This is a genomic window from Caballeronia sp. SBC1 (genome assembly GCF_011493005.1).
Lineage (GTDB): Bacteria > Pseudomonadota > Gammaproteobacteria > Burkholderiales > Burkholderiaceae > Caballeronia.
This window is the reverse complement of sequence record NZ_CP049157.1, coordinates 514,062-571,732: the sequence shown is the minus strand read 5'-3', so window position 1 is coordinate 571,732 and position 57,671 is coordinate 514,062. Positions and strand designations below refer to the sequence as shown.

Below are 57,671 nucleotides of genomic sequence, written 5' to 3'. Positions count from 1 at the left end.
ACTTGAACCCTGCAGATGCAAGCTTGCAATGATCAGGCGTTCTTCAGGCTGCAGTTGCTGGTAAGAAATTTTTTCGGGCATTGCGACACCTTATACGAGATAGGTGTTGCACTTCGCTTTTGAGGCCGCCCACTCTATGCATCGCGCGAGTATCTGGATGCGAAGATTGCCACGTGGATAACGTTCTTGCGTGACCATGTTGCGGCATCGTTACTGGCAGGTCAGTCCGCAACGAAGGTCGCTCCATTGAAGAGAACGGACGACCCGTGCAGCCACTGACGGTCCGGAGTAGGATAGACCGCGCTTGATAAATTCCCTGGAGCGCTTGATCCCTTCCTCTATCGAGTCAGAACCCGAGTCAGAACATGAGCCAGACAATCTACGATATCCCCGTGAAATCCATCGACGGCGCAGCGCTTACGCTTGAGCCGTTCAAGGGCAAGGTCTTGCTGATCGTGAACGTGGCCTCCAAGTGCGGGCTCACGCCGCAATACGAAGCGCTGGAGAAACTCTATGAGGACAAGCGGGCCGAAGGACTTGAAGTGCTGGGCTTTCCGGCGAACAACTTCAAGGGTCAGGAGCCAGGCAGCGACGCAGAGATCATGGAGTTTTGCAGCCTGACCTACGACGTGAAATTCCCGATGTTCTCGAAGGTATCAGTGGTCGGCGCCGACCAGCATCCGCTGTACCAGACGCTGACCAGCACGCAGCCGGACACAACCGGGGACGGCCCGTTTCGCGAACGGCTCAAAGGCTACGGCATTGAACCGAACCCGGCGCCCGATGTGTTGTGGAACTTCGAGAAATTCGTGATTGGCAGGGACGGCCGCGTAGCAGGCCGTTTCTCGCCGGATGTCACAGCAGATGATCCGCGCCTGCTTGAGGCTATTCAAACCGCACTGTCGAACTGAGCTAAGCAGCGGTTCAGCAGCACTGCGGCTGCGCGGTAAGACCGTCGGCAGGACCGGCGATCGCACCGCGCAGTGACTGACATCCAGACGAATTGAGACGAATCGAGACGACACGCAACAAGCACGATTCGTCGATCGTCTTCTCCGCAAGCGCGAATAGCGTTTAGCCTTGCTTCATTATTCCAAGCTCGCAGTCCACGAGTTGATTGCCATACAACGCGCGTTCCCGTACCGCTTGTGTCGACCTGTCGGTGACGGAGAAAAAGAAAATGCCGGCGAATGCGACGATCATCGAGAAAAGGGCCGGGTACTCATACGGGTAGAGCGCATGCGCATGTCCGAGCACCTGGACCCAGACAGTCGGACTGAGGATGGTCAGCACCACTGCGGTGACGAGGCCGAGCGAGCCGCCGATCACTGCACCACGCGTTGTCAGTCCGCGCCAGTAGATGGAAAGCAGGATGACCGGGAAGTTGGAGCTGGCTGCAATCGAGAACGTCAGGCTCACGATAAACGCAATATTCTGCTTCTCGAACGCAATGCCGAGCAGGATCGCGAGCATGCCGAGAACCAGCGTTGTTGCCCGCGAAACGCGCATTTCGTCCCGGTCCGACGCCGTTCCTCCGCGCATCACGTTGGCGTACAGGTCATGGGAGATCGCCGATGAACCTGCGAGCGTCAGACCAGCGACTACCGCGAGTATGGTCGAGAAAGCCACGGCGCAGATAAACCCGAGGAAGACGTTCCCGCCCACCGCATGCGCCAGATGAATGGCGACCATGTTTGCGCCACCAATCACTGCACCTGACGACGTGTGGTAACGCGCGTCGGTCGCTACCAGTGCAATGGTGCCGAAGCCGATGATGATGATCAGCGCATACCCGACTCCGACAATCCCGGTTGCATAGAGAATGCTCTTGCGGGCGGCCTTGACGTTGCCTACGGTGAAGAATCGCATGAGGATGTGCGGCAGACCGGCGGTGCCGAAGATCAACGCCAGTCCGAGCGACACCGCGGACACCGGATCAGAGACCAGACCCCCCGGGCTCATGATGGCGAGATGTTTCGGGTGGGCGAGAATTGCCTGGGAGAAGAGGGCATTCAGGCTGAAGCCGAAGCGCTCAAGCACCATGAACGCCATGAATGCGGCGCCGGCCAGCAGCAGGGCCGCCTTGATAATCTGGATCCACGTGGTTGCCAGCATTCCGCCGAAGAACACGTACACCACCATCAAGACGCCAACGATCACCACGGCGACTGTGTAGTTGAACCCGAACAGCAACTCGACGAGTTTGCCTGCCCCCACCATCTGCGAGACCAGATAAAGCAGGACGATCACAATGGAACTCGATGCGGCAAACGCGCGTATGGGGCGCTGTTGCAGACGGTGCGACACGAGATCCGCCAAGGTGTAGCGGCCAAGGTTACGCAGGGGTTCGGCAATCAAAAAGAGGATGATGGGCCAGCTGGCCAGGAATCCGATCGAGTAGATCAGGCCGTCGTAGCCACTTGTAAAGACCAAGGCAGAAATGCCGAGCAACGACGCAGCCGACATATAGTCTCCCGCAATCGCCCAGCCGTTCTGGAAGGCGGAAATCTTCCCACCCGCGGCGTAATGGTCGGCGACGCTGTTGTTCTTGCGCGCTGCCCACCGGGTGATAAACAGCGTGGACGCGACGAAGAGCAGGAACATGCCGATTGCAATGGGATTGTGTCCCCGCGAGAGAGCGGGCGGACTCGCGGCCCATGCGGGAAGCGCAGTGAGCAGCAGGCTGAATGATGCGAACAATGCGGACAGGCGTCTCATTGCAAATCTCCATTCCTGATCTGACTGACGGCACGATCGTAAGTCGTGTTTGCACGCACGACATACAGCGCTACCAGCGCGAATGTGAAAACGAACATGCCGAAGCCAATGGGGATGCCCCATGTTGTCGGGTAACCCTGCGTCACAGGACGGCCGAGTAGCACTGGCTCAAACGCAAGCGTGAGAATGAACGTGAAATAAACGGCCAGCATGATGACCGTGAGCGTCCACGAGAATGTCCTGCGCGAACGCACCAACGCGCGAAAGCGTGGATCGTCGAGCAGCGGGTTAGCCTTGATGGGCTGGTCCGCTGCGCCATGCCGCGAGGCGGCTTGATAGGCTGGTACGGTGTGTTCCATGAAGTCTCCTTTGGATTGACCTGCTCTCGCATCCGTCGAATGAATTAACGCAGGAGCGAGCCCATCCGGCGTGCTAAATCAGAACCGAGCGGGTACTGCCGTCTCCCGCATCACGGCCTCGGGCGTGCGATAACGCTCAGCCATCACACGGTCCGTTTCATTCTTTAGTTGTGCTTGCATGTACGCGCCGAGGTGGCGCGCGTGCTGGACGATGGCCGCGCCCACCTGCGTGCGAATCCGGCTGTACTCCGCCAGTGCGCGTCGAACATCTGCTTCACTGGTTAGCGCGGCGGTCAGCGCCATGGCGTCGCCGGCCGCTTTGGTGACACCCATGCCGCAATGCGGACGCGCAACAAATGCCGCGTCGCCCAGCAGCGCGATACGGCCGAATGCCATCCGGGGAACCTCGAGATCGAAGATAGGCTGGAAGAGCGGTTGTTTGGCCCGGGTCACCACCTCGGCGAATTGCGGTGCAAGCAGCGTGGTGGCCGCTTCTTCCATGTCAGCCAGAACCTCTGGCCGGATCAACGTTGGCGGAATGCCACCGCTCCAGCGCTTTCCGCTCGCGTCGGTCAGCAAGTCCGGCAGGTCGGCATCCTCGCTGGTGGCGCGATACCACACGAAGTTGTAGCGGCGTTCGCCGGGTGTCGTGCTGTTGCCTTGGCCAGCCACCGGATAACCGAGAATCTGTTCGTGCGGAGGCAGGCAGAACGCGAACTTATCGAACAGCGCATCACGGGTTGGCTTCGACAACGACATCTCGTCGACCAGGCCACGCCATGCTATGTAACCGGCATACTCCAGCTTGACATCGGGCAGAAGCTGTCCGCGAATCTCGGACTTGAAGCCATCGGCTGCAATGACCATGTCGGCCTCGTGAATGCTACCGTCGCTGAGAGAAACCGTTGCGTGTTCCGGGCCGTCTTCAACAGATGTCACCGTGCCGCCGGAGTGGTAGTGACAGTCTGGCAAGGCTGACCGAAGGACGTGATACATCTTTGCCCACGCAGTGAGTGTCTGCGGCAGCGAACGTTCGGACAGCACGCTGCCGTCCTGCCCGAGCGTTACGCGCGACAACACCTTCACGCCAATCGAATCATCGATCACGACCCCGGCCGACTTCAGGGCATCGAACAGTTCCGGGTGCGTGACGATCCCTGCACCTCGACCGGCAAGCTCGTCCGGCACACGCTCGAACACGTCGACATCCCAGCCGTTGCGGGTAAGCAGGTTCGCGGCGAACAGTCCGCCCAGGGAACCGCCAACGATGATTGCTTTCGGCCGCGCTTTGAAAAATGCGGAAGCGTTCGTCATGTTCAATCTCCTGCCTTCACGAATTCCTGTGGGCGCGCAGCGGCGTGCGGAACGCTCAGATGGGCGACTTCCGCGGCAGGAAAATTCAACTCGATAGTGACGCCGGATGGGTCTTCAATGAAGACTTGATGTAGTCCGAGGCTCGGTACGGTACGGTCACGCCACGTTATGTTTTCCGACTGCAGTGTTTTCCACATCTGCTCGACGCCCGTTGCAAGGAAGGCAATATGGTCGATGGTTCCCGTGCCTGCGGCCGGCAACGCTTTGTCGCCGAGATACGCGGTAAGGCCATCTGGATTGTTTGGGTCCACGCCAATGATATGAACCGTGCCGAAGTCGTGTTCGTCGTCGCCTTTGTAGAGCCAGGCGCCGGAAAAGTCGAAGGGCGGGCGGTACCCCTGCTTAAAGCCGAGCACTCGCTCATAGAAGCGGCAGGATTTCTCGAGATCGTGGGTGCGGATCGAGTAGTGGGCAAGTTTGGTCACTGGCATGGGAGTCTTCCTTAATTTATCGAACGATCATTGATCGATTGATAAATTGTAGGTCAACGAGTGGCCCGGATAAAGCAGTGAATCGCAGGTGTTTACCCTGCTCGCGGAGCAGGGGATGCAGGGCCAACGGACGTTCTTGATCGCAATCCGCGGAGAGCGGGATCGGGGTGCTACGGGGTGGAGATTGCGCGTTTTCCCGTGGTGGCCGGGGCCATTTTCTTCAATACGGCGGGCGTGCCGTTCAGGAATGCGTCAACCTGGCGCTCGACGTGCGCATCCAGATCCTTGGGAACGGGAAGTCCATACACCCACTGACGCATGCCGATATAAAAAATGCTCGCATGCAGGCTCCAGATCAATTCGAGTTCCGCTTCTTGCGCAGCGCGTGTGGTTGGCGCGGGGATGTTGTAGGTCGCACGGATTTCGCGCATGACCGGGCGGAATATCCGTTCGCGCAACTTCTCCAGATAGCGGGTATTGATCCCTTCCCGCGTGAGGCCGGCAAAAATGAAAGTACGAATCCATTCACGCTGCAGGATGACCCGCGAGTAGGCTTTGTAAAGTGTGCACAGGCGTTCCTGCAGAGGAATTCGATGGTCGGCGATCAGGCCTTCCCACTCGGGGTCCCATCGATACACTTCGTTGTACACACGGTCGATCAATGCGTCTTTGCTGGGGAAATAACGATAGAGCAATGGTTGCGTAACGCCAATCTGCTTGGCCAGTTCTCGCGTACTGCCGGAAAAGCCGTGGGTAGCAAAATGCTCGATGGCTTTCTCAACAATCTGCTGTTCCCGATCTTCGGGCGACATGCGTTTGCCGGGCGTCGCTGCCTCCGGCGTCTCTGCGGCAGCGCGGTCCGCCTTCCCCGACGGGCTGGTTGCTGGGCGCTTTTGCCGTGGCATTGTATTCCCCTTATCGAACGATTATTAACAGAGGAAATATAGCAGGTTCGAGGGGGTACCCCACTCCCACGCATGCGTTTCTGAGTTCAGAGGGTCGTCGTGCCGAGCCCGAAAGTTGCTGCCAGTTGCGGTCCTTCCAGTACGAGTGGCGCGACCGCCACGCGCCGTGCACTGGCCCAGTCCGCGAGTTGTCGGGTGACATTTGCACCGGAGGACGTCAGAGTCTCGGCAAGCGACACGGCATCGTCTGCCGCCTTGGACGTTCCCGAACCAGTATGCGGCCGCAGCGTGCACGCTGCGTCACCTACCAGGGCGACCCGGCCCTCGGCGAAGCTGGGACTGAGCGCGTCGAAGATGGCCTGCACGAACGGTGCTCCAGTGGCTAGTACCAACTGCGAAAGCACAGCGGGCAAACGTTCACGGGCAAGCGTGGTGAGCTCGGCAACTGACGCGGCGGCCAGTTGCCCCGCGCTGATCGATGCATGGTGCGGCTGCCCCGCGTGATCGGTCAAATGCCGCTGCAGGTCGGCGGCATCGGTTTCGTTGCGATACCAAAGCCAGTTGAAGCGGCGTTTCCCCGGCGTCAGTGAGCCGTCCAGAGCGGGAATCAGGAATACCATGAATAACTCGCCCGGCTGTTTGTGCAACGTCATATTTTCAGCGAGATCGGCGACGTCGGCAGCATTGAAAAGAGCCTCATCAACAATACCGCGCCACGCAATGTAGCCCGCGAACGACGACTGGTAGCCAGGAAAAAGTTGGGACCGCAAGCGTGAGCCTGTGCCGTCCGCCGCGATCAGGACATCCGCCTGCTCGGTCGGGCCATTGTCGAAGAGGATGTCAACAGCGTGGTCGTCCTGTTCGAAGCCAGTCACTTCGCGGCCATAGTGAATGCACTGCGCCGGGAGCATGGCGCATAGCGACCGGTAGACCGCGTCCCAGGAGGAAAAGGGCAGTATTTCAGGTTCGTCGCGGATGACGGAACCGTCCGGGGCAATCCATCTCCGCCGATGAGTTGGCACGCTGAGCATGTCACGACAGTAGTGACCGTGGGCCTCCAGGAATCGCAGCATGCGACGTAAAACGACCACGCCGCCACCTTGCCCGCGAAGCGCGTGCCCGGAGCGCTCGTAGATGCGAACGTCGTGGCCGGTGCAATTCAATGTGAGGGCGGTCGCAAGCCCTGAAATAGAACCGCCTGCAATTGCAATTTTCATCTCGGATGCACGCTGAAGTAAAAGCGCTAGACCTCGATCTGCCTGCGCAAGCTGTCGCCGCCTAACGGCATCTGACGAAGACGCTTGCCTGTTGCGTCGAAGAGCGCGTTGGCGAGTGCTCCGGCGGCGGGGCCCATGGACGCCTCGGCACTGCCAAGAAACGGCGCGCCGGGCCGATCGATCAAATGAACTTTCACACTGCTCGGCACGGCGGAAAAACGCAGGATTGGATAGGTGCTCCAGTCAAAGCTTCTGATCCGCGATGTATCGTATTTCAGTTCCTCGTAAAGCGTCCAGCTTGTCGACTGAATGATTCCGCCTTCAATCTGATTGCGGATGCCATCGGGGTTGACGATCTGTCCGCTATCCACTGCGGCTACCGCATGCTCGACCCGCACCTGGCCGGTTTCCCGTTCAACGGAGAGCTCGACCGCGATCGCCACGTAGGCCATCAGGTTCTTGTATTTGCCGAAGGCAAACCCTACGCCACGGTTAGCTTGACGCGGCGGACGCGGCCAGCCGAACTCCTTCGCGGCGAGCCGGATTACATCTTGCGCGCGCGGGTCCTGAAGGTGCTTCAGGCGAAACTCGACGGGATCAGCTTGCGCCGCGAAGGCCAGCTCATCCATGAAACTCTCGATAGCGAACACGTTGGTGTGCGCCCCAAGCGAGCGCATTGCCGACGTATGCAGAGGCATGGTCGGTGAGAAGTTGTTCATGACGTGGACATTGGGCAACGCATACAGCGGGATCGCGTTGCGGTCACCGCCGCCTTCCGGTTGGAGCATTGGCGTTGACGGTGCGGAGACGAATGGCTTGGCGAGCAAGGTGGCGGGCATCAGCCGCCCAGCGTTCACAATGCGCTCGTTGTGGGAACTGCTCCACAGCGCGTAGTTCCAGTCGACGATCCTTCCCTGTGCGTCGAGCGAAGCGCTCACCTCGGTGATCATGGCGGGCGTGAAATGGTCCCACGTATGCTCCTGGTTGCGCATCCATTGCACGCGAACCGGCTGGCCGGGCAGCGCGATCGCAATCAGCGCCGCGTGCGCAGCCGCGTCGTCGGCGGCGTTGTGGCCGTAGCAACCAGAGCCTTCCGTATGGATGCAGCGCACTTTCTCCTTGGGCATTGACAGCATTTCCGCCAAGCCGTCTCGCAACGGATAGACCCCTTGGGAATGGGTCCAGACGGTCAGTTTATCGTTTTCGAACAACGCGACCGAACATGAGGGGCCGATAGAACCGTGCATCAGATAGCGCTTGATATAGGTTGCGCTAAGCGTCCTGACCGCTGGCGCGGCGGGGGCGTGTGTATTGGCGATCTCGATGTGTTGAGTGGCGATCGTCTTGAGGTCCCGGTGCACGGTATCGGGATCGGGAAGTGGGCGACCGGTGCTCCATCGGCTGCCTGCCGACAAGGTTCTCTGTGCGAGAACCGCTTGCCATTCGCCCTTTGCCACGACCGCCAGGAAATTGCCGTTCCGCAGGATCCTCATCACACCGGGCATCTTCATGACCTCAGCCTCGTTGATGTCGAGCAGGGCGGCGTCATAGGAGGGGGGCAGGACGACACGCGCGTGAACCATGTTAGGCATGTGCATGTCCTGCACATAGCTGGCCGCACCTGTGAGCTTGCCCGGGATATCCAGTCGCGGCAGGGAGGTGCCGATCACCTTGAAAGCTTGCGGATCTTTCAGCGGGGACACGGGCGTCGCATTGCGATGCAGGTCTACGTTTTGCACCGCCTCGCCGTAAGTCACCGTGCGTCCGTCCGGTGCGGTGATCCTGGCGTCACTGACCTTCAGTGTTGCGCCGTCGACGCCCAGGCGTTGCGCCGCCGCGTCCACCAGCAGCGCGCGAACCTGCGCCGCGGCGTTCAGCAGCGCGGTGCCGCTATCCGCAATCGTGTGACTGCCGGCGGTCAAACCCTCGTCGGGTGAAAGCCCTGTGTCGGCCGTGAGGAAGGTGATGAGCGACGGGGCCATGTCCAGCTCTTCCGCAGCCACCTGAAGCAAGGCAGTTCTCACGCCGGTGCCAAGCTCCACCTTGCCGGTGAATACCGTGACCTGGCCGTTGGGAGAGATCTTGATCCAGGCGTCCAGCAGCGGATTGGTCTTCAGACTTCCGGCAAGTGATTCGGTTTCCTTACTGATGCGCACGGCGGCGCCTTCATCGGCAACTACTTCTTGCGCCAGCGCGCTCACGCCCGGTACCAGGCTAAAACCTACTATCAGTGCGCCGGATAGCATGAAGCGGCGGCGCCCTTCGTCGAGTTGATTGTCCTGTGCGTTCATTGCGAGACTCCTGTTCCCGCTGCCGCGCCGCTCGTGGGACTGGCGCTGCCCGCTTCGGGAAGGCCCGCCACTTGCCGGATTGCCGCGAGAATGCGCATATGGGTGCCGCACCGGCAAAGGTTCGGTTCCATGTGTTCGCGCATCTGTGCTTCAGTCGGATGCGCCGTGCGCTCGATCAGCGCCTGGGCGCGCATGACCATGCCCGCAATGCAATACCCGCACTGGGCTGCCTGATGTTCAATGAAGGCCTTTTGCAAGGGCCCGGGATGGTCGATCGTGCCCAGGCTTTCGATGGTTCGAACCGCACGGTCGCCAATAGCCGATACCGGCAACAGGCACGAAAAGGTCGCCCGGTCGCCAACAATCACGGTACACGCGCCGCATTGTCCGAGGCCGCAGCCGAACTTGGCGCCGTGGAGTTGCAGGTCGTTGCGAAGCGCATAGAGCAGCGGTGTGGACGGATCAATATCCAGGGCGTGCTGCACGCCGTTTACGGTGAGCTGGATCATCGCGCGTCATTCTCCTTTCGGATTTTCACTACGCTGTCGTTGACGGTCTTCCACTGAGCGCGCTTTGAATAGGCGGAGCGCAGATAGATCGCAAGATCGGCAAGCTGGTTGTTACTGAATACTTCGCCGAAAGGGGGCATGTAGTTGATCGTGTCTTCGCCGTGCCATGGCACGCCGCCCATCATCATCTGAATCGCGTTGCGAGGCGTTTGCGCGTTCACCGCGGTACTGAACGCGAGCGTGGGCCGTTTGCCAATGGTTTGCATGGGGGAGTCTCTGCCATGGCACGATGCGCACGATCCGTTGAAGAGGATGGCGCCCCGCTGTGCGCTCGCCGTTGTAGCGGCGTCCTGCGTGGCAGTCTCGCCAGCCGCTTCCGTCACGGGCTTCTGTATCGACAGCAGATAAGTCGCAATAGCCTCCACGTCTGCTTGCGGCACGGTCGCCAGATCGCGCGTCACGGGAAGCATGGGTCCAGCAGCCGCGCCGTGCTCGCTAGCGCGCCCGGTGCGCAGGTAAGTCACCAGTTGCTCGTGGCTCCAGGGCTTGACCGCATTGCTCAACTGGTTGAGCGGCGGCGCATCCCAGCCATCTACCTGGCCGCCATCAAACGCTTGTCTGGACTTCTCGCCACCGATTACATTGAGTGGCGAGTGGCACGCGGCACAATGTCCGAGGCCATCGACCAGCAGGCGGCCATGGTTCCACTCGACGCTCTGCGCGGCGTCCGCAGTCCTTTCACCGGGTCTCAGGAACATCACGTTCCAGAACGCTACCAGTGGCCTGAAATTCAGGGGGAAGATCAGCTTGTTGTCGGGCGTAGTTGCTTTGACCGGGTCACGACTCATCAGGTATGCATACGCCGCAGACACGTCATGGTCCGACATCCGGGTGAAATGAATATACGGGAAGGCGGGGTAAAGCTGATGACCATCGCGCGAAATACCCCGGCGCACCGCGCGGGTGAACGCGTCCAGCGACCATGCGCCAATGCCGGTATCGGCGTCGGGCGTGATGTTGGTTGCATAGATCGTGCCGAACGGGGTTGCCAACGGCAAGCCGCCGGCGAAAGGCTTGCCGCCCTTGGCGGTGTGGCAGACAGCGCAGTCTCCCAGCGCGACGACGCGGGCGCCATCGAGTTTGAGTTGACGGTCAAATGAGGAGGCACCCGGAGGTTGCACTGCAGCGATGCCCGGCTCCCACATGATCCATAGTGCGACGCAGCCCGCCAGGAGAACCACGGCGATAGCGGCGAAGATTAGCGGCTTGCGAGTCATCGCAGCACCTTTAATCAAGATTGATCCAGAAAATAAACCGGGTTTGACCGGTCAAGCCTGAGAATCGAACGCGCGGGCACGCATGTCCTTACTGAGCCTTTTGCCTTTGTGAAGGCGAATGCGATCTTGCCCACATCGTCCTTGATACGGGCACGTCGATACTCTGGTTCCTGTACGCATAGTAAATGATCGATAGATAAATTGTATAGCGTTTTTTGCCGTAGGTAGTGGCTCGTCACAAGACGAGCTGCCGGTCAGGGTTTTTCCGGGCTGCGCTCGCTCTTGAAGAAAGTGCGCTTTTGTTCGCGCACCTCATACGCAGTGCCAGGCTTGCAGATGCCTTCCGATTATTGGCGAACCAATGCTCAGGTCGTCTTGAGATGCGGTGCGCTAATCGTTATGTTATGCATCATGGACCTGAAGCGAGCATACGGCGGCACAAACTAAATGTCCTGATGGATACCTTAATAATCCTTAAAGTCCGGGCCTTCCCCGATACCTAAGTGCATGCACAAACCTTCCTCCCGCGTCGCCCTGCAGCGCAGCTATTCCGCTCTGCAACATGTTCCCGGACGCGGTCACTGAAGAAGAAATCCGACTCGCATAACGCTTGGTCGCATCGTCGCCAAAGCGCCCCCCCGCGTCCGCGAGGAGCGCTTAACGCCGTTCAAGGTGTTGCCGCTGCGATCGACCTGCCGACCGTCAGGTAATGGATCAGCGCGATGATAGGGAATACGCTCGCAACGGCAGCGGTCAACTTCCATCCGCCATGGTCATACAAGCTGCTGGCGAGCGCCGATCCGATCGCGCCGCCAATGAAGATGCTGGTCATATAAAGCGCATTCAGACGATTACGGCTGGCCGCATGCAACGCATAGATTTCGCGCTGGCCGAGCACCATGTTCATCTGCACGGCGAAGTCCAGCACAACGCCGGTCACGACGAGTCCTCCTACGCCCCACGCCGGATGAATCAGTGCCGGTGTGAACGCGAGCGCGCCGACCACGAGGGCAATCAACGTAGCGCGAACCGAGTGCCCGGCGTCAGCCAACCGCCCTGCTACGGGCGCGGAGGTGGCGCCTATTGCGCCTACCAGCGCGAACACAGCAATCGCGTTCTGCGACAGGCCGTAGTGACGTGTCAGCTCGATCGGCACCGCGGTCCAGAAGAGGCTGAACGCGGCAAACATGAGCCCTTGATACAGCGCGCGATGACGCAGTACCGGCAGGGTCACGACTAGCTCGCCAAGCGAATGGATCAACTGAAAGTAGGTCGCCTGATGCGAGGGCTGGCGGCGCGGGATCGTCAACGCCAGGACCGTCGTCACGATGGCCATCAACACCGCCGCCGAGCCGAACACGGCGCGCCAGCCGAAATGACCGGCCACCACGCTTGAGATTGGACGTGACAACAATATGCCAAGCAGGAGCCCGCTCATGATGTTGCCGACGACTCGGCCACGCGATTCGTCGGGTGCAAGGTGCGCGGCCAGCGGGATCAGGATCTGCACGGCGACCGAGCTGAACCCGACCAGCAGCGAGACCGCCAGGAACGCGTTCGGCTGATGCGTGACGGCTGCCAGCGCGAGACTGAAGATCGAGACAATGGCTGTCGTGATCATCAGCCTGCGGTTCTCCAGCAGATCGCCGAGCGGAACCAGGAAGAAGAGTCCGAATGCATAGCCGATCTGCGTGAGCGAGACGATCAGGCTCGCCGTACCGCCTGACATGTGAATGTCCGGCCCGATGAGCTCGGTGATCGGTTGCGCGTAGTAGAGGTTGGCGACGATCGCGCCGCAGCAGAACGCGAACAGCGCGATCATGCCCTGGGTAAGCTTGACTGCGCTGCCGTTTGGGCCAGCGGCAGATGCGTTAGGCGTCATGGTGATGGATCCGTCAGTAGTCGAAATTGGTTTTAATGTTCAATGTTCATCAAGCGGTTGCCGAGCGACACGCCGAGATCAGTCATGCGGACACCGAGCTGAAGCTGTGCCCGTTCCCAACGCGCGAGCGCACCGTCGAGCGCTGTGCTTGTGTGGGGTGTCGACGCCAGCGTAGTCGCCAGTGCCAGCGCGTTGGCGGCTGCCTTGGCCGTGCTGCCGGCGGTGTGGGGCCGCGGCACGAACGCGGCGTCGCCGAGCAGGATCACCCTCCCGAACACCATCCGAGGCACGTGCAGGTCCTGGATGGCCTGCACGAACGGCTCCTGCGTCGAAGCGACCAGGGCTTGAAACGCCGGCGCAAGCAATTCCGCGGAAGCTGCGCGCAAAACGTCGATATCCGCCTCTTTCGTTGCGCCCGGGGGCAAGGAGAACGTGCGTTGGCGGCCGTCACGATCGACCAGCAGTTGATCGAGTTCGTCGCGTGTCTGCTTGCGGTACCAGACCCAGTTCCAGCGGCGCTCGCCAGGAGTGGTCGAGCCGTCCTCGCCCGGGATCAGATAGCCCAGGGCGGAATGTCCCGAGCCCTGCTGGAAGGTGAAGCGGTCGCGCAGGACATCCGCCGCTTGCTGCGACAACGCGTTTTCCGGAACGAGACCGCGCCAGGCGACATATCCTGCGTAGCTCGGCGCGACTTCTGGCAACAGAACGCGACGCACGCTTGAGCGCGCACCGTCTGCGCCGATCAGCAAGTCGGCACGCTCGCTGCGTCCGGTTGCGAAATGCGAGACGACCTGTTCGCCCTCTGTATCGAAACCAGTGAACGCCTCGCCTGCATGAAGCGACTCGGCGGGCAGCGCCTGCTTCATGGTGGTGTACAGCAGGTTCCATGACGTCTGGGTCTGCGGCATGTAGAACTGCTCGATCAGGTTGTCGTCACGGTCCAGATAGATCCGGTCTCCCGACTTCACGCCAAGTCGTTCCGGCAAGCCAACGCCCGCGAACCGGAACGCGGCCAGCACGTCGGGTTGCAACACGATGCCGCCGCCGCGGCTGTCCAGCTCATTCGGCGACAGTTCGAACACATCGACGTCCCATCCCGCCTGGCGCAAGGTGGTGGCCGTGAACAGCCCGCTCAACGACCCGCCGACGACTACCGCATGCGGCTTCACTGACGAGTTCATGCGACGCTCCGTTCGAGCCCGGCCCGTAGCGCGTTGGCAAATACCGCCGGAGGTTGCGCGCCGCTGATCGCTTCGCCCGCGATGAAAACGGTCGGCACCGAACGAATACCTTGCTGTCGTGCGAGCCGTTGCGCTTCGCGTACCTTCGCGAGACCTCGACCATGCGTCAGGTAGTCCTCTGCAGCGACGCCGTCAAAGCCGTTTTTAGCGGCAATCTCAACCAACGTGCCGAGCAGGCCGATATCGCGTCCCTGCGAAAAGTACGCCGCGAATATCGACTGATAGAGCGCTTCGGTCTTGTGCGTGTCGCCGATGCTCATCGCGTACTGCATCAATTGATGGGCGAGGCGTGTGTTCGGCGTTCTGCTGACCTTCTCGTAGTTGAATTGCGCGCCGGCAGCCAGACCCGTCGCCGCAACCTGCGCGTCCAACACTTGCGAGCGCATCCAACTGCCGAACTTGGCCGTCCGGTATTCGCGCCGGTCCATTCCGTCGACGGGCATCGTGGGATTCAGTTCGAACGGCACATACCGGATGGAAGCGGGTGCCGGCAGGTTGGCTGCGCGAATTCCCGAAGCCAGATTCAGGTGGCCGATCCAGCACCACGGACAGATGAAGTCGTAGTTGACAGAGATTTCGAGGGCTTGCACGGCGCGCTCCTGAGGAAGATTGCCCACAGGATATCGATTGCGATTCGTTAGTAGAATACGTGCACAGAGCAATCTCGCGTTGCGTGCCGCGCAACGCTTAAGCCATGGAGTCTTCGAGTGGACAAACTGGTTGCGTTGACTACCTTGCTGGAAGTGGCTGAGGCCGGCGGCTTTTCCAAGGCCGCGCAGCGCCTGGGTGTGGCCACTTCGTCGGTGACGCGCTTGATGGATGCGCTCGAAGCGTCACTTGGCACGGCGCTGCTCACGCGCACCACGCGGCGCGTGAGCCTCACCGACGCCGGCACCGCGTACGTCGAGCAAATCAGCAAGGTGCTGGACGACCTTGCTGAAGCCGATGACAGCATCTTCGACAGCGGCGCGGCGCCCGTTGGCGCGCTGCGTATCTCCGTGCCTACGGCATACAGTCGGCTGTGCCTGGCGCCGCACCTTGCCACTTTCCTGAGCGAGTATCCCCGTGTGGTCCTCGACGTGGTGGTCGCCGACCACTATGTAGACCTGGCCGCAGAGCGTATTGATGTCGCGATTCGAATCGGCTTGCCGTCACGCGATGAAAACCTGGTCGTCAGGAAGCTGGCCGACAACAAGCGTTTTGTCGTGGCAAGCCATGAGTACCTGGAGCGGCATGGCACGCCTGCTGAACCGCGGGCGCTCGCTAACCATGAATGCCTGCGCTTCGCGTATGGCGGACCCCATCGGGCGGCAAGGCAGGTGTGGACGTTTCGCCATGGAGCCACGGAAGAACGGGTCGAAGTGCGTGGCCATCTGATTGCGAATAACCCTGACGTACTGTTCGAAGCCATCCTCGCGGGCAGGGGCATTGCGCTGCTGCCAGAGTGGCTGGTGGCGCCGGAGATCGGCGCCGGCCGGCTGCGGCGCCTCTTTGAAAACACCGAGGTCAATCCGCATGCGGGCGATTCGGTGATCTACGCTGCTTACCTGCCGAATCGCCGCCATTCGAGCAAGGTGCGCACCTTCGTACAGTTCCTCGCTGCACGCGTACGAACGCCCATGGTGGAATGATCGGCAGCAGGCACGGCCCCGCTAAATGAACAGCCGCGACAGCGCGTTTGTCTACCGATTCCCCGGTTGGGGAACACGGGCACGCGGCTTACAGGCAATGCTAGTGACTTGTCGAGCTTTCGATGTCCGACACAATACAGTTACGCCCGCCCAGCTTGGCGCTGTAAAGCAACTTGTCGGCGCGTAGCAGAAGGGCGTCGAGCGTTTCACGCCCGGTTTGCGAAGCGAGCGAGATCCCGAAGCTCAACGTGACTGTAAAGCGGGCACCGTCCAGTTCCAGCACCGTGGACGCTAGCCGCTGTCGCAGTTCGTTGGCGGCGCCAATGGCTTCGCTGACATCATCGACCTTTGTCAGCACAGCGAACTCCTCGCCGCCAAGGCGTGCCACGATGTCTGGCTGACGCCATATCTCGCTGCATAGTCTTCCAATCGTCTGCAGCGCCAGATCACCGGCGGCGTGGCCCAGGGTGTCGTTGATCTGCTTGAAGCGATCCGCGTCGAACATGATGAGGACCTGCTTGGCTTGCGTTCCCGCGCGCCGGCTTAGCGTTGCGGTCGCCTTGCGTTCGAACGCGCGGCGGTTGAGCAAGCGGGTGAGAAAGTCGGTGTCGGCAACGGTCTCGAGTTCACGCAGCAGAATATTGCGCTCGTGCTCAAGCCGCATTTTTTCGATGCTGTTTTCTTTCAGCACAAGGATTGCGTGAAACAGGCGGCGGATCTCAAGCCGGTGCTCACCGTGAGGGATGGGGGTCTCGAGCTTTCCATCGGCGATCGCCATGATGATGTCCGCGGCTTCAAGAAACGGCTGGACGAAACGCCGCCTGAAGTACACCGACGCAATCAGCAAAAGGTACAGAACGCCCGCGGTGCCCATTGCACTTGCAACCAGCAACATCAGCGAATCATTACGATGTCCTTTGACTTCGCTTTCGGCCAGATCCAGCGCGTAGTCGCGAAATTGCACGATGGGCTTCATGGTCGGCACATACTCCGCGGCCAGTTCGGCCGCCGTGAGACTGGCTCCTTCCGGTGCCATTGCCATTGCCCGGACGCGCGCCATGTAGCTCAGGCCATTGTCGTAATAGACGCTGGTGAGGCGCTGATAGGTGGTTGCGCTGAGCGGTGTGTGTTCCACGCGGGCAGCTATCAGGCTGCGCAATTCGTCTATGCGTCCTTTAGCCCGCTCTTGCGCGAATAATTCGGCTTCGCTCAAGGGCCGGTGAGCGGTCAGCGCCGCAGTGAAAGTCGACCCTAGAAGTCCCGCCTGTTCACGAAGTTGAGCGCTCAATCGCGCGATCAAAACGCAATTCAGTGCATTAGGATCACCGCGCACAATGCCCGCTGCGCTGGAATTAGCCAGTGGCCCGAAGTGGGGAATGACGGCAATCATCTGGTTGACCGCGCTTAAGACGGCATCATGGTCACGTTGTTCTATGGGCTGGGCAATGAGGCGGTCGACTTGATTGCGGGCAGCAACAAGCTGCGTTTCCACGGTATCTACGGACGTGCGTTCAACGATGCAGCCAGGACACGCCTGACTGGTAATCAGCGAGCGCAGCACCGCCAGGCGCCGGTCGCTTTCGGCGCGCGCATTGACCAAGGGCAGTCGCAACGCCGGCGCATTCCGGGCGTCTGCGCCGAGTGCGCCGTTAGCGGGGCCGCGTTCCGCCGATACGCTTTCCATGGCGAGCAACGCGGCACGAAAGCGGTCTAACGATTGTGCCCCGTTCTCCGCCAATGAATAGGCGCGTGATTGATGGAGGAGCAAAGGCGTCGCAAGGCTTAAGACCAGCACACACAGAGCGGCTGTTGTCAGCTTGAGTCGCTTGGCAAGCAAGATCCGGGTTGAGGGCATTTTTGTTAATTAGCAGCAGGTCGCTTGCCAGGCATTCTTAAACAGGGCGACTTCTTGCAGCCGGTGATTCAACATACCGCAGCCCGCCGGAATCGTCTATTCGGACAAAGCACGATCGTTAGACCATTTCCTTTCGAAAAACCGGCGAGTTATCTATCCGGAACCGTGGAGCCGTTGTCGGGGGAAATTTAATCGTAGATGATTTCTCTTGGTTAACGACACGTTAGCCGGTTTATTTAGCGGCGCGGGCACGCGTTCATTCGCGGTCTTGCCAGTCCCGCCGTGGTCGTGTCACTCATGCGGGCCGGACCAAGCCTAGCTTCCGCCCGATTCAAAAAATCCATGCGAGAGCAAGCATGCTGCTGTCACGCATCTTTTTTCCGTGTAGCCTAAACGCCAATCACCCGGATCGGGCCGCTTCCGGGCTCGGTTTGCCGGAGCGGCAGCGCGTCAAGGTGTGGTTGAATCGCGCTTATGGGGAAATGGGGGTGCTGGCGTTGTGGGGGGCGGCCAGATTTCTGCTTTCTGTGTTAGTGGTCAGCGTGAGTTGAAGACGATCCTCCCCGGCAATAGCGCAGGCAACCGGCGCACAGGCATCAGATCGAGTTACCCGGTCGCGAAATAATAGATAGTTATACGAATTAATGATGCAAAAATCAGCGCGGAGAATCCTGTTGAACTATCCGCGCCGATGCCTGCAAGCAACTACGCCGTTCACGCTTTCTTCCGGTCGAAGCCGCAAGAAAGCGATCAAAGGCTAAACACCAATCAACCTAATCAAACACCTCAAGCCTGAGCAGCCGCCAGATCGGCGTTCAGCGTCTTGCTCGGGCGCATTACCGACTCCAGTTTCGCGAAGTCCGGCTTGTAATATCCGCCAATGTCCGCCTCTTGACCCTGAACCGCTGACAACTCATCCACGATGGTCTTCTCGTCAGCCGTCAGTTGCTTCGCCAACGGCGCGAACTGGGCCGCCAAGGCTGCGTCTTCCGTTTGCGCTGCCAGTTCCTGGGCCCAGTACATCGCGAGATAGAACTGGCTGCCGCGGTTGTCCAGTTGTCCAGTCTTGGGCGACGGGTTCTTGTTGTTCTCAAGCAGTTGACCCGTGGCGGCGTCCAGCGTCTTTGCCAGGATCTTGGCGGGCGCATTGCCGGTCTTCAACCCCAAGTCTTCCAGCGATACCGCCAGCGCCAGGAATTCACCCAGCGAGTCCCAGCGCAGATGGTTTTCTTCCACCAATTGCTTGACGTGCTTCGGAGCCGAACCACCCGCGCCAGTTTCGTACATGCCGCCGCCGGCCATCAACGGGACAATGGAAAGCATCTTCGCGCTGGTGCCCAGTTCCATGATAGGGAACAGGTCGGTCAGGTAGTCGCGCAGGATGTTGCCCGTGACCGAGATTGTGTCCAGGCCGCGGATGACACGCTCCAGCGTGTAACGCATCGCGCGCACTTGCGACATGATCTGGATGTCCAGGCCGCTGGTGTCGTGATCCTTCAAGTAGGTCTCGACCTTCTTGATCACTTCGGCTTCGTGCGGACGGTACGGGTCCAGCCAGAAAATGGCCGGCATGCCGGAATTGCGGGCACGCGTGACGGCAAGCTTCACCCAGTCGCGGATCGGCGCGTCCTTGACCTGGCACATGCGCCAGATGTCGCCTTCTTCCACGTTTTGCGTGAGCAGCACTTCGCCCGTCGCGATGTCAACAATGCGCGCTTCGCCCGCTTCCGGTACTTCGAAAGTCTTGTCGTGCGAGCCGTATTCTTCGGCCTGCTGAGCCATCAGCCCGACGTTAGGCACTGTGCCCATGGTGACCGGGTCGAAGTTGCCGTTGGTCTTGCAGAAGTTGATGATTTCCTGATAGATCCGCGCAAACGTGCTTTCCGGAATCACGGCCTTCGTGTCCTTCGGACGACCGTCGGCGCCCCACATCTTGCCGCCAATGCGGATCATGGCCGGCATTGATGCGTCCACGATGATGTCGTTGGGCGCGTGCAGGTTCGAGATGCCCTTGGCTGAATCCACCATTGCCAATTCAGGACGATGCTCGTGGCACGCATGCATGTCGCGGATAATTTCTTCGTGCTTGGACGTTGGCAGGCTTTCCAGCTTGTCGTACAGGTTGACGAGGCCGTTGTTGACGTTCACACCCAGTTCGTCGAACAGCTTGCCGTGCTTCTCAAAGGCTTCCTTGTAGAAGATCTTCACGGCATGACCGAAGACGATGGGGTGCGAGACCTTCATCATGGTGGCCTTTACGTGCAACGAGAACATCACGCCGGTCTTGCGCGCGTCTTCCATCTGTTCTTCGTAGAAGTCGCACAGCGCCTTCTTGCTCATGAACATGCTGTCGATAATCTCGCCATCCAGCAGCGACACCTTCGGCTTGAGCACAATGGTCTTGCCGCTTTGCGTCACCAGTTCCATCTTCACGTCGCGAGCCTTCGCCACGGTCATGGACTTTTCGCCATGATAGAAGTCGCCGTGCTTCATGTGCGCCACGTGGGTGCGCGAAGCCATGCTCCACTCACCCATGCTGTGCGGGTTCTTGCGAGCGTAGTTCTTGACGGCTGCGGGCGCGCGGCGGTCCGAGTTGCCTTCGCGAAGCACCGGGTTCACGGCGCTGCCCAGGCACTTGGAATAACGCTGGCGGATCGCCTTCTCGGCGTCGGTCTTCGGCTCCTCAGGGAAATCCGGGATCTTGTAGCCCTTGCCCTGCAGTTCCTTGATCGCGCCGATCAACTGGTGCTGGGACGCGCTGATGTTGGGCAGCTTGATGATGTTGGTCTCAGGCAGCAACGTCAGGCGGCCAAGTTCGGCCAGGTTGTCGGGCACCCGTTGCTCTTCGGTCAGGAATTCAGGGAATTCGCCCAGGATACGGCCAGCGACGGAGATGTCGCTGGTGGTGACGCGGATTCCGGCCGGCGCGGTGAACGTGCGGATGATAGGCAGGAAGGCGCTCGTCGCCAGCAGCGGGGCCTCGTCGGTGAGGGTGTAGATGATTGTAGGTTGCTCGGTACTCATCGCTTATCTCAAGAAAAATGGGTTGGGGGCGCCGCCGGCTGGGTCAACGACCGGGGTTAACCATCGAATTTTGCCTGATTTTGCTTTCAAGAGGGCTGAACCGACCCTGCGTTTCGCGTTACAACCCGCAAATCGAGGGTTTTTAATGCTGCCGCGAAGGGATGTGGGGGCCTTCCAAGTCGACCGCTGATGCGCTTAAGCGCCTAAATTTAAAGACTAAATTGCATCGCCGATCGCTTGGGCCGACGCTTGCGGCCGCCTTACGCCACTAACGACGGCACGCGCGACGAAATCTGCGAAAAACCTGGGCTAGCACCTTGGTGCCGGGTCCGCATGCCCGGAAAATGCCGGCGCAGAGGCGATCAGGACAATTGGCTTGCCCGCCTCGGCGGGGCGTTGTCAACTCATCCGGGCCAGGGTAATGGCCCGTTCGGGACACGCGGTCACGCATAAGCCGCATGCGCGGCACGCATCGGCGTTCGGCGTGTATGCGACCTTCATGCCGTGCACACGCAGCTTGAATTTCTGCAACGGCCCCATGCGCTGATAGTCGGCGGTATCGATCCGGCGAATGTCGAAGACGTTCTCGGGACATACGACCGCGCAATCGGCCTTACCCTCGCACCGGTTAAAGTTCACGACGGGCACGATCACGCCCGGTGCCTGTTTGCATGCGGATGCCGACGTATTGCTCATACCGTATCCTCTTGCGGTTTGCGGCGGCCGCAACGCATGCCCTTCTGAAACTTCTCGCGCTCCTCCGGTGTCATCTGTTCCCACCGGCGCCACTGCTGGCGTCCACGCCAGCCGCCATGGCCCCGGAATCCGCCGAACAGGATCCGGCTAAGGATCAACAGACCCAACGCATGGGCAAAATCGATCGCGCGAGCCCCGACGAAAAGCGCAGGGACCACCCAATTCCATAAGGTCATCACCATCCATCCCAGCACGGCAATGCCCACGATAACCAGCAGCGCCTTGCCGAGGAATCTCAGTCTGAATCTCATCTATCTTCTCCTTTAAATATCCAGTTCGTCATACACGGCTTGCAAGCGGGTACGCAGATGCAGCACCGCATAACGCTTGCGCGCCAGCAGCGTGTTGGGGCTCACGCCGCTTTCTGAAGCCAGTTCCTTGAAACTGCGGCCCTCGATTTCGTGAGCAATAAAAATGTCGCGCTGGTTTTCCGGAAGTTCGTCGAGCGCATGCTGCAAGGCCGCCAACAGCACCGAGCGGGCGTACGCGGCTTCCGGGCCGGCATCGTGCGAAGGCAGCGCCAGATCCAGCCGGTATTCGTCGGCGTCGACGCCGGTGTTATCGCTGGTCCCGGATGTCTCGCTCAGAGGCTGCTCTTTCTTCTTGCGAAAGCGGTCGATGATGCGATTGCGCGCCACGCGAAACAGCCATGCGCTGACTTGTTCAATAGGTTCCGGAAGCCGGTACGCCTGCACGAATTCGTGAAGCACGTCTTGCAGGATGTCTTCGGCGTCGCCTGGATCACGCACGCGACGCCGGATGAAGTTTCCGAGTTTCGTACGCTCACGCAAGACGGTCGCGGTGATGTCGCTATCTCTATCGATCATCGGGTTCGTGGGCGGCGGCTGTTCCATACAGGTGAAGACGTTTCACGATCGGGAATATTGTGGGCGGCAGGAAAAAATCTCGCGACATGGCCAGTCAACGCACAGGCTGAGCGCCTGCGACGTGAAATGACAGGAGATCACGATTTCGTCCGCGGCGGTGGAACTGTGGTTTGACGGGGAGCGGGGGATCGCAGACCGGCGCGCGAGAAACCGTTTCCGATGGGCGGAATAGGGCGCTTTTGCAAGGTGGCGCCCGGCAGGCGTATGTGAGCTATGCAAGCCACGTCAGTCGCTCAGCGCCCGCTCGATGCGGGGCAGACGTGGGCATAGAACCGCGCGGCAACGCTCAGGTGTCGTTTCCCACCATCAGTTGCACCCGGTCCATGGCGAAATGCGTCACGCCGTATTTGATTGGCGTGCCTTGTAGATCAACGTCGACATTCTCGACCCACAGCACCGGTTGCTGACGGTTGATGTTAAGTCTTCGCATGACTTCCGGATCGGGCAACACGCTGCCAATACGACTCCACTTGCGTAAATAGTCGGTCACGCCGAGCTCGGCCAGCGCACTTGTGATGCTGCCGCTGGACCCCAGCACCTGCGGCAGATTCGCGAAACGCCTCGCTGGGTACCAGTTGCGCGCAAAAGTCAGTGGCACGCCGTCCGACTCATGCAGGGTCTCGATCTGATAGACAGATGAGCCGGCGCGCAATGCAAGCGCCTTTGCGACGTTTGGCTCAGCACACACCTTGAGCGAGCGGAGCATCTTAGCAGCGGCTGTGTGATGCTGTTGACGCAGGTTTTCCGAGAAGCGCGTGCGCTGCCCGATCGTATAGTCGATCGCGCCCGGCTGCGCGAACGTGCCGCGCCCCTGCCTGACGCTCACAAGGCCGCGTGCCGCCAGTCCGATCATTGCGCGGCGCACTGTGTGGCGATTGACATCGAACCTTTTGGCCAGTTCAGCTTCGGTCGGCATGCGACCGTCCTTGCCAAACCGGCCTGTGCCAATCTCGGCGGCAAGTATGTGTTCGATCTGACTCCACACTGCAACGCCCGCCTCGCGAGCGAGCGAGGTGTCCGGCGGGGCGTTATCCATCACTGTCATTGTGTCGTCATTCCGCTCGGTTCAAATGAATTGCCGTCACGAATTGTAAAGGACGACCCGTGATGGAAATGTGAGGGTTTGCTTGCGTAATGGTAAGGGTAAGGTTGGACACATCTGGACACGTATAGATGTCCAGATAAATGGTTGCTTTCATCCGCCTCACAGATTGTCGACGCCCTCAGATTCGCAAGGGCGGGATTGCTTTATCTCGTTTCGTCAGATCATTCGCCCCCGAATCTGCAGATCGCCATGCGTGCCCGCAACCGTCCCGGTTGCACCAGTTCGAGCGAATGGCCTGATGCGCTGCGCACGGCAACTAAGTCATCTAGACGTCTCGATAAGTACATCGATGTGTCACACGAAGTTTATAGAGTGACACGGGTCGATAGAAGTTCAGACGCACTGATGACCTGCAGGGCAGGATCGAAACCTTGAATCGTCGTTAGCTCGACACAAGCGAAATTCTAGTTGAGGAACATATGAAGGTATCCAAAGTTCTGGCTGCAATGTCGTTCGCAGCGGCTCTCGTCTCCGTTACCGCCCACGCGGCCGGCGCCTGTCCGAATGACGGCGTGGTGCGCTTCGGCGTCGAGCCTTACGAATCAGCGCAACGCATGCTGCCGGTCTACCAGGATCTCGCCAAGATGATCGGCGACAAGCTCGGCTGCACGGTACAGCTTTATGTTGCAACCAGCTACAACGCTGAAATCGAGGCAATGCGTAACAACAAGCTTGAATTCGGCGAATTCGGCCCGCTCGGTTATGTGCTGGCCCACCAGGTCGCGCATGCGCAAGCTGTCGCCACGTTCGCAGGCGCGCAAGGCAAACCGGCCACCTATTACGCTTCCATCGTCACGTGGCCGGGTTCGGGTATCAAGACCCTGGCGGACATCAAGGGCCGTTCGTTCGCTTATGCCGATCCGGCTTCCACGTCCGGGCACCTGTTTCCCGCGTTTGGCCTGAGCAAGAGCGGCATTGACCCTGACAAGGGCGTGAAGGGGGTTTATGCAGGCAGCCACACTGCGTCGTTCGAGGCGCTGCGCAACCATAAGGTCGACGCGGGCGAACTGAATAGCGAAGAAATCGAGAGCGCCAAGTTGCACAATGAGTTCGATCCTTCGGCCTACATAACGTTATGGAAGTCGGAGCCGATCCCCCTCGATCCGTTGGCAGTGCGCGGCGACTTGCCCGATGACTTCAAGGCCCGGCTGGCAAGCGTGCTGAGTTCGCTTGACCTGCGCCAGTTGCCGGAAGCGGACCAGAAATTCCTGGCATCGAATGAAAACCCGGAGTTGAAGACGGTGCCCCAGACGGACGCGGCCTACGACCAGATTCGCGACCTGGTCTCGACGCTCCATATCGACCTGGCGAAGCTGTGAATACGCCCTTCCGTACCTCACGGGATATCTCCCTCGGCCCGGCGGCGGGTGCGTTCGCGTCCGCCGGGTCGGACGTGCCGGGGGCGGTAAAGCCCGCCGTGCGCGCCTCCGGTGTCAGGTTGGCAGTCCGCGACCTGACCATGTGCTACGAGAACGGCCATACCGCGCTGCGCGGCCTGAATCTGTCGGTCAGTGCCGGCGAGATGGTGGTGGTGCTCGGCAGTAACGGCAGCGGCAAGTCGACCTTCATGAAGTGCGTGGTCGGACTGAACCGTCCGACCACGGGCTCAGTGAAAGTCGCCGGTCGAGACCTGGCCGCGCTCTCCGGCGAAGCCCTGCGGGAAGCGCGTTTGCCGCTCGCGCTTATTTCGCAGAACGCCAACCTCGTTAAGCGACGCAGCGTACTGGCGAACGTCTGCTGCGGCGCGCTGGGTCGTCACCGGACGCTGATGAGTGCGTTTGGGCGTCTGCCACGCGACGAAATTGAACCGGCGATGGGTTATCTGGACGAAGTCGGTTTGCTGCACCTGGCTCGCCAGCGGGCTGGCACGCTCTCGGGCGGACAGGCGCAGCGCGTGGCAGTTGCCCGTGCGCTGGCGCAGCGTCCCGACGTCTTGCTTGCGGATGAGCCGGTTGCCAGTCTGGACCCCGAAGCCGCCGACGAGGTCATGCGGTTGCTGCGCCGCCTCGCCACTGTGGACGGCCTCGCGGTCGTATGCGTGCTGCATCAGCCAGAACTCGCGGCGCGTTATGCCGACCGATTGGTCGGACTACGAAGCGGTCTGCTGGAATTCGACCGTCCGGCGTCCGACGTTTCCAGTCAGCAGATCGCGGGTCTTTATCTCGCCGAGGCGTCATGAGCAAGGTTATGGATATGCGCACCCCATCCGGTGCGCCGGGTGCGCGCACGGTCTGGTTCGTGCTTGGCGCCCTCGTCGTACTCGCGTTGTTTGTACAGGCGTGGATTGTTGTTCAGGCACGGCCGCAGGATCTGATTACCGGCGCGCATGGCATGGCCGACATCATGTCGCGTGCCATGCCGCCCGCATTCGATCAGTTCGTCCCGAATCTGTGGCCGGTCCTTGAGACCATTGACCTCGCGATCTTCGGTACCGTGTTCGGGGTGCTGCTCGCGTTCCCTCTGGCGATTCTGGCCGCCGTCAATCTCACGCCAGCGCTGCCGCTTTACTACGCCGCGCGAGCGGTGATTGGCGTCACCCGCGCGGTCCCTGACCTGGTGTGGGCGTTGTTGTTCGTCACAGCGGTGGGACTCGGACCGTTTCCGGGCGCACTCGCGTTGGCGGTCCATTCGGTCGGCATGCTTGGGCGGCTGTTCGCAGAAGTGATCGAAGACATGGACATGGGCCCCGTCGAAGCGCTGACGCTGACCGGAGCCGGCCGCGTGCAGGTGTTGGCCCACGCCGTGGTACCGGGCGTGTTGCCGTCATTGCTGGGCATCGGCCTTTTCCGTTTCGACGAAAACCTGCGCTCGTCCCTCGTGCTCGGCTTCGTCGGCGCAGGCGGGATCGGTTTCCAGTTGTTGACCGCGATGAACCTGTTCCAGTATCAGACCGTGTCGTTCCTGTTGATCGCCACTTTCGTACTGGTCACATGCGCCGAACGCGGTTCCGCTTATCTGCGCAAGCTTTTCTTGTGAGCGTTGGGTACGGCCATGTTGCGGCTGTCCTGGGGACGGCTGCACGTGGCGGCCTCGCGCTTGCACTTCATCATTGAACTCCGAGATTTTTTCTTATGCTGATTGATCGTGGCGTTGGCGTCGATCCCTGGACGCTTGGCCAAACTTTATCGATAGAACCCGAGATTCATCCGACAGCCCTGGTTCGCGCCAGCGACTTCGGCCGCTATACCTATCTCGGCCCGCGCAGCCATGTTGCCGCGTCGGTGATTGGTGATTACGGCTACGCGATGGGCGACAACCAGATTGCCCATGCACACATCGGCAAGTTCGCGAACATTGCTACTGGTGTGCGTATCAATCCGCCTAACCACCCTTCGTGGCGCGCGACCCATCACCACTTTACCTACCGCTCACGCTCGTACGGTCTCTCGCTCGACGACGACACCGAGATATTCGAATGGCGCGCGCAGGACAGGGTGGAGCTAGGTCACGATGTTTGGCTCGGCCATGACGCGATCGTCATGCCTGGCGTAAAGATCGGCACCGGTGCGGCCGTTGGTTCGGGAGCGGTCGTGACGAAGGACGTGCCGCCTTTTGCGATCGTTGTTGGCGTGCCCGCCCGCGTGCTGCGCTTTCGCGTTGAACCGCGCACAGCGGAACGCCTGCAGCAGATCGCGTGGTGGAATTGGGATGAGGTGCAGATCGACGCAGCGTTGGCGGATTTCCGTTCGCTCAGCGCCGACGAGTTCGTGGAGAAGTACGGCGGCTAGCGCAGCGGAAACGTCAGGAGACTAGCCTTTCGCGGGCGACAAGATAAAGCTTGCTCTTCGTAAGCGTTATTGGTCTATTCGCCGAGTTCGCTTGTGCAACCAATTAGCCTGGAAGGATTAGCGAGGAAGTCTTCAATGGTGCCCTCGTCCTCGAACAGCATCTTGAGGACGCATGCTTCGTCATCGGTCAGTCCTGCTTCGAACAACTCTCCGTCCTGCACGATGGTGTCGCAGTCTTCAAGGGTCAACTCCGCTATGACGGCGGAGGACAGTTTGACGGGCCATTTTTCACTGAACGCGACGGTGACCACTTTTCGCGCTTCATCGTAGGCTCTGATCTCGACGCTGATGTAGGACATGGTGTCGATTTCTCCAGTGAACGTACCCAGGATGGCTCGCGCCGCCACCCGCCACGGAAGGCTACGGAGCCCAGTTTAGCAACACACCCTTGGTTATGCGTAATGTCTTTGGAGGAGTTTGAACGCGAATCGCCGGCGAGTGAACGTGCTTTTTAAATGCCACTTTTAAGCGAGCTCATTTAAGCGAACTCACGCCTTGACTTTTGTCCATGGACAATCGCAGGAGGTCGCTTGATTGCCGTTCGCTTGAGGCCCCGCAAGTTGGAACGCTTGATGCATAAGAAAGTGGCTAGTCCTTTTCATTCGACAGTTTGCTACCTGACTTGCTGCCTAACTCGTTGCCTAAGGAGCGTGCCCATGTCATCTGAAACGTTCGAACTTGCCACTCGCTTTTCGCATATCCGGCCACAAGACACCCCGTATGAGGATCAAGGGTTGCGCGATTTTTTTCTTTATCGTGATTTAGGCATTGCAGACGCGACCGGCGGCAAGGTGATCGCGCAACTCGTCAAAGCTAACAATGCACCAGAGAAAGGCACGGGTTGGCACCGTCATGAGGCTGAATTCCATATTGTGATCATGCTCAAGGGCTGGGCGCGTTTCATGTACGGCGACAAGGAGACGCTGGTCGCAACGGGCGACTGCGTTCATCAGGCGCCTGGGATCGTGCATTACCTCTTCGATTATTCTGAGGACATGGAGTATCTGGAGATAGTCGGCCCAGCCAACTTCACTACCATCGAAGCAGAAGGGCCATGCGACGTTCCCGCTTTCACGCCATGGAAGAGCCAGCAACCTGCATAGGTCTTATCAAAGTCCTTCGGACTGCGCATCCGCATCCATGCGCGGTTTGGTAGCGCGGGCGTGCGGCGCCAATGACTGCAAAGGCTGGGCGCGCGCGTTGATGACGATCGGGCTTGGCTCGTTGTCATGGATCAGCGCACGCACGCGCGGATAGATATGCCGCTCCCAACGCTTGCCATTGAACACGCCATAGTGACCGACGCCGGTTTGCACGTGGTGGGCCTTCATATAGGGGCGCAATTTGTTGCACAGTTCCTGCGCGGCAAGCGTCTGGCCGACCGCGCAGATATCGTCACGCTCGCCTTCAACGGTGAACAGCGCGGTTCGTCGGATCAATGACGGATCAACCTTGCGTCCGCGTACTTCCAGTTCATGGAGCGGCAAGGCGTGCCGTTGAAAGATGGTGTCGACGGTCTCAAGATAAAACTCGGCCGTTAAATCCATGGTCGCAAAGTATTCTTCATAGAATAAGCGGATCGCCTCGGCCTTCGCGGGGTCGCCCTTGGCGCGCTGATACACCATCTCTTCGAACGCATCGAAGTGTCGCGTGGGATTCATCGCCATGAACGCCATCAGCTGCGTATGGCCCGGATAAACGCGCCGGCCAGCGCCCGCAAAACCCCATGGCACGGCACTGATCAGGTTCCGCTCGAACCATTCGATCGGCTTGCTGTTCGCCAGCACGTTCACTGAAGTCGGATTGATCCGTGTGTCGATAGGACCTGCCATTAGCGTCATGCTGGCGGGTTGCAGCGGATGATCGTCCGCGGCCATCAGGGACACTGCGGCGAGGGCGGCAACGGTCGGCTGGCAGACAGCCAGCAAGTGGGTGTTCGGTCCGAGCGCGACGATAAAGTCGATGACATGCTGGACGTATTCATCAAAGCCGAAGCGGCCCTGCATCAGCGAGACGTCGCGAGGGTTGATCCAGTCGGTGATGTAGACGTCGTGGTCGGGCAGCAGGGTGCGCACCGTGCCGCGCAGGAGCGTGGCGAAGTGGCCGGACATGGGCGCGATCACCAGCACGCGCGGCTGCTTAGGTCCGTCTTCCTTCGCAAAATGCAGCAAGGAACAGAACGGCGTGGCGAGCGTAATCTCCTCGGTCACGGGCATGCTTTTGCCGTCCATCTCCACCGAGTCGATAGCGAATGGGCGCCGGCTATGTGTGAGTGCCGACAGCGCCAGCAGATCGCATAGGGCTCGCAATGACCGGCCTTGGGGCATCTCTGCGAGAAACGGCCAGGCATCGAGCGAGTGATTGACGAGTGCCGCGCCGTGGCGCATTGGCAGCGTCAGATCTGCTATTGCCTGATAGCCGGAGTATGCGAATGGGTTCATCGCCTTTCGCTTGAACGCGTATTGTAGAGTCGTGCAAAACAACGCAATACGTATGCCAACCGTATGTCAACGCGCGGCGTTCGCATGAGGGCGGTTGAAAGTGGCACATCCCTTGCAGCATTTCTTGGATACGCGCGGAAAATGCCGTTTTTTGGTGCGTGTGTGCACTGCGCCGCGCACCTGGGCGTGTGTCTTCTGCCTGAACCGTCGAGGAGCTTCTGATGACGAATGCTACGCTCACTATCAGCAGCAAGAACTATTCGTCGTGGTCGCTGCGAGGGTGGTTGCTCACCAAGTTCAGCGGGCTGCCGTTCGAAGAGTTCGTGGTGCCCGTGGACGATCCCGGCGCGCGGGCCGAACTGCTGCTGCTGTCGCCGTCCATTCTCGTTCCGTGCCTGCTCCACGACGGCATCAAGGTGTGGGACACGCTTGCGATTGCCGAGTATTTGAATGAAGTGTGCCCGAAAGCAGGGTTGTTGCCTGCTGACCGGCGCATGCGTGCGCACTGCCGTTCTATTTGCGGAGAAATGCATTCGGGCTTCGCTTCGTTGCGCTCGGCGTTGCCCATGAATATAAAAGCGCACTTCCCGAACTTCACGATCTGGGCACGTGCGCAGACGGATATCGAGCGCATCACGGCGATCTGGCTCGAATGCCTCAAGCAATATGAAGGCCCTTATTTGTTCGGCGCTTTAAGCGCCGCCGATGCGATGTTCGCACCGGTCGTCACGCGCTTTGTCACGTACGACGTCAAGCTTGAGCCCGAGATTGTTGCGTATGCGCAGCGCATTCTCGCACTGCCGGAAATGCAGCAATGGATAGCCGATGCGCAACAGGAGGTCGAGGAGATCGACGAGCTGGATGCCGAGTTTTGAGGCCGAGTTTTAAAAGGCGGCTTAGCTTGCCAGCTTCCTGAAGGTTTCCAGCACGGCGTCACCTTTGAACGGTTTGACGATCCAGCCCTTGACGCCGGCGGCCTTGCCTCTTTCTTTCATGGCCGGGCTGCTCTCCGTGGTCAGCATGATGATATTGACCGTGGTATTCACGAGCTCGCCGCGAATCTTCTCGACCATGGTCAGGCCGTCCATGTTGGGCATATTGACGTCGCTGATGACGAGCTTGATCCCGGGACTCGACTTCATTTTGGCGAGGCCATCTTTTCCATCGATAGCAGTCTCCACGTCCAGTCCGTTCTTTCTCAGGAAACCGGCGACCTCGTCGCGAACCGTGCTGGAGTCATCGACAACAAGAATTTTCGACATAATTTTTCCTCTAAGGAATCAGAACAAATCCAGTTCGCCAGCTTCAACCACCGCACCGATATCTTTAGCGACTTCACTGAAGTCCTCGGGCGACCAGCTCAGGTTGAAGATGAAGCGTTGATGAAGTTTGACCGTGTGGCCCGACCGTTCGTCAGTCAGGTTGTACACGAAACATAACTGCGGGTTCGCGGTGCCGAACGAGATGTACTTCTGCTTGTGATTGACAAGCAGCGGTACTTGCACCTGACTGCGCGCGAGCGCGTCAGCATCGCCCATGTAGCGGTTCTTGAATGAACCCCAGATCAGGTTGGTGATTTCACCCAGCAGGCTGTTAAGGTCGCGGAAATCAGCGGGAACATCGCACAACTCATGCCGGTCGAGCAGGTCGAGGATAGGCTGCTCTTCGGCCTGCATCATCATGTAACCGCGGCACCAGGTACTCTCAAGCGGAATCAGGCTGAACACTTCGCCGAAGATGATGCGGTCCCGCACGATGCAGGGCGTGTCCCAGCTAATGCTGACATTCTTGAACAGACTGCTCAGCATCGACTCCGTGATCTCCAATATGCCGCGCACCAGCGCGTTCGGATAATCCAGGCTGAAAATATATTCGTCGATGACCTTGCGCAACGGCGCCGTGTCTTCGGCAAGGTAGGCGGCGCACAAGACCCGGCGCAGGCCCTCCGGTAGTCCGTCTAACGTGGGACTCGAATCGCGGCGGATGATGATCGGCAGTTCGGGACGCACGGTGTTGATCTTGATCGCGATCGACGTGCTCTCTTCCAGGGAGCCGCCGTAGCTTTCCGAAAAGAGGATAGCGCCCAGGTCTATGTTCGATCGCAGGACCGACAGCAAGCGATTCTTGCGTACCTTCAGTCCGACCAGATTGTGTTCATCGCAGAAGCGCTTGATCGCATTCGCATGGGCGGGGGAATCATCCAGGACCAGCACTTTGCTGACCGGCTTGTTCTCGTTCATATCGCTTGTCATCATGGTGTTTGTTGTTGGCGGCAGATTAGAACAACTCGAGCTCGCCGCTGGTTTCTTCAACGGCGGTCATGTCGGCCACGAAGTCGATGGGCGCATGGGCGCACACGCAGACCGTTGCGGCAAGCTGGACCGACCCGTTGATCGTGATTGCATATGACGAGAGATAGTCCGGCTTCAGCCCCTCGAGGTAGGGGAGGCAGCGGGCGCTAAGCACATAAGGTGTCGACATCCCCAGATCCTGGAAATACGGCAGCAAGTCCTGATTCACGGCTCCGCAGCAAAGATTGCAGATCTCAAGAAGCATGTCCTGAAGTGAAACGTCTCCGGTTTCCTTGGCGAAGTAATCGCGCGTGCTGGCGTCGTCATCGAAATGAAAAACCAGCAGAAGCCGGAACAGAATGGACGAGATGGTCAGGATGATGACGTTAGCTTCCGGCCGCGCGCTGTCATAGGCCTGCGCCAGCGGGACGATCTCGCATGCGTGGTCCGGCTGTCGCGGCAGTCTCGAGCGCGTTGCCTTAAGCAGGATGCCTTCAATGCTGGTTTGTGCGTTGCTACTGATCATTTCGATGCCTAGTGGAGCCTTGCTTGAAATTGATCGGCAAGCACCTCAACGCTGCTAAGCGACGCGGTGATCATCTTCCCGCCCGCCTGGATGTCCTGGAACGTGGCGGTCGTTGTCAGGTCATTGCGGTGCAGGCTGTCCCGGTAGCTCCGCGAGAGTTCTTCCGAGCGCGCCGCGAGTGCACGCACTTCTCCTGCGACTACCGCAAATCCGCGGCCGGCATTTCCTGCACGCGCGGCCTCAATAGACGCGTTGAGCGACACGATCACCACATGCTTGACGATGGACGACAGCTCGTGATTCTTCGCATGCATGTCCTGGTTCTGCGTCATCAGCGAAATCATCTGCTCGTGCCACCGTTCGAACGTCGCGGCGAGGCTCTTGAGCCGCGATGCTTCACCGGCAATCCGTCTGGCCTGGTCGAGCAAATTCTCTTTGTCTTCAACCGCTGCTGCCAGCGCCGCGCGATCATCGCCGGCGATCTTCAACTGCCTGGCGAGGTCATCGTCCAACTGAGCGATGGAGGATTCCAGTTGTTGAATCTTTTGCTCCCCCTGGTCGATCAGGGCGCTCTGCTGCGCGTTGGTTTGCATGAGCGTCTTGATCCGGCCGTTCGTTTCCGATTGAAGCCGGGCCAACGTTCGTGCGCTATGCACCTTGTGCAAGAGCAGGGCCACGATGGCCGTCGCCACGGCCGCCGCCAATGCTGCCAACAGATACTGTTCAATCACAATCAATCCTTCCGGGTTTCAATTGATGCGCTGCTGCTTGTCTTGGTGAGTGCTAGGCTGAAACTTCGTCGGCTTCGCGTTGGGGCCGTGCACCGGTACTCTCTACGGCGACGTCGTCCGGCAAACAAACAACGGTTTCGAACTGGCGGAATTCCGCACCCTGACTATCATCCGTAAAGCGCAGTTTGATGCTGCCGTTCTCACGCCTGAGGAAGTCGCGCACGGCGTCCATACCCACGCCACGGCCCGACACATCCGTGACCTGCTCCGCAGTCGAAAATCCCGGGCGGAAGATGAGATCGGCGATCTCCTCATCGCTGGTCTTCTCGTCACTGCCGATCCAACCGCGTTCAACCGCGATATTGCGAATCCGCCCCAAGGCGAGGCCGCGGCCATCGTCTTTCAGCGTAATGCGGACCGCGTCTTCTTCGAGATCCACGTTGATATCGATCGTGCCGCCCGACGTTTTTCCTTGTGCCGTACGCACCTCAGGCGTCTCGATGCCGTGGTCCATCGAATTGCGCAGCAGGTGCATGAACACGTTTTTCAACGCACCGCTGGCGTGACTGCGCAGGCGGGTGTTGTTGTCACGAATGCGTACCACGGGCGCGTCCTTGCCGAGCTCCCTCGCCAGCGAAGGGAGCGAGTCGAGCACGCCAGAGAGGACCTGGCTGATACTTTCAGTTCCGAGCAGGCGCAGGGTCTGATGCACCGCGTCGCGCATCTCGATCAGATCGTCGGGGTTGCCAACATTCATGGCTTCCAGTTGACGCAGGCTTTCCTGAATATGCTCGATATCGATCGTCAGGTACCGTTCCGCGTTACCGCCTTGGCCCGGTCCCCTGCGTCCCAGGCTGACCTCGTTGATCTCGGCGTAACTCTCGACCACTTCACGTACGCGAGCGAGTTCCTGTACCAGGCCTTCCTGATCCCAGGTCCGCTGCGCGTCGGGGTTGCGCAGTTCGTCGTAGCTCTGCTCGGTCTCGTGAACGATGTCGGTCAGGTACTGGAGGCTGTAGGTGCGCGCGTTGCCTTTGATCGTGTGCATGTTGCGGAACAGCTCGGCAATGGCCGCGCCATTTGCTTGGCGGTGCTCGCGAATGATCCGTTCGTTCTCGCTGATAAAGGTCGTCGAGCTCTCGATGAAGTGGTGGAATTTTTCCTGGTTGATCGCGAGGATTTCACCAATCATTTCGAGCCTGCGTTTCTGCTCGCTGGTTTCGGCCGCGAGTGCGCGCAACTCGGTGACGTCGCGCACGCAGAGCATCAGGCGCACGATGGTGTCGGTTTCGTCAGTGATGGCGGACCAGCTCAGGTCGAGTATCTTCACGCGACCATCGGGCATGCACTTCGTAATTTCGTGTACCAGCAGGTGCTGATTGAACTCGAAGTTCATGCTGTCTTCGCCCAGGCATGCGTGGCTCGCCGCGTCCACTTGCGAGAGCGCGTCGGCGCCAAGATCGGTATTGGAGAACACCAGGTCCATGAGGCTGCGGCCGGCAATGTCGTTCGTTTCGAAGATTGCTTCGAGATGCGCCGAGTACTCGGCATGGACAACGGCCCCCGATACGACCGTCAGAATGCCTTGTTGCATGTTTTGCAGCATGGCCTGGATGTCCGCGGTCTTCTGTTTGAGCAAGGCCGAGTTTTCCTGGATCTTTTCTATCATGCCGTTGAACGCCACGATAGAGTGGCCGATCTCGTCCATCCGTCCTACCGGCACGCGCCGCGTGAAGTCCTGGCTGGACGCAATCTCGCTCATCATGGCTTGCATGCGGCTTAGCGGCCGCGTGATCTGGCGGTAGAGCAGGGAACCGATCAGGCTCAGGAGCACAATAGCGATACCCGTCACAATGGCGATAGCGGTCGTGGTTGTTGCGAGCGTGTGGTTCAGCGCTGTGATTGCGTCGTCCTTCTCGCGGTTCTTTTCGATGCGAAGCGTCTCGACAATCCCTTCAAGTTCGTCACGATACTGGGCCACGTTGGCGAACAAGAACGCTTGCGCGAGCTCGTTCTTGCCTGCGGCTTTCATCTTCGCGGTGTCGTTGATGGCCGCGAAATAGTTATCGAGGCTGTCGTTGGCTTGGCTTACCAGCCCGACCTGCGCGTGGCTGTGCGCGTTGCTTGCCTGGAAGGCGAGTGCTTGCTGCAAGGACGCCTTCTTTGCTTTCAATGCGTCTTGCGCCTGGGCCACGACGTTGCCGTCTGGCGAATACACGAGCGTCATGGTGGCGAGCTGCACGTCCTTGACTTGCGAAACGAGGTCCGCGGAAGCCAGCGCGCTGGGCACCACGCCTTCCGTGACTTGCTTAACCTCCGATGCGCTACGCCGCGTCTGGTAGACGGCGTAGCCGCCTATCGCAGATAAAGCGACGAACATCAGGATGACCAATAACGTAATGCGATGACGGATAGTCATTTGTGAACCTCCCGGGCTAAATTGGCGTATCAAGCCCTGACTAAGAAAAGGCCGGTCTTGTGGAATGGTGATTCTTTTTAGAGACTCGAATAGTGTTGATTTAATGTTACTAATGCGTGACTAATGGCGAGAAATAACGTCGTTTACCCGGATGCGCCTTGCTGGGCTTGGTAAATGGGTTATTCTTCTTTAAGCAAAATTATTAATATAAAAATAGCTATAAAGTTTTCTGAAATAATGCCGTTAATATAGGGTTCGATTGGAGGGTTTGCTCGCGCCGGTGGACGGGTTTGGTCGGGATGGGTTCTGGCGTTAGCGGTCGGAGGCAATGCCGGGTTGGTGCTTTCAGGGTTAGTGATCTGCATGAGTCGGATATTCTCTTTATCACTATTAGCCACTGTGCGTGGCAGCACGTCATTTCTTTGTCCAAAGCGACAAAGAAACGAAGCAAAGAAAGCGCTTTTAACCGCTCTACCCTAAGAGGCGGTTTCAAAAAGGCTGAACAGATCGCTTGAGGGCGCTCCAACAGATGAGGCAAGCGGCGAACTTCAGGAAGGCTTCATGGATCTTGGCAAGTCGTTCATAGCGCACTCGAAGACGATGGAAATTATGGAACCATGCATGAGTCCGTTCAACTACCCATCGATATTTTCCGAGGCCACTGCCATGCTCGGAGCGGCGCTTCGCAAGAACGGGTTTGATACCCCGATCGCGCAATTTCTGCCGGTGTACGCCGGAGTCGTATCCGCGATCGGCGTAGACGACTTGAGGCTTTTTCAAAGGGCGACCGCGAATGCCTCGGATGGGTGGAATCGCGTCAATGAGCGGCAACAATTGTGTGATGTCATTGCGATTGGCACCGGTCAAGATGATCGAGAGTGGCACCCCATTTGCGTCGGTAGCGACATGGTGCTTGGAGCCTGGTCGCCCACGATCTACGGGGTTCGGCCCAGTTTTTGGCCCGCCCCGATAGCCCGCACGGAAGACGAATCGAGAATCACGCGTGAGAAGTCGATTTGGTCGACTGCACGTAACTCGGCAAGCAGCAGTTCGTGCAGTCGATCCCACACGCCTGCTTCTTGCCAGTCTCGCAAGCGGCGCCAACAGGTCACCCCAGAGCCGCAACCCATTTCGGCGGGTAGATCGCGCCAACGCAGTCCGGTGCGCAACACAAACAAAATGCCGCTCAATGCTGCGCGATCGGGTACCGGTTTGCGACCCGGGTACTTCTCGCGTCGAGGCTTCGGCTGTGGCAGTAAGGGTTCGATTCGTTTCCACAATTCGTCGTCAATGATTGGCTTGTCCATCCCCTTGACCTCGTTGTCATGACGACCAAGGTTAACAGCATGTCCATGAAGTTAACAGCCCCTTCATGTCTTTTTGAAACCGTCTCTAATACTACAGCCGTAGATATAAGGAAACTGGCGGTACGCAGCCTCGGCGCCGGTAATGGCACTGCAGGGCGCGGTATTGATGCCTGCGACGCCATATCGACCATGACAACACGTACTCGATGGAGTGAGCGCCGCGCCATAGGAGGCGGCAAAGCAGTCGGCGGATCTCCTGCACACTGAGCGGTACCAAACCTTCAGGTGTTTTTTTTGTCGCGCACCCGCAGGGTGACAAGCACGGCATGGGCCAACAAGGCCAGTGTGATGTGGCGATACCAGCCCTGCCATCGGCGTACCTCATATTGATCGAGCCCGCATTCGCCTTTGGTTGCTTCGAAGCCGATTTCGATTTCCCACCTGCGGCCCGCTACGTTGACCAGGATTTGCCGCGTGGCTTTGCTGCGCGGGGCGTATACGACGTAATACGCATGCTCGCGTTGCTCGTCCAGGCTGCGCCGCACCAGCAGGTAATGCCCGAAGCGGCGCTCTTCTGTGTTGATCTGCAGACGCCACAGCGGGGTGAGCGCCCAGTCATACAGGCGCTCGCCTTTGGCGCCGGCACCTGCTGACAGGCGTCGCCACGCCCGTGCCGGCAGGGCTTCGGCGATCTGGTCGGCCCGTACGTAGTCGGGACCCTGCCACCATAGAGGTTCGTTCTTCGCGACGGCCAGCACGAAGGACTGGCCGCGCGACTCCAGCCAGAGCCTCAGTTGACGGTCGCCGCCATAGACTTCATCACCCGTGACCCAGCCGCACGGCACACCTGCATCCAGCGTACGTTCAAGCATACTGCGCGCGAGTTGCGGCTTCGTTGCAAACTCCACCGACTCGGGAATGCCCGCTGCCTCGCAGCGCACACGGTCATCGGTCCACGCCTTGGGCACATACAGTTCGCGGTCGATAAACGCGCTGCCGCCACAACCGGCATAGCAGAGGAACACGCCGATCTGGCTATTCTCGATGCGGCCTGCAGTGCCACTGTACTGGCGTTGCACCCCGGCCGAGTGGAGCCCCTTCTTGACGAAACCGGTCTCATCCACGATCAGCACCGCGTCACGTTCGCCCAGTTGTTCAACAACATACTCCCGCAGTACATCGCGCGCGGCATCCGCATCCCACTGTGCCCGCTCCAACAGGTGCTGCACGCCGTCGGGTGTCGATTCACCGATCCACTCGGCGAGTTGCCAGCCGTTCTTGCGCTCGACCGTGCCCAGCAGGCCCTTCAGGTACGCGAGTGACCGCTGTCGGGGCTCGGGGCGCCTGAACAGTTCTCCTAGTCGATGGTGCAGCGCCTCCAACTCGTGCTCCCACGTTCTTGCAGTCGAGTGCATAGCTTTATCTGGTAGTTATCCTAAATACTATTAGTATAGTAAAAAATCTACGGCTGTAGTACTAAGTGTCCACAGCGTGCAGTTTCTATTCATAGGTGCCCCAAAAGCACGGTGCTCGCCAGAGCCACGGATGTGTGAACCCCTCTTTCTCCGAACACGGATACCCACACGCTTCGCCACCAGTGACTGAACCTGCCCATGGGGCACCCCGCGCTATCCGGGAATAACCATCCTCCGATAGTTATGCGTAACGGACCTCGCAGGCAACCCGCCTTCGAACAAGATCGCAAAAATGCATGAGGCCGTAACCACCGAACGTAACATTGCTAACCACGCAGCTAACTTACGAAGAACCGCGGCGATGAATGCGCGTGAGGCCGTGCAGGTTCCTTGGCACTGGTGCTTGCCCGAGAGCGTTCGGGGCGAAGCGTGTTCGTGTCAGGATTCGCGAGAAGGAGGGGTTCACACATCGGTGGCTCTGGCGAGCACCGTGCTTTTGGGGCACCTATGAATAGAAACTGCACGCTGTGGACACTTAGGGTAGCGTGGTTTGAAAGCGTTTTCTTTGCTTCGTTTCTTTGTCGCTTTGGACAAAGAAATGACGTGCCGCCACGCACAGTGGCTAATAGCGATAAAGAAATTAGCTAATCTAGGCAGACCGCTAACACCGAAAGCAGCAACCCGGCATAGACTCCGACCGCCAACTTTGGAACCTGGCAACCCGGCATAGACTCCGACCGCTAACGCTAGAACCTAGCACCCCGACCACCAACCCAAAACCGCCAACCCGACCAACCCCGTCCCCCAGCGCGAGCGAATACCGTACGCCCTATAAGCAAAAGGAATCGCCACATCAGATATTTTCACTAGACGGGTATCGCTGGATTGAACAGACTCTGTCTCCAACTGCTTCGGCAAGTACACGAAGCCAGAGTACCTCACATAAGAAGCGCCCGAAGGCGCAACCCAGAAGGAAGAGGAGACAAATGTTCCATCGACCCAAAGTCAGCCGGTCAATCCTCGCGCTCATGTGTGCGATGTCGTTCATCATGTATCTGGATCGCGTGAATCTCTCGGCGGCTGCCGGCCTGATTCGCGATGACCTGCATCTGACCAACACCAACGTCGGCCTCGTCTTCGCCGCCTTCGCCTACACCTACGCGATCTGCCAGGTCATCGGCGGCTGGCTAAGCGATCGCTTCGGTGCGAAAACCACCCTCATCATCTGCGCGTCCATCTGGATCGTCGCTACTGTCGCTACCGGTTTCGCAGGCGGCGTCGTCACGTTGTTCTGCGCACGGATGTTGTTAGGCGTCGGCGAGGGCGCCGCGCTGCCGGCGCAAGCGCGTGCGTTGACGAACTGGTTCCCAGCTGAGAAGCGTGGGTTCGTGCAAGGTCTCACGCACTCGTTCTCGCGCCTTGGCAACGCACTGACGCCGCCGCTTATCGCGCTGCTTGTGGCGTTCGCATCGTGGCGCGCGTCGTTCATCCTGGTCGGTGCGCTGACCGCAATCTGGGTATGCGCCTATGCATGGTATTTCACCGATAACCCGCGCAAACATCGGCACATGACCGCAGAAGAAGCACTCGGCTTGCCGCCCGAAGGCAAGGTTGTAGTTGAAAAAACTCACGAGCCGGTTCCGTGGCGGAGGCTGCTCAAGCGCATCGGCCCCACCATGATTGTCTACTTCTGCTACGGCTGGACCGGCTGGTTGTTCTTTACATGGCTACCAACGTTTTTCATGCATGGCCGTGGCCTCGACCTGAAAAGCTCCGCGCTCTTTTCAGCGGGCGTATTCCTCTCGGGGGTGGTCGGCAATACGGCGGGCGGCGTGCTGAGCGATCGCATATTGAAACGCACGGGCAACGTGGTGGCGGCGCGGCGTAACGTCATCATCGGCGCGTTTCTTGGTGCACTCGTGTTCCTTGCACCGGTGCTGTTCGTGAAGTCGCTCCCGGTCATGGCTGCGTCCATGAGCCTGTCGTTCTTCTTCCTGGAGATGACGATTGGACCCATCTGGGCCGTGCCGATGGACATTACGCCCAAGCATGTCGGCATTGCGAGCGGCCTGGTGAATGCAGGATCCGCAATAGCGGGCATTTTCTCGCCGATCGTATTTGGCTTCGTGGTGGATCACACGGGAAACTGGACGTTGCCATTCGCCGGTTCAGTCGGACTGCTTGCTATCGGCATTGTGATGACGTTCTTCATGCGCCCGGATATAGCGCTGGATAAAGGCGCCAATCACGATGATGAAACCCATCACGAGCTTAAGCTGGCGGACCGCCTTGGTCACTGAGCAACTGCTGCGCCACCCCGGATCACATCGATCACGAGTTGAGTCGCCGGCCTGATCCGGCGGTTCTTACGAAGAATCAGCCCATACGGTGCGAGCCTTCCACGCAAAGGTGTTGGCAGCGAGGTCATGGTTTTCAGCGCAACGTAGTACGCGGCGACCGAACTCGGCAACACCGCCAGCATGTCCGAGTCGCGCAAGAGCGAAAGCGTGGTGAGGATCGAAGAGGTCTCCACCGTACTGATGGGCGGCGCCACACGCGACTCGCGAAAGGTCTGGTCGATAATCTGCCGCATCGGGCTCGGATGCGGCTGCACGATCCACGGATACTGCGCCAGCTCCGCAAGCTTGGGCCGCGCCGTGGCCTTCGCGGCAGGATGATCCGGCCGGGCGACAATCGATAAAGCCTCCTCTGACAAGGTCTCGAAACTCAGGTCGAGCGCGGGAAAACCATCGGGAATCCGCCCGATCACAATATCAAGCTGGTCTTGCTGCAATGCCTGCACGAGTACGTCGCTGGTATCAATTTGCACGGAGATCTGCAAGCGCGGATGCGCTTCTTTCAACGACACAATGGCGTGCGTCAGAAGTTCGGGCGCGGGTGCCATTACGGCGCCAATGCGCACCTTGCCGATATCGCCGGCCTCGATCGCGGCGAGTTCCTCGCGCAGTTCGTCGAGGTCTTCAAACACCACGCGTGCATAACGCATGACCGCTTCGCCGAAGATGGTCGGGTCCATGCCGCGCGCGTGCCGCACAAAGAGCGACACGCCAATGGTGTCCTCCAGCTCCTGCAACGCCTTGGTCGCGGCGGGCTGGGTCATCGCGAGTTCGTCTGCGGCGCGGCGCAGCGATTCGGTTTCCGAGAGCGCCACCATCAGTTGCAGGTGGCGCAGGCGCAAGCGTTTGCGGAGGGTTGATGCGGGCGCGATCATGCGAGCGATAACTCCAGGGAATAGAGCGATGCGATTAATTCAATAGTCAGTTATCGCATAGTTTCGCACACTACGGGCATTCAACGGCACGCACAAAAACCCTCGACGTAACGGGCCACAAACGAGCCACGAACGAGCCACAAACGAGCCGTGTGCAAAAAAATGCAGGAGACAAATCAATGATCGCTACGCGCGATAGGGCGCTCTACAGCGCGATTGGCAAGCCGGGCAGCTTCGTTGCCCCGAACCTGAAGGGACTGGCTGAGCGCAGGGTCGGATCGCCGGAAGTGGGGATGCTCCCGCTCGCGGTCTCCTGGCGAATTGGGGCGGCCTTGTTGCTCGCGTTCGAGTCCGCTTCGGCACAGTCCACCGGTTCAATCGAGTCCGCAGCGCCGCTTGGCAATAAACAGCCGAGCCGCTCCAGCAATTACCTTCTTCGAGGAGAGTCAGACCATGAAAATCAAGCATATCCGCACGCGCGTCTTTGAATGGAAAGGTAAGGTCGTGCCGCCGCAAGCGCACTTCTGCACCAACGCCGTGGACATTCTCTATGAGCGTGGTGATGCAATGGGATCGTTCCGCTTTCACGGCTGGCTCGTGGTCGAAGTGGAGTGCGACGACGGCACCGTTGGCATTGGCAACTGCGCGCTCGCACCACGTATTGCCAAGCAGATCGTCGATGACTATCTTGCTCCGATCGCCATTGGCGAGGACCCGTTCGACAACGAATACATCTGGCAGAAGATGTACCGCCGCACTCACGCGTGGGGTCGCAAGGGGATCGGCATGGCCGCCATCTCTGCAGTGGATATTGCATTGTGGGACATCATGGGCAAAGCGGTGAACAAGCCGGTGTTCAAGCTGCTAGGCGGGCGCACGAAGGAAAAGATCTGGTGTTACGCGTCGAAGCTTTATAACAACGACGACCGCGACGTGTTCCTGGCCGAAGCGCAAGGTTATCTCGACCAGGGTTTCACCGCGATGAAGATGCGCTTCGGCTACGGTCCGAAGGATGGGCCGAGAGGCATGGCGAAGAACCTGGAGCAAGTGCGGCTGCTGCGCGAGCTGGCCGGTGACGACATTGACATCATGGTCGAATGCTACATGGGCTGGACGCTTGAATACGCGCGCCGCATGTTGCCGCGTCTGGCTGAATTCAACCCGCGCTGGATCGAAGAGCCGGTGATTGGCGACGACGTCGAGGGGTATCAGGAACTGAAGAAGATGAACATCATTCCTGTGTCCGGTGGCGAACACGAATTCACGAGCTATGGTTTCAAGGACCTGCTCGAACGCCGAGCGGTAGACGTGATTCAGTACGACACCAATCGCGTGGGCGGTATCACGGCCGCGCGCAAGATCAACGCAATGGCTGAAGCATGGTCGGTGCCCGTGATCCCGCACGCGGGACAGATGCATAACTATCACCTGACCATGTCGAGCACGGCGAGCCCCATGTCCGAGTTCTTCCCGGTGTTCGACGTTGAAGTAGGCAACGAATTGTTCTACTACATCTTCGAGGGAGAGCCGCAACCGGAGAACGGTTTCCTGCAACTCTCCGACGAGACGCCGGGACTCGGCATTACCCTGAGCGACAAGTATCTCGACGACTTCAACATCATCGAATGACGCCTGAACTGGCCTAAACGCCTTGAGCGAAGCCACCATAAGACCCGGAGACAACCATGCAAAGCCGTATCGAAGCGCGTGATCCACCACGTGCGATGGCGCAGGCAGAGAGGGCGACCAGCGTGCGCTGGCGCATCTTCGGCGTGGTGTTCCTCATCACGCTGATCAACCTGGTGGATCGGATATCGTTGTCCATCGCCATGCCGACTATCGCGAAGGAGTTCGCGCTTTCGCCGGCCATGCAAGGGCTGATCCTCTCCAGTTTCTTCTGGTCGTATGCGCTGCTGCAGATTCCCGGCGGTTGGCTCATCGACCGCTTCGGGCCGCGTCGCGTGGTGGCGGCCGCCACCTTGCTGTGGGGTGTGTTCCAGACCCTGCTCGGGGTAGCGTCAGGCGGGCTCTCAATGCTGCTGCTGCGGGTCGGACTGGGCGCCGCTGAAGCGCCGCTTTTCCCGGCCGGCAGTAAGCTCAACGCGTTGTGGCTCTCTAGGCATGAACGGGCACGCGGCGCGGTGCTGATGGATGCCGGCTCGCCGCTCGGCGCAGCCATTGGCGGCCTCGCGATCTCGAACCTGATTCTCGTATTCGGCTCGTGGCGCATGGCGTTCATCGCAGCGGGGCTGGTGACAATCGGTTGCGGCTGGCTTGCGTGGCACTATCTTCGCGACGATCCGGCGAAGCATCCCGGTGTGAACGCGACCGAACTCGAGCACATCAGCGGCGGTGCTGTTCCCCTTGCAAAGGTCGCGTTTAGCGCCGCCGATGAACTGCCGTTTCCGGTACGCTCGGCGGTGGCCATGTGCGTCGGACGGTTGAGCTGGGCGATGATCTTCTTCGGCCTGCTCACATGGGGACCGAGCTATCTCGCGCAGGCGCGCGGGCTGAGTCTTCAGCAGATTGGAACGTCGACGTTCTTCATCTTCCTGTCCGGCGCGCTGGGCTCGCTCTCGGGCGGCTTTCTCTGCGACGCGCTGTGTACCCGCGGCTGGACGCGTGGCAAAGTAGTGAAAGGCATGATCGCGCTGTCGGGTCTGACAACGCTCGGCGTGCTTGCCGCGTTGCCTTCTATCTCGTCGGCACTGGAGGCAGTCGTGGTGCTGTGCGTGGCGGCGTTTTTCCTGATGTGGGGTAGTCTCTACTGGAGCTTGCCATCGCTGCTCGCCAGTCCCCGGCGGGTTGGTCTGCTGGGCGCATTGATGAATTGCGCGGGGAGTGTAGGCGGTATTTCCATTCCGCTGATCACCGGCTTCATCCTGCAGCGGACGGGTTCGTTCGACATCGTCCTGCAGTTCTACAGCGCTTGTGCGCTGGTTTATATCATCGGCTCGATCGCTATTGATCTGCGCCGCACTCATTGAACATACGGTGAAACGCATGACACCTCGAATTGCAGTATTGCTTGGCGACCCGGCCGGAATCGGCCCAGAACTCATCGCGCGTCTGCTCGCCAAACCTGAGAACCGGGCGCGGGCCGACCTGCTTATTCTGGGCGATCGGCGTGAGCTCGAGACGGGCATGGAGATCGCGGGGCAGCGCTTCGACTACACCGTCGTCGACAACGAACAGGCCGCCGCAACGGGGACGGGTACCCCGTCTCTGATTGACTTTCGTCTGCCCGACGACACCCCATACGAACGCGCCGTCTCTACTGAACGCGGAGGCCGTTATAGCCTCGAAGCATTCAAGCAGGCATTGACGCTAACGAAAGCGAACCGCACGCAGGGCATGTTGTTTGCGCCGGTGAACAAGACCTCGCTGCACATGGCGGGCATGCAGACGGGCGACGAGATGGAATGGTTCGCGCAGCAGCTGGGTTACACCGGCGCGTTCTGTGAGTTCAACGTGCTAGACGAACTGTGGACTTCGCGCGTGACGTCGCACATAGCGCTGAAGGACGTGAGCGCGAAGCTTTCGGCTGAGCGGATCATTAACGCGGTGCGGCTGATTCACGACGGTCTCAAGCGTGCGGGCAACCCGGCGCCGCGTATTGCAGTGTGCGGCTTCAATCCGCATAACGGCGACAATGGCGCGTTCGGCCGCGAGGAGATCGACGTGATCGCGCCGGCCGTAGATGAAGCGCGCAAGCTGGGGTTTGATGCTCAAGGACCGTTCCCGGCAGACACAATCTTTGTGCGTGCCCGGGACCAGAAAGCGTTCGACGGCGTTGTCACCATGTACCACGACCAGGGCCAGATAGCGATGAAGCTGATGGGCTTCTGGCGCGGCGTCACGGTGCATGGCGGCCTGCCGGTGCCGATCGCGACCCCGGCACACGGCACGGCTTTCGATATCCACGGCAAGGGCAGCGCGGACGTAGGCGCGACGCAGAAGGCGTTCGATATCGTCACGCAAATGGCGCTTGCGCGCATGGGCTGATGAAAATGCCCACGCCCATTGATGTGATGCGCGAGCGCTTTCTGCAAAGCGGCGACAACGCCGACTTGCCGATTGTCGATGCGCATCATCACTTCTGGGACCTGCAGCGAAACTATCATCCGTGGCTGTGCGATCTGCCGCGCATTCCGTTTCGATACGGCGACTACGAAGCGATCTGCCGCGACTTCCTGCCGGAAGATTATTTCGCGCTGGCCGCGCCGCACCACGTAGTGAAGACGGTCATGATGGAAGGCGAGTGGACCCCGCGCGATCCGCTTGGCGAAGCGCGCTGGGCAACCACGCTGAACGCGCGCTGTGGTTTTCCGAATGCGATGGCGGGTCAGGTCTGGCTCGACCGTGCCGACGTAGCTGAGGTGCTGCACGAGTATCAATCGATGCCACTCGTGCGGAGCGTGCGGCACAAGCCCACAGCGGTGGCGCGCAGCGAGCATACGGCGACGTTCGCCGCGCCCGGGTCGATGCGTTGCGAACGATGGCGCACGGGGTATGCGCTACTCGCTGCCAGCGGCCTCATGTTCGAACTTCAGACGCCTTGGTGGCACTTCACCGAAGCGGTGGAACTCGCGCGGGATTTCCCAGGCGTGACGATCATTGTGAACCATACGGGGCTGCCTGCGGACCGGAGCGTCGAGGGCTTGCAAGCGTGGCGGACCGCGCTTGCACTGCTTGCTGCATGCGCGAACGTGAGGCTCAAGATATCCGGAATCGGCGAGCGAGACGTGCGTTGGAGTGTCGAGCGTAATCGTCCGATAGTGCGGGACGCGATCGAAATCTTTGGCGTTGAACGATGTATGTTCGCGAGCAATTTTCCCGTGGACAGCGTGGTGGTGAAGTTGAATACGCTGTTCGACGGCTTCAAGTCGATCGTCGCAGACTTGAAACCGTCCGAGCGGCTGGCGCTGTTTCACGACAACGCTAACGAGTTGTACCGGTTATGACGGCCTCAGGTTCGCGAACCCTATTGCACGACAAGCGCGTTCCATAACGTGAAGAGTTCGAGCATGTCCAGATCGTGATCATTGATCCATACCGCAGTCTGAAACAGCACAAACTTCGCGCGCGGGTCGCCAATAATCCCTGGCCGATCACAAGACGCTTAGATGCATTGCAGTGAAGTCAGCGTAGTCTTGACCGCCTCGTCCCACGGCGTATGCGGCTCCTCACCCAGCATGGCCAGCAGCGAAGCATTCTCCATGCGTATGGGCTCTTTCCACAAATATCGCATCTCGCGCATCTCACGGAATAGCTCGGAGAATGGCGACATTAGCGGAAGCACCCACCAAGGGAAAGCACGCACCTTGACTCCCGGCTCGCCGACCGAGCGTTTGATTGCACCGATCATCCGTGTGCCGTCGGTGTCCCAATGACCGCGCATGTGAAAGGTCGCGAAGACGGGTAGCCGATGTTCCTGTTCGATCAGGCGCACCATGGTTTGCGCTACATCGGGCAAATAAGCCCACTGATGTCCGATACCTGCCTTGCCCGGATAGAACATGGCGCGAACGGGTTTGCCCGGTTTGACGAGGCCCCCTGAAAACCAGCTATTTGCGCTACTGCCAGGTCCGAAAAAATCGCCTGCCCGGACGACAAGACATCGTATGCCGTCCGCGCTTGCCGCCTGCAGGCGGCGCTCCAGTTCGACGCGGATCGCACCCTTATGCGTCAGCGGTTCTTGAGCCGACGATTCGCGTAGTACAGGGAACGCGTTCGGGCCGTAGTTATAGACGGTGCCGGGCAACACGATTCTCGCGCCCGAAGCGCGCGCCGCAGCAATCGTGTTGTCGATCATAGGGAGCACGAGTCCGGCCCAGTTGCGGTATCCCGGTGGGTTGACCGCGTGGAGAATGATCTGCGCACCCTTCGCGGCTGCCATCACATCCTGTTGATTCATCGCGTCGCCCTTGATCCATTCGAATCGATCATCGCGATCGGTCAACGTAGTGGGATCACGATGCAACGCGCGCACCTTCCAGCCACGGGCAGCAAGTTGCCGCGCCACTTCACCGCCGATACTGCCGGTGGCCCCCAGAACCAATGCCATGCGAGTGTCTGTCATCTCTGCCCCCTCCTGGAATGATGATTATTCTTGCGCAAGCGGCGATTAAATGAAATTATCGATAGTAATAGAACTGATATACATTTTTGTATGACTGAGAATGAACCGAGTTGGGATCTCTACCGGACTTTCCTTGGCGTCATGCGCGAGGGTTCGCTCTCGGGGGCGGCGCGTGCGTTAGGGCTGACGCAGCCTACCGTAGGGCGTCATGTGGATGCGCTCGAACTGGCCATGGGTTATGCGCTCTTTATCCGCACGCAGCAGGGCCTTAGCCCTACGCAGGAAGCGTTGGCACTGAAGCCGTTTGCCGAAGCGCTGGAATCGAACAGCGCCGCGCTATTGCGGGCCGCGTCGAGTCAGGGCGTGGGAGTCCGCGGAACCATCCGCATCACTGCCAGCGACGTCATTAGCGTGGAAGTGCTCCCCCCTATCATCACCGCGCTGCATGTCGCTTACCCTGAGCTGGTCATTGAACTGGTGCCGTCCAACCGCATGGAAGACTTGCTGCAGCGCGAAGCGGACATAGCAGTGCGGATGCAGAGGCCAAGCCAAGGGGTATTGATTGCGCGCCGGATTGGCAATATTGAGCTTGGGCTTTACGCGCACAAACGTTATCTGGAGCGTCGCGGCAAGCCGGCGAATATCGACGACATTGCTAACCATGCGTTGATAGGCTTTGATAAGGAAACCGCCTTTATTCGCAGCATGAAGCCTCAGCTACCGGAGATGCGCCGGGAAATAATGGCGTTACGCACGGACAGCGACCTCGCTTCGCTTGCGATGTTGCGGGCGGGCTTTGGTATTGGAATGTGTCAGGTGGGGCTTGCTCGTCGCGACGCTGATCTGATCCGTCTTTTCCCTGGAAAGATATCGCTTCGACTGGATACCTGGCTTGCCATGCATGAAGACTTGCGCGACAACCCGAGTTGTAAGGTCGCGTTTGCAGCGCTGGCTGAAGGACTGGATCGATACGTTCTCGGTGCTTAGGCGAAACAACATTCCCTAAGCGCTTGGCGCAGCTGCAACGTCACAAGGGCGCGTCATGCGTTTTTTTGTTGCCGTGCTGCGCGAGCACGGATCTGACCAAGCGCTTCAGTTCGCCTGATTGACAGCACGGCTCGACGCGGTGCTGCGCCGCCGTTTTGACGTGGAACGCACGGGTTAGTGCTCCACGTCCTCACCACTGGAAGCGTCCCGGCGACTGTTCAGCCGCTGCCCGGTCAGCAGTTCATAATTTTCCGCTTATAGCGACCGCCGCTAGCGCAGCCCCCAACGCAGGCAATGTGACGACCACGCCAAGCTTCAGAAAGGACCACGCGCTCACTTCGATGCCGTCGCGGCGTAGCGCCGTCAGCCAGAGAATCGTGGCAAGGGAGCCCGTGACCGAGAAGTTTGGCCCGAGGTCGACGCCTACCAATACCGCACTTGCGATGGGTATAGGGGCGTGAGCGACCGTAAGGGCTGACCCGGCGATGAGGCCTGCCGGCAAGTTATTGATGAGATTGCAAGCAATAGCCATAACGGCGCCTGAAATCCAACCGGCGTGCGCAGGGATGGTTTGCGCAGCCGAATGTATGACCTGAGCGAGATGGTTAATGACGCCAGTATGCTGAAGACCTTCGACCAATACGAACAGCCCTGCGACGAGAGGAAGAACGGTCCAGGATATTTCCGCGAGATGTCCTGCTAGAAATGCCCGCTTGAGAACGCAGATAACGATGAATAGTGCGAGGCCCGCGCAAAACGTGGGGAGGCCGAGTGGGACATCGAATGCAGACGCCGCGAGCATCACGGCGGCCATGACAATAATTCCCAAACCGGTTGCTTTACCTGTGCCAGAGAGAGCAGGCACGTCGACATCAGCCTCGATTTTCTGGGTTAGCACGTCGCGTTGCATGAAACGGAGGACCAGATACGTGGCGACAATGCTCAAGCCAGAAGGAATTGCGAAACGACCAAGCCAGTGCATCAACGTGGGCATATGGTCCCGAAAAATCACCAGATTTGCGGGATTCGAAATTGGCAACGCAAAACTCGCGGCGTTGGCGATGAACGCGCAAATGTAGAGATAGGGTAGTGGCTCTTCCGCTTTGACCGCATGCGCCACCGCAAGGACAGCAGGCGTCAGAACAACCGCCGTTGCATCGTTAGACATCGAGATTGTCACGACCGTACCGACGCAGTACATCAGGAAAAATAGCCGCTTCGCCGAGCCTGCCGCCCGCTTTGCTGCAAGCGCCGCCAGGTAGTCGAATAGTCCCTCCTTCCTGGCAAGTTCCGAGGCCATCATCATGCCGGTTAAAAACAGGTACACGTCGGTGCCCTTGCCAATTGCATGCAGGGCGTCTGACCAGGACAGCATGCCAAATCCACACAAGGCCAATGCCCCCAGCACGGCCCACACCGCTTCCGGTAGTTCGAGAGGGCGGGTGATGACGGCTAGCGTTGATACTGCCGCGATGGCCCAGACAGAAAAGGGTGAGCTTAATAATTCGTTCATTTGGCAAATCAAGGAGGCGTGGTAATTAAATCCTGTGAGTCGGCACGCTGGGCTACGGCGCTGTCCTCACGAGGTGTGGTCTCAGGCATAAACACGGAAAAAAATATAAGAGCGAGCGCACCGATGGCAGACAACGTGAGAAACCCTGCTGTGAAGCCGAATTTCTCGACGACATACCCTCCTGTGACATTGCTTAGCGCCGCGCCCACTCCTACGGCCAACGCCATCAATCCTTGGGCAAGATTGAAGCGGCCCGTCCCTCGCATTAAATCCGATGCAATGACGACAGCGATAACGCCGAAGATGCCTGCCGCCACACCATCGAGCAGTTGAATGGCGACTACAGCATAAGGACTGCTGGTCATTGAGAAGAGGATGCCTCTGACAGGCAACACCGCTAGTGCGACCAGGAAAATCTTCTTTCGCCCAACGCCCCTGCGCATCGCACGCCCGACCACTGCAGCCACCCCGACCATCACCAACTGTGCAGCGATAACGCAAGCGCTCAACGCAATGACATCCATGCCTGGGTGAACCTTGGCGATGACTTGCCCTGCAAGCGGAAGCATCGCCGCATTTCCGAAGTGGAAAAGAATGACAGAGATGATGAAAACCCTGAGGTCCCGCTTCTTCCAGAGTTCCGAGAAGGCTATGGGATGGTGCTGGGCTTGGCCTCTTACTCGGCTCTCTGAGCCTCGTGCAAGCTCGTGGTCAATTTCCTTGGGTTTGATGAGTAGCACCACAACAGCACTCGCCACTGCAAATCCGCAGATAAGATAGAACAGCCAGATGACCCCGACATACTGACCCAGTGCGCCGGCCAATACCGCTGCTGTAAAATTGCCTGCATGATTGAAGCTCTCGTTGCGGCTTACTCGGGCGGGCAGTAAGCGATGGCCTACGATACCGAGGCTTAGCGCAGCAAGGCATGGAGGAATGATGGCCGACGCTGCGCCCAGCGTAATTTGTGCCGCCAGCACCGTGGGTAGCTTCGGGAAGAACGCGATGAGCAGGCAGCCCGCGGCGACCAGCAAGCCGGAAATCGCAATAAGCAGGCGTTTTGCACGAACCGCGTCAACTAACAAACCGGCGGGGATTTGGCATATGGCCGCTGCGATGCCGCTTGCTGCCATGACAAGCCCTATGTCGCCTGAGCCCCAATGTTGGGTGCCCTTGAGATACACCGACAGAAACGGACCCAAACCGTCTCGGACGTCTGCCATCAGAAAATTCAGGCCGTCCAGGCCGCGAAGGCTGCGATCGGAAGGTGACTTCGCTGATTCGACGCCGGCCGATGTTTCGCATGGGCGAGAACTCACCATTTTCTCCCGTTGCGATTGGGACCGAGCTGGGTGCCGACGATGTGCTTCTCCTCCCACGCGCCGACTGCGTCATTGTCGCTGCCATCCGCGTACCGCTGCGGGAGGTCATCGCTTGTTGTGACGACGTTAATGCTGTCGATATCGCTCGAGCTACACACGTCGGCGTGTGCCATCTTACGTTCTCCTTCGAAAGATCAGATTGATTCGAGATTGCGTAGCCCCGGTTTATTCGGCCTGAGCTTCCGCGCTGTCCGCGTCAACCAATTCAGCGATGTCGTCCACCTCGATGGTGTGGCCATACTTGTTCTTCACGCCGTGACCCCAGACCTGAATGTGAGCGCCGGGTTCGAGGTAACTGACAAGTTCAGCGGCGGCATGAGGAGGCATACGAATGGACGTTCCGCTGGTGAGAAGCGCGCCGCGGAGTTCCCCTTTCGGGCCGTACAGGGAAAGCTTGACCTCACCCGTGACTTCCATCGGCCGTTTTTCCACATGAGGCTTCTCGTGTTTCTCACCACCGTGATGTGGACCTTCGTCGAGGATCGCAAAACCAGAACTGGAGGTCAGCAGGACCGCCGCTACGATGTCGGCCGAACGGGGTTTCACACCACGCACTGTGACCTGGTCGCCGATGCCGATGTGCTTAGCGACCTGCTTTGACATATGCGGCGGAAAATGCACCTGCTTGTTCTTGCCGAGTACGAAGCCATCAAGCTCTCCATGCGGATTCAGCAGAAATTGAGTCACGGTACCGCGCGTTTCTTGCAGGCAGTTTGGGTCAATCCAATGCATGGTCTTACTCCGAAAAGTGGAAAGGTTAGTTGGGGAGGTCGTTGTATAACTGCGTGATGTTGTCTGGCGTGCCGAACGCAGTCGCTTGCAAGGCCTCGCCGTACTGATTGCGTGTGCCATAACCGCGAGCAGCAATAACAGCGTCGGGACGCAAGAGGTTCGTGAACTGCTGAGCGATGGGCGGTGGCATCTTGATGATGGTTCCGTCCTTGAGAATCACGCCGTCGGGTTCGCCTCGCGGCGCAGTAGTGACTCGCATGACGATCCCCTTGACGCTGAGCTTGACGAGACCCGCGCCACGCAGTGCTGGCGGTGCGCGCAGCGCATCTACCGGTGGTGGTTGGTCGTTGAGCTGTTGCCCGGTACGCTCGTTGGTAATCTGCTGTGCGCTCACATTGCCCGCGCCATCACGCAAGCCAACGATTCGAACGGCGTCGCCCCGACGTACGAGAGCGACCAGCTGTGAACTCATGTGCGGTGGGAAGTGAACGAGTGCGCCGTCTGCGAGAATGAAGCCGTCGACATCGCCTTCGGGATTGGTGACGAACCGGCTTATGGACCCGCTTGTCGTCCCGCTTGAGAGCGGCGATTGTTGTTGCGCCATGAAGGGCGTCGGCGCAGGCGGTGGAGCCGGCGGCGCCGTGTTCGGGATACTGCCCACAGGTGCGGCAGCGACAGGCGGCGGTGCAGATATATTTCCAGGTGCCGGCGCAGGCGCTGTTTGCGCGGCGCATGCGGTTGCGACGACCACAAGAGAAATCGCTGCAGCGCGTGCGAGGGTCGAGCCCGAGCATGTGTAGCTCGTAAGCTCGCATAGGTTCGCGATGCGAGATATTGACTTCGAGGGCATGGTTCTCTCCGTTGAACGACACGAAGACAATTGCAAGCCCTATGCCAAGCGCTCGGCGTACGGCCCATAAGGGTTAGCAGCCGGATGGGTTACCCGCGTGTCAAGTAACCCGACACTCCGCCGTCGGCTTTCTGGACACTTTATTCGATGCCCAGGCTGGCCAACTTTGCGTAGAGCGTTTGCCGGCTGATGCCGAGTCGGCGAGCCGCGTCGGCACGGTTGTTTCCGGTGAGTGCCAAGACGTTGCATATCAACGCGCGCTCGACCGTTTCCACGGCTTCCGGGAGAGCCATCTCGAAGAACTGGGGCGGCAGGAGCGAGCCCGTCTCGCCAGGCTTTTGGATAAGAAATGCTAAGTCATCCGACGTAATTGCCGGACCGGGAGCGAGAGCGCATGTGCGCTCAATGGCGTTCTTGAGCTCCCGGACGTTTCCCGGCCATCGATACGTGACCAATAATCGCTGGGCTGGCCCCGAGAGCCGCATTGGATGTCTCCTGGCGGCCGCAGCATCGGCGAGAAAGTGTTCGGCGAGCGGCAGGATATCCGCCAGGCGTTCCCGCAGCGGAGGCACGTGAATTGGAATGACGCTCAGGCGATACAGTAAATCCTCACGAAACTCGCCCGATTCGACCATTGCCTTCAAATCGCGGTGAGTCGCCGCGACGAGCCGTATGTTCACCGGAATCTGGCGATGTGTGCCTACAGGCGTGACATAGCGCTCCTGTATGACCCGCAGAAGCTTGGCTTGCATGGACGATGGCATGTCGCCAATCTCGTCCAGCAGCAGTGTCCCGCCGTCGGCTGCGGCAATGCATCCAACACGGTCGTTGGCTGCGCCGGTGAATGCGCCTTTGACGTGCCCAAACAGTTCGCTCTCCAGAAGGTCCGCGGGCACCGCCGCACAATTCACGGCCACGAAAGGCTTGCCGCGGCGCTTCGATACATCATGAAGAACGCGGGCGGCGACTTCCTTGCCCGTGCCTGTTTCTCCGGTGATGAGAACTGTGGCGTCTGATGAAGCTGCGCGCCCGATTTGCTTTTGCACTTCGCGCAGGGTGTCGCTAACCCCAAGCAGGCGAGGCTTCTTGCTGACGACCTCGGATGTGAAGGAGGACGCCGGGCTATCAACCGCCTCCGATGAGGCTTCGGACGAGACAATGCGTTCGAGCAACGACTGAATTGCCTGCCTGCCGACGGGCTTGGTCAAATGGTCGAACGCACCTAGCGTCATGGCTCCAATGGTATTGTCGCTGGTCGCAAAGCCTGTGAGCATCACGACCGGGAGTAATTGCCAACGGGGCTCGGCGCGAATGGCCTCCAGTACCGCGAGGCCATCCATGCCGGGAAGCCGGAAGTCAAGAAAGACACAGGTGAATGCGCTCGCAACTTGAAGCAGTTCGAGTGCCCGCTCGCCTGAGTTCGCTTCGTCGACATGGTGTCCAAGGTCAACTAGAGTCTCAACGAGACCTTCGCGGAATCCTTCGTCGTCGTCGACTACGAGTATGTGTGCCATGGGATATCAATTACAAAACATGCGCCGTGTTCAGAGTCCGCGACATAGGCGCGGCCGCCATGCGCCGTGGCAACTTCGCGAGCAACGGCCAAACCAAGTCCAGAGCCGTCAGGCCTGCCGGTGACGAAGGGCTCGAAGATGCGTTCGCGGTCGGAGGCAGGAACTCCCGGTCCATTGTCGATAACGACCAATCGCAAACTTTTGCCTTCCGGGGCGGCAATCCGGCGTGCCCGTACGACCACTTTGCCATTGCGCGGTGCGTGCCTGATGGCGTTCAAGATAAGGTTGTCGACGGCGCGAGCCAGTTGCGCGGGGTCGATATTCGCAGAGCAACTCCCGGGCTCCAGTATGTCCGATTGCAGCGCCTTCAGGTCAACGCTTAGATTGACGTTTTTCATGTCTGCCTGTTCGTTGTGCGCACTGACAGTGTTCGCCAGCCAAGAGGCTACATCAGTCGCTTTCTTTGAAACGGTCACAGGCTGCGTCAATGCGAGAAGGCTGGATACCTGAGTTTCGATGCGTTCCACCTGGACGAGGACCGACATCAGGGATTCACGCTGCCGGCTGCCATCACTAGCGATAGCGTTTTCAATCTTTAACCTGACCGCGCCAAGAGGGTTTCGGATTTCGTGGGCCACCTGCGCCGCCAGTCTCCCGAGAGATCCGAACCGTTCGGCCTGTATTAGCTGGTCGCCCAGGGCAACTGCGCGCTGTTGAAGCGCCTCAGAATGCGCTACGTAGGTGTTAAACGCGTGGACGATTTTGTCGAGGTCGGGCTCCCCAACTAACGGCAATCGTACCGTAGACCCGGTGTCTGGTTGCGGAGCGAGACCGCGTTCGAGCTGCGACAGATTGTTTTTCCATCGACGTAGCGCCAAACCTAGAACAACGGCAACCACAAGGATGCCTGCGAGAACGACCGCCAGCGACGAGACCAGGATTTGTCCGTACGGTCCAAGTGGTGCTTGGGCTCGGGTAAGCGTCCAGGCGTACAAACCCGGAACACCGTCCACGGCGCATGCGGCGACCACCGTTGCTCCTTGCCCTGCGCGTACAGAGTCAGATACCGAGGCGTGCGCTGTCGCAGAGCGCCTCAAAGCACGAAGTATCAACGGTGTTTCTGCCTCCGGGATGTCGCGCTTGACGCCACTTCCCTGATACGTGGGAAATGAGTATGCAAGGAAACCGTTCGAATTGACTGCGGGCGTCGAGGCGGGGCCGTGGCGGTCACTCGAACTCGCTGTTCCCGACGCCGAGCCGGACGGAGTAGCCGCGCGTAAGTCCCAAAAGCCGCCTTCAACAGTCGGTACCTGAACCAGGACGGCGTCGAGTACTGCGTGCATCAAATCGGCGTTGTACGGGTCTGCATTTAACTGCCTGGAGAGTGAATAGCGAGAGGCGACATGCTCGCAGGCGTTCGCCGACTGCTGGCTCGCCAACGAAATTTGCCGACTTTGGTCTGACTGAATGAGAAGCCAAATCACCCCGGCGAGCACCGAGCAGACCACTGCAACCAGCGCCCAAAGGAGCACCAGTTGGGTTGCAAATGATAGTCGCTTCATCGATGAGAAGGTCCTTGGCGAAATCGGCTGTCTTTAGCAAAGCCGTTTCGAAAAAGTGTTGGATGGTGCAACGTCACGCTTGAAGCACGTTTGGTGCCTAGACGCCTCCTGACGTCGTTCCCGCATCGAAGGACCGGGGCACCGGCGTCTGCGGGTAATGAATCTCCGCCGGACGACATGAGCGTTGTGTCCGCTAATCCGACACTCGTTGTCTGAAAAATCCCGCATTCTATACGCGCGAATTGCGTTTTTTAACAGGACGTTTACGCTTGATCCGATAGGCTTCGTTTGATCCAATTGAATGGAACTCGAAGCAAATCATCATGACGTTCGAAGAAGTCTTAACGAGCATTCACGCCCCGCAAGCATTGCGCACGGCAGCGGTTTCAAACGCTGTGAACCAACTGAATCCTTCGCCTGCAGCGGATCGCCGCGGGCAGCGGAGGTGAGCATGGTGTCTGGAATATGGTTGCCTATTGTCACGCCGTTCAAGGACGGACAAGTTGACGTCGACGCGCTCCAGCGCCTTGCCGAGCGCTATATGAGCCAGGAGATCAGCGGGTTCGTCGCGCTAGGAACGACCGGCGAGGCGGCGTTGCTCGATCACAGCGAGCGGCATAAAGTCCTGCGCTCCTTGTTCGAGGTGATCGGCACGCGCCTGACGGTGGTAGTCGGTGTTGGCGGTATCAATACGCGCGACATGGTGCAGGAAATCCGCGAACTGGATCGCTGGGATGTCGGCGGATATCTGGTCTCCGCGCCTGCCTACATTTGCCCCGATCAAAACGGGATTCGCTGGCACTTCGACGAAGTTTCGCGCGTCACCGAACGGCCCATTATTTTGTACGACGTGCCGCATCGCACCGGCGTGTGCATCGAGACAGGCACGGTTGAGCGTCTTATCGAACGTGCGAATATTGTCGCCATCAAGGCGTGCGTGCCCGCGACTTTCCAAAAGCTCTGCCAATTGCCGATCAGCGTACTGTGCGGCAACGACGATGCCTATGTCGACTGCCTGATCGCGGGCGGATCGGGCGGCATCCTGACGAGCGCCCATCTTTTCGCCGATATTCTTGCCGAGATCCACGAACGGGTTTTATCGGCGAGAACGGACGATGCTGTTGTGTTTTTCGAAGCGCTCAAGCCGGTTATCAAGCTCTTGTTCAGCGCGCCCAATCCAGCTGGCGTGAAAGCAGCACTTGCGATAGACAGCTTGATCGGAAGCGAGACGCGCTTGCCGATCATGGAAGCGTCGGCCACGCTCAAAGAGCAGCTCCGGATCGCGCTCGATGCCTGCAGCCGGCAGATCGCGGTCATGGCCTGAACGCGGCCTTTCCCCTTCTAAATATCCGATGTCTGTGCGTGCCCGGTGGAAGCTTCGACCGAGCGGCAAGCGGTTTTGAGGCGCGATCAGCATCGTCGAAAAAATCATGTCGG

The 57,671-nt window shown here is 59.4% G+C and carries 52 protein-coding genes and 3 pseudogenes (1 of these 55 only partly in view); 17 read left to right on the top strand and 38 right to left on the bottom strand.

Going from position 1 to position 57,671, the window contains the following annotated elements; all coding sequences use genetic code 11:
- Positions 1–69: the 5' end (the start) of an IS30 family transposase gene (locus SBC1_RS20570; RefSeq protein WP_241202270.1), read on the bottom strand. Its footprint begins 942 nt before the window's first position; the window shows 69 of its 1,011 coding nt (coding positions 1–69); it begins with the start codon at positions 67–69; its stop codon lies off the left edge, out of view.
- Positions 70–132: 63 nt separating this feature from the next.
- Between SBC1_RS20570 and SBC1_RS39965 the strand changes: the two are divergent.
- Positions 133–279, top strand: a pseudogene (locus tag SBC1_RS39965) (hypothetical protein); the annotation flags it as partial.
- Between the two features lie 86 nt (positions 280–365).
- The gene (locus tag SBC1_RS20565) at positions 366–911 is read left to right on the top strand and encodes a glutathione peroxidase (RefSeq protein WP_165097197.1); all 546 of its coding nucleotides are present in this window, start codon (positions 366–368) and stop codon (positions 909–911) included.
- A 163-nt stretch (positions 912–1,074) separates the two neighbouring features.
- Here the strand turns inward: SBC1_RS20565 and actP are convergent, their stop codons facing one another.
- The 12 genes from actP to SBC1_RS20505 form a co-directional block, all read right to left on the bottom strand.
- On the bottom strand, positions 1,075–2,718 hold the full coding sequence (actP, locus tag SBC1_RS20560; protein ID WP_165097200.1) for a cation/acetate symporter ActP: 1,644 nt from the start codon (positions 2,716–2,718) through the stop codon (positions 1,075–1,077).
- Positions 2,715–3,077 (bottom strand): DUF485 domain-containing protein, encoded by a 363-nt coding sequence (locus tag SBC1_RS20555; RefSeq protein WP_165097203.1) that lies wholly within the window; start codon positions 3,075–3,077, stop codon positions 2,715–2,717. The genes actP and SBC1_RS20555 overlap by 4 nt, the downstream gene beginning before the upstream one ends.
- 78 nt (positions 3,078–3,155) lie before the next feature.
- Positions 3,156–4,391 (bottom strand): FAD binding domain-containing protein, encoded by a 1,236-nt coding sequence (locus SBC1_RS20550; RefSeq protein WP_165097253.1) that lies wholly within the window; start codon positions 4,389–4,391, stop codon positions 3,156–3,158.
- A 2-nt stretch (positions 4,392–4,393) separates the two neighbouring features.
- Entirely contained in the window at positions 4,394–4,882 is a 489-nt protein-coding gene (locus SBC1_RS20545) for a VOC family protein (RefSeq protein ID WP_165097256.1), read from the bottom strand.
- A 170-nt stretch (positions 4,883–5,052) separates the two neighbouring features.
- Complete coding sequence (locus tag SBC1_RS20540; RefSeq protein ID WP_165097259.1) at positions 5,053–5,787, bottom strand: TetR/AcrR family transcriptional regulator; 735 nt, start codon at positions 5,785–5,787, stop codon at positions 5,053–5,055.
- Positions 5,788–5,873: 86 nt separating this feature from the next.
- Positions 5,874–7,004: an FAD-dependent monooxygenase gene (locus tag SBC1_RS20535; RefSeq protein WP_165097262.1), complete on the bottom strand. Its 1,131-nt coding sequence runs from the start codon at positions 7,002–7,004 to the stop codon at positions 5,874–5,876.
- Between the two features lie 26 nt (positions 7,005–7,030).
- Entirely contained in the window at positions 7,031–9,295 is a 2,265-nt protein-coding gene (locus SBC1_RS20530) for a molybdopterin cofactor-binding domain-containing protein (RefSeq protein WP_165097265.1), read from the bottom strand.
- Positions 9,292–9,804: a (2Fe-2S)-binding protein gene (locus SBC1_RS20525; protein WP_165097268.1), complete on the bottom strand. Its 513-nt coding sequence runs from the start codon at positions 9,802–9,804 to the stop codon at positions 9,292–9,294. Before SBC1_RS20525 ends, SBC1_RS20530 begins: the two co-directional genes overlap by 4 nt.
- The gene (locus tag SBC1_RS20520) at positions 9,801–11,081 is read right to left on the bottom strand and encodes a cytochrome c (protein ID WP_165097279.1); all 1,281 of its coding nucleotides are present in this window, start codon (positions 11,079–11,081) and stop codon (positions 9,801–9,803) included. Before SBC1_RS20520 ends, SBC1_RS20525 begins: the two co-directional genes overlap by 4 nt.
- Positions 11,082–11,748: 667 nt before the next feature.
- A complete protein-coding gene (locus tag SBC1_RS20515; protein WP_165097282.1) occupies positions 11,749–12,963 on the bottom strand; it encodes an MFS transporter in 1,215 nt (404 codons plus the stop codon).
- Positions 12,964–12,995: 32 nt separating this feature from the next.
- Positions 12,996–14,144, bottom strand: coding sequence for an FAD binding domain-containing protein (locus tag SBC1_RS20510; protein WP_165097285.1), 1,149 nt, complete (start codon positions 14,142–14,144; stop codon positions 12,996–12,998).
- Complete coding sequence (locus SBC1_RS20505) at positions 14,141–14,794, bottom strand: DsbA family oxidoreductase (protein ID WP_165097288.1); 654 nt, start codon at positions 14,792–14,794, stop codon at positions 14,141–14,143. Before SBC1_RS20505 ends, SBC1_RS20510 begins: the two co-directional genes overlap by 4 nt.
- Before the next feature lie 117 nt (positions 14,795–14,911).
- Here SBC1_RS20505 and SBC1_RS20500 point away from each other — a divergent pair, with 117 nt between their 5' ends.
- The gene (locus SBC1_RS20500; protein WP_165097291.1) at positions 14,912–15,835 is read left to right on the top strand and encodes a LysR family transcriptional regulator; all 924 of its coding nucleotides are present in this window, start codon (positions 14,912–14,914) and stop codon (positions 15,833–15,835) included.
- A gap of 100 nt (positions 15,836–15,935) precedes the next feature.
- On the opposite strand, the gene SBC1_RS20495 is transcribed toward SBC1_RS20500, so the two are convergent.
- From SBC1_RS20495 to phnF, 6 genes are all read right to left on the bottom strand, one after another.
- Positions 15,936–17,519: a diguanylate cyclase gene (locus SBC1_RS20495; RefSeq protein WP_165097294.1), complete on the bottom strand. Its 1,584-nt coding sequence runs from the start codon at positions 17,517–17,519 to the stop codon at positions 15,936–15,938.
- A 957-nt stretch (positions 17,520–18,476) separates the two neighbouring features.
- Positions 18,477–20,714, bottom strand: coding sequence for an NADP-dependent isocitrate dehydrogenase (locus SBC1_RS20490; protein ID WP_165097297.1), 2,238 nt, complete (start codon positions 20,712–20,714; stop codon positions 18,477–18,479).
- 399 nt (positions 20,715–21,113) lie between these two features.
- Positions 21,114–21,410 carry a 4Fe-4S binding protein gene (locus SBC1_RS20485; protein WP_165097300.1) on the bottom strand — a complete coding sequence of 99 codons (297 nt, stop codon included), beginning with the start codon at positions 21,408–21,410 and terminating at the stop codon, positions 21,114–21,116.
- Positions 21,407–21,721 (bottom strand): hypothetical protein, encoded by a 315-nt coding sequence (locus SBC1_RS20480; RefSeq protein ID WP_165097303.1) that lies wholly within the window; start codon positions 21,719–21,721, stop codon positions 21,407–21,409. Before SBC1_RS20480 ends, SBC1_RS20485 begins: the two co-directional genes overlap by 4 nt.
- A 12-nt stretch (positions 21,722–21,733) precedes the next feature.
- Entirely contained in the window at positions 21,734–22,324 is a 591-nt protein-coding gene (locus SBC1_RS20475) for an RNA polymerase sigma factor (protein ID WP_370469637.1), read from the bottom strand.
- A gap of 319 nt (positions 22,325–22,643) precedes the next feature.
- Entirely contained in the window at positions 22,644–23,402 is a 759-nt protein-coding gene (gene phnF, locus SBC1_RS20470; protein ID WP_165097309.1) for a phosphonate metabolism transcriptional regulator PhnF, read from the bottom strand.
- A gap of 479 nt (positions 23,403–23,881) precedes the next feature.
- Between phnF and SBC1_RS20465 the strand changes: the two genes are divergently transcribed.
- From SBC1_RS20465 to SBC1_RS20450, 4 genes are all read left to right on the top strand, one after another.
- Complete coding sequence (locus tag SBC1_RS20465; RefSeq protein WP_165097319.1) at positions 23,882–24,781, top strand: phosphate/phosphite/phosphonate ABC transporter substrate-binding protein; 900 nt, start codon at positions 23,882–23,884, stop codon at positions 24,779–24,781.
- Positions 24,778–25,641 (top strand): phosphonate ABC transporter ATP-binding protein, encoded by an 864-nt coding sequence (locus SBC1_RS20460; RefSeq protein WP_241202139.1) that lies wholly within the window; start codon positions 24,778–24,780, stop codon positions 25,639–25,641. Before SBC1_RS20465 ends, SBC1_RS20460 begins: the two co-directional genes overlap by 4 nt.
- Positions 25,638–26,438: a phosphonate ABC transporter, permease protein PhnE gene (gene phnE, locus SBC1_RS20455; protein WP_165097393.1), complete on the top strand. Its 801-nt coding sequence runs from the start codon at positions 25,638–25,640 to the stop codon at positions 26,436–26,438. Before SBC1_RS20460 ends, phnE begins: the two co-directional genes overlap by 4 nt.
- A 95-nt stretch (positions 26,439–26,533) precedes the next feature.
- Positions 26,534–27,190 carry an acetyltransferase gene (locus tag SBC1_RS20450; protein WP_165097396.1) on the top strand — a complete coding sequence of 219 codons (657 nt, stop codon included), beginning with the start codon at positions 26,534–26,536 and terminating at the stop codon, positions 27,188–27,190.
- 74 nt (positions 27,191–27,264) lie between these two features.
- On the opposite strand, the gene SBC1_RS20445 is transcribed toward SBC1_RS20450, so the two are convergent.
- On the bottom strand, positions 27,265–27,549 hold the full coding sequence (locus tag SBC1_RS20445) for a hypothetical protein (RefSeq protein WP_165097404.1): 285 nt from the start codon (positions 27,547–27,549) through the stop codon (positions 27,265–27,267).
- A 357-nt stretch (positions 27,550–27,906) separates the two neighbouring features.
- Here SBC1_RS20445 and SBC1_RS20440 point away from each other — a divergent pair, with 357 nt between their 5' ends.
- On the top strand, positions 27,907–28,353 hold the full coding sequence (locus tag SBC1_RS20440) for a cupin domain-containing protein (RefSeq protein ID WP_165097407.1): 447 nt from the start codon (positions 27,907–27,909) through the stop codon (positions 28,351–28,353).
- A 6-nt stretch (positions 28,354–28,359) separates the two neighbouring features.
- Here the strand turns inward: SBC1_RS20440 and SBC1_RS20435 are convergent, their stop codons facing one another.
- Positions 28,360–29,691 (bottom strand): polyhydroxyalkanoate depolymerase, encoded by a 1,332-nt coding sequence (locus SBC1_RS20435; protein WP_165097436.1) that lies wholly within the window; start codon positions 29,689–29,691, stop codon positions 28,360–28,362.
- A 221-nt stretch (positions 29,692–29,912) separates the two neighbouring features.
- Between SBC1_RS20435 and SBC1_RS20430 the strand changes: the two genes are divergently transcribed.
- Positions 29,913–30,566, top strand: coding sequence for a glutathione S-transferase family protein (locus tag SBC1_RS20430; protein ID WP_165097446.1), 654 nt, complete (start codon positions 29,913–29,915; stop codon positions 30,564–30,566).
- Positions 30,567–30,587: 21 nt separating this feature from the next.
- Here the strand turns inward: SBC1_RS20430 and SBC1_RS20425 are convergent, their stop codons facing one another.
- From SBC1_RS20425 to SBC1_RS20390, 8 genes and pseudogenes are all read right to left on the bottom strand, one after another.
- Positions 30,588–30,953: a response regulator gene (locus SBC1_RS20425; protein ID WP_165097448.1), complete on the bottom strand. Its 366-nt coding sequence runs from the start codon at positions 30,951–30,953 to the stop codon at positions 30,588–30,590.
- Positions 30,954–30,971: 18 nt separating this feature from the next.
- Positions 30,972–31,931, bottom strand: coding sequence for a chemotaxis protein CheX (locus SBC1_RS20420; RefSeq protein ID WP_165097451.1), 960 nt, complete (start codon positions 31,929–31,931; stop codon positions 30,972–30,974).
- A gap of 37 nt (positions 31,932–31,968) precedes the next feature.
- Positions 31,969–32,508 (bottom strand): hypothetical protein, encoded by a 540-nt coding sequence (locus tag SBC1_RS20415; RefSeq protein ID WP_165097454.1) that lies wholly within the window; start codon positions 32,506–32,508, stop codon positions 31,969–31,971.
- An 8-nt stretch (positions 32,509–32,516) separates the two neighbouring features.
- On the bottom strand, positions 32,517–33,239 hold the full coding sequence (locus tag SBC1_RS20410) for a methyl-accepting chemotaxis protein (protein WP_165097457.1): 723 nt from the start codon (positions 33,237–33,239) through the stop codon (positions 32,517–32,519).
- Positions 33,240–33,291: 52 nt separating this feature from the next.
- Complete coding sequence (locus SBC1_RS20405) at positions 33,292–35,658, bottom strand: ATP-binding protein (RefSeq protein ID WP_165097490.1); 2,367 nt, start codon at positions 35,656–35,658, stop codon at positions 33,292–33,294.
- A gap of 179 nt (positions 35,659–35,837) precedes the next feature.
- Complete coding sequence (locus tag SBC1_RS20400; RefSeq protein ID WP_165097493.1) at positions 35,838–36,023, bottom strand: hypothetical protein; 186 nt, start codon at positions 36,021–36,023, stop codon at positions 35,838–35,840.
- Between the two features lie 124 nt (positions 36,024–36,147).
- Positions 36,148–36,965, bottom strand: a pseudogene (locus SBC1_RS20395) (IS5 family transposase).
- Positions 36,966–37,056: 91 nt separating this feature from the next.
- Positions 37,057–38,380: pseudogene (locus tag SBC1_RS20390) on the bottom strand (IS701 family transposase).
- 986 nt (positions 38,381–39,366) lie between these two features.
- Here SBC1_RS20390 and SBC1_RS20385 point away from each other — a divergent pair.
- Entirely contained in the window at positions 39,367–40,680 is a 1,314-nt protein-coding gene (locus SBC1_RS20385) for an MFS transporter (protein ID WP_165097503.1), read from the top strand.
- Here the strand turns inward: SBC1_RS20385 and SBC1_RS20380 are convergent.
- Positions 40,674–41,612: a LysR family transcriptional regulator gene (locus SBC1_RS20380; protein WP_165097506.1), complete on the bottom strand. Its 939-nt coding sequence runs from the start codon at positions 41,610–41,612 to the stop codon at positions 40,674–40,676. The genes SBC1_RS20385 and SBC1_RS20380 overlap by 7 nt on opposite strands.
- Before the next feature lie 179 nt (positions 41,613–41,791).
- Between SBC1_RS20380 and SBC1_RS20375 the strand changes: the two genes are divergently transcribed.
- Genes SBC1_RS20375 through SBC1_RS20355 form a run of 5 tightly spaced genes read left to right on the top strand, consistent with a single transcriptional unit; the run spans position 41,792 to position 46,576 of the window.
- On the top strand, positions 41,792–42,100 hold the full coding sequence (locus SBC1_RS20375; protein ID WP_165097509.1) for a hypothetical protein: 309 nt from the start codon (positions 41,792–41,794) through the stop codon (positions 42,098–42,100).
- Positions 42,066–43,241, top strand: a complete 1,176-nt coding sequence (locus SBC1_RS20370; protein WP_165097512.1) for an L-rhamnonate dehydratase — start codon at positions 42,066–42,068, stop codon at positions 43,239–43,241. Before SBC1_RS20375 ends, SBC1_RS20370 begins: the two co-directional genes overlap by 35 nt.
- A 56-nt stretch (positions 43,242–43,297) precedes the next feature.
- Entirely contained in the window at positions 43,298–44,599 is a 1,302-nt protein-coding gene (locus SBC1_RS20365; protein WP_165097524.1) for an MFS transporter, read from the top strand.
- 16 nt (positions 44,600–44,615) lie between these two features.
- Positions 44,616–45,617, top strand: a complete 1,002-nt coding sequence (locus SBC1_RS20360; protein WP_165097550.1) for a 4-hydroxythreonine-4-phosphate dehydrogenase PdxA — start codon at positions 44,616–44,618, stop codon at positions 45,615–45,617.
- A 5-nt stretch (positions 45,618–45,622) separates the two neighbouring features.
- Entirely contained in the window at positions 45,623–46,576 is a 954-nt protein-coding gene (locus SBC1_RS20355; protein WP_241202141.1) for an amidohydrolase, read from the top strand.
- A gap of 158 nt (positions 46,577–46,734) precedes the next feature.
- Here SBC1_RS20355 and SBC1_RS20350 read toward each other — a convergent pair whose 3' ends face one another.
- Positions 46,735–47,694 carry an SDR family oxidoreductase gene (locus tag SBC1_RS20350; RefSeq protein WP_165097580.1) on the bottom strand — a complete coding sequence of 320 codons (960 nt, stop codon included), beginning with the start codon at positions 47,692–47,694 and terminating at the stop codon, positions 46,735–46,737.
- Between the two features lie 90 nt (positions 47,695–47,784).
- Here SBC1_RS20350 and SBC1_RS20345 point away from each other — a divergent pair, with 90 nt between their 5' ends.
- Complete coding sequence (locus SBC1_RS20345; protein ID WP_165097582.1) at positions 47,785–48,681, top strand: LysR family transcriptional regulator; 897 nt, start codon at positions 47,785–47,787, stop codon at positions 48,679–48,681.
- A 241-nt stretch (positions 48,682–48,922) separates the two neighbouring features.
- Here SBC1_RS20345 and SBC1_RS20340 read toward each other — a convergent pair whose 3' ends face one another.
- The 7 genes from SBC1_RS20340 to SBC1_RS20310 all read right to left on the bottom strand — a co-directional run bounded on the left by SBC1_RS20340 (position 48,923) and on the right by SBC1_RS20310 (position 55,685).
- On the bottom strand, positions 48,923–50,194 hold the full coding sequence (locus SBC1_RS20340; RefSeq protein WP_165097597.1) for an arsenic transporter: 1,272 nt from the start codon (positions 50,192–50,194) through the stop codon (positions 48,923–48,925).
- A gap of 8 nt (positions 50,195–50,202) precedes the next feature.
- Positions 50,203–51,516, bottom strand: coding sequence for an MFS transporter (locus SBC1_RS20335; RefSeq protein WP_165097600.1), 1,314 nt, complete (start codon positions 51,514–51,516; stop codon positions 50,203–50,205).
- The gene (locus tag SBC1_RS20330) at positions 51,510–51,689 is read right to left on the bottom strand and encodes a hypothetical protein (protein ID WP_165093754.1); all 180 of its coding nucleotides are present in this window, start codon (positions 51,687–51,689) and stop codon (positions 51,510–51,512) included. The genes SBC1_RS20335 and SBC1_RS20330 overlap by 7 nt, the downstream gene beginning before the upstream one ends.
- A gap of 52 nt (positions 51,690–51,741) precedes the next feature.
- On the bottom strand, positions 51,742–52,308 hold the full coding sequence (locus SBC1_RS20325) for a hypothetical protein (RefSeq protein WP_165097603.1): 567 nt from the start codon (positions 52,306–52,308) through the stop codon (positions 51,742–51,744).
- Positions 52,309–52,333: 25 nt separating this feature from the next.
- Positions 52,334–52,912, bottom strand: coding sequence for a hypothetical protein (locus tag SBC1_RS20320; protein WP_165097617.1), 579 nt, complete (start codon positions 52,910–52,912; stop codon positions 52,334–52,336).
- A 386-nt stretch (positions 52,913–53,298) separates the two neighbouring features.
- Positions 53,299–54,672 carry a sigma-54 dependent transcriptional regulator gene (locus SBC1_RS20315; RefSeq protein WP_165097620.1) on the bottom strand — a complete coding sequence of 458 codons (1,374 nt, stop codon included), beginning with the start codon at positions 54,670–54,672 and terminating at the stop codon, positions 53,299–53,301.
- The gene (locus tag SBC1_RS20310) at positions 54,654–55,685 is read right to left on the bottom strand and encodes a PAS domain-containing sensor histidine kinase (protein ID WP_370469638.1); all 1,032 of its coding nucleotides are present in this window, start codon (positions 55,683–55,685) and stop codon (positions 54,654–54,656) included. The genes SBC1_RS20315 and SBC1_RS20310 overlap by 19 nt, the downstream gene beginning before the upstream one ends.
- 1,000 nt (positions 55,686–56,685) lie before the next feature.
- Between SBC1_RS20310 and dapA the strand changes: the two genes are divergently transcribed.
- Positions 56,686–57,558: a 4-hydroxy-tetrahydrodipicolinate synthase gene (dapA, locus tag SBC1_RS20305; protein WP_165097650.1), complete on the top strand. Its 873-nt coding sequence runs from the start codon at positions 56,686–56,688 to the stop codon at positions 57,556–57,558.
- Positions 57,559–57,671 lie beyond the last annotated feature (113 nt).

Coding starts and splice junctions, on each gene's coding strand:
- SBC1_RS20565 (WP_165097197.1), top strand. CDS start 366: ATGAGCCAGACAATCTACGATATCCCCGTGAAATCCATCGACGGCGCA.
- actP (WP_165097200.1), bottom strand. CDS start 2,718: ATGAGACGCCTGTCCGCATTGTTCGCATCATTCAGCCTGCTGCTCACT.
- SBC1_RS20555 (WP_165097203.1), bottom strand. CDS start 3,077: ATGGAACACACCGTACCAGCCTATCAAGCCGCCTCGCGGCATGGCGCA.
- SBC1_RS20550 (WP_165097253.1), bottom strand. CDS start 4,391: ATGACGAACGCTTCCGCATTTTTCAAAGCGCGGCCGAAAGCAATCATC.
- SBC1_RS20545 (WP_165097256.1), bottom strand. CDS start 4,882: ATGCCAGTGACCAAACTTGCCCACTACTCGATCCGCACCCACGATCTC.
- SBC1_RS20540 (WP_165097259.1), bottom strand. CDS start 5,787: ATGCCACGGCAAAAGCGCCCAGCAACCAGCCCGTCGGGGAAGGCGGAC.
- SBC1_RS20535 (WP_165097262.1), bottom strand. CDS start 7,004: ATGAAAATTGCAATTGCAGGCGGTTCTATTTCAGGGCTTGCGACCGCC.
- SBC1_RS20530 (WP_165097265.1), bottom strand. CDS start 9,295: ATGAACGCACAGGACAATCAACTCGACGAAGGGCGCCGCCGCTTCATG.
- SBC1_RS20525 (WP_165097268.1), bottom strand. CDS start 9,804: ATGATCCAGCTCACCGTAAACGGCGTGCAGCACGCCCTGGATATTGAT.
- SBC1_RS20520 (WP_165097279.1), bottom strand. CDS start 11,081: ATGACTCGCAAGCCGCTAATCTTCGCCGCTATCGCCGTGGTTCTCCTG.
- SBC1_RS20515 (WP_165097282.1), bottom strand. CDS start 12,963: ATGACGCCTAACGCATCTGCCGCTGGCCCAAACGGCAGCGCAGTCAAG.
- SBC1_RS20510 (WP_165097285.1), bottom strand. CDS start 14,144: ATGAACTCGTCAGTGAAGCCGCATGCGGTAGTCGTCGGCGGGTCGTTG.
- SBC1_RS20495 (WP_165097294.1), bottom strand. CDS start 17,519: ATGGAAAGCGTATCGGCGGAACGCGGCCCCGCTAACGGCGCACTCGGC.
- SBC1_RS20490 (WP_165097297.1), bottom strand. CDS start 20,714: ATGAGTACCGAGCAACCTACAATCATCTACACCCTCACCGACGAGGCC.
- SBC1_RS20485 (WP_165097300.1), bottom strand. CDS start 21,410: ATGAGCAATACGTCGGCATCCGCATGCAAACAGGCACCGGGCGTGATC.
- SBC1_RS20480 (WP_165097303.1), bottom strand. CDS start 21,721: ATGAGATTCAGACTGAGATTCCTCGGCAAGGCGCTGCTGGTTATCGTG.
- SBC1_RS20475 (WP_370469637.1), bottom strand. CDS start 22,324: ATGGAACAGCCGCCGCCCACGAACCCGATGATCGATAGAGATAGCGAC.
- phnF (WP_165097309.1), bottom strand. CDS start 23,402: ATGACAGTGATGGATAACGCCCCGCCGGACACCTCGCTCGCTCGCGAG.
- SBC1_RS20465 (WP_165097319.1), top strand. CDS start 23,882: ATGAAGGTATCCAAAGTTCTGGCTGCAATGTCGTTCGCAGCGGCTCTC.
- phnE (WP_165097393.1), top strand. CDS start 25,638: ATGAGCAAGGTTATGGATATGCGCACCCCATCCGGTGCGCCGGGTGCG.
- SBC1_RS20450 (WP_165097396.1), top strand. CDS start 26,534: ATGCTGATTGATCGTGGCGTTGGCGTCGATCCCTGGACGCTTGGCCAA.
- SBC1_RS20445 (WP_165097404.1), bottom strand. CDS start 27,549: ATGTCCTACATCAGCGTCGAGATCAGAGCCTACGATGAAGCGCGAAAA.
- SBC1_RS20440 (WP_165097407.1), top strand. CDS start 27,907: ATGTCATCTGAAACGTTCGAACTTGCCACTCGCTTTTCGCATATCCGG.
- SBC1_RS20435 (WP_165097436.1), bottom strand. CDS start 29,691: ATGAACCCATTCGCATACTCCGGCTATCAGGCAATAGCAGATCTGACG.
- SBC1_RS20430 (WP_165097446.1), top strand. CDS start 29,913: ATGACGAATGCTACGCTCACTATCAGCAGCAAGAACTATTCGTCGTGG.
- SBC1_RS20425 (WP_165097448.1), bottom strand. CDS start 30,953: ATGTCGAAAATTCTTGTTGTCGATGACTCCAGCACGGTTCGCGACGAG.
- SBC1_RS20420 (WP_165097451.1), bottom strand. CDS start 31,931: ATGAACGAGAACAAGCCGGTCAGCAAAGTGCTGGTCCTGGATGATTCC.
- SBC1_RS20415 (WP_165097454.1), bottom strand. CDS start 32,508: ATGATCAGTAGCAACGCACAAACCAGCATTGAAGGCATCCTGCTTAAG.
- SBC1_RS20405 (WP_165097490.1), bottom strand. CDS start 35,658: ATGACTATCCGTCATCGCATTACGTTATTGGTCATCCTGATGTTCGTC.
- SBC1_RS20400 (WP_165097493.1), bottom strand. CDS start 36,023: ATGCAGATCACTAACCCTGAAAGCACCAACCCGGCATTGCCTCCGACC.
- SBC1_RS20385 (WP_165097503.1), top strand. CDS start 39,367: ATGTTCCATCGACCCAAAGTCAGCCGGTCAATCCTCGCGCTCATGTGT.
- SBC1_RS20380 (WP_165097506.1), bottom strand. CDS start 41,612: ATGATCGCGCCCGCATCAACCCTCCGCAAACGCTTGCGCCTGCGCCAC.
- SBC1_RS20375 (WP_165097509.1), top strand. CDS start 41,792: ATGATCGCTACGCGCGATAGGGCGCTCTACAGCGCGATTGGCAAGCCG.
- SBC1_RS20370 (WP_165097512.1), top strand. CDS start 42,066: ATGAAAATCAAGCATATCCGCACGCGCGTCTTTGAATGGAAAGGTAAG.
- SBC1_RS20365 (WP_165097524.1), top strand. CDS start 43,298: ATGCAAAGCCGTATCGAAGCGCGTGATCCACCACGTGCGATGGCGCAG.
- SBC1_RS20360 (WP_165097550.1), top strand. CDS start 44,616: ATGACACCTCGAATTGCAGTATTGCTTGGCGACCCGGCCGGAATCGGC.
- SBC1_RS20355 (WP_241202141.1), top strand. CDS start 45,623: ATGCCCACGCCCATTGATGTGATGCGCGAGCGCTTTCTGCAAAGCGGC.
- SBC1_RS20350 (WP_165097580.1), bottom strand. CDS start 47,694: ATGACAGACACTCGCATGGCATTGGTTCTGGGGGCCACCGGCAGTATC.
- SBC1_RS20345 (WP_165097582.1), top strand. CDS start 47,785: ATGACTGAGAATGAACCGAGTTGGGATCTCTACCGGACTTTCCTTGGC.
- SBC1_RS20340 (WP_165097597.1), bottom strand. CDS start 50,194: ATGAACGAATTATTAAGCTCACCCTTTTCTGTCTGGGCCATCGCGGCA.
- SBC1_RS20335 (WP_165097600.1), bottom strand. CDS start 51,516: ATGGTGAGTTCTCGCCCATGCGAAACATCGGCCGGCGTCGAATCAGCG.
- SBC1_RS20330 (WP_165093754.1), bottom strand. CDS start 51,689: ATGGCACACGCCGACGTGTGTAGCTCGAGCGATATCGACAGCATTAAC.
- SBC1_RS20325 (WP_165097603.1), bottom strand. CDS start 52,308: ATGCATTGGATTGACCCAAACTGCCTGCAAGAAACGCGCGGTACCGTG.
- SBC1_RS20320 (WP_165097617.1), bottom strand. CDS start 52,912: ATGGCGCAACAACAATCGCCGCTCTCAAGCGGGACGACAAGCGGGTCC.
- SBC1_RS20315 (WP_165097620.1), bottom strand. CDS start 54,672: ATGGCACACATACTCGTAGTCGACGACGACGAAGGATTCCGCGAAGGT.
- dapA (WP_165097650.1), top strand. CDS start 56,686: ATGGTGTCTGGAATATGGTTGCCTATTGTCACGCCGTTCAAGGACGGA.